Origin of the sequence: Streptomyces yerevanensis, from assembly GCF_000716805.1 — a bacterium.
In the GTDB taxonomy this organism is placed as follows: domain Bacteria; phylum Actinomycetota; class Actinomycetes; order Streptomycetales; family Streptomycetaceae; genus Streptomyces; species Streptomyces flaveus.
Genome location: NZ_JNWJ01000035.1, coordinates 1 through 55,596, shown reverse-complemented (window position 1 = coordinate 55,596; position 55,596 = coordinate 1). Strand labels below are relative to the sequence as shown.

Here is a 55,596-nt window from a genome sequence, read left to right as displayed (position 1 = left end):
GACCTTCTCCTGGCCGATGAACTCGTCCAGGTCCTTGGGACGCAGAGCGGCCTCGACGGCCTGGTCCTCACGATCGGCGGACGCACCGACGAGACGCTCGGCGGCGCTCTCGTCGGTCGGGTCGTCCCAGTTCATTACGTGTGCCTCGGTCTCGTTGTTCGTACGGGCGGCGTGCCTCTTCGCGGAACTCGCTTGCTAACGCGCTCTGTTGAGGGTCTGCAGAGCGGCCTTGAGCAACTGGCCCACCTGGGGCGCGCCTTCGGACGCCTCCGCCTGGGGCGCGACGGCCGAGACCGCCTCCTCGGCCTCCCGCGTCGCGTACCCGAGTCCGATGAGCGCGGCGTGCAACTGCTCGCGCCAGCCTGCGGAGACGGCCGTGCCGATTGCCGGGCCGCCCGTGCCGAGGGGTTCGCCGAGGCGGTCCTTGAGTTCCAGGAGGAGCTTTTGGGCGCCCTTCTTGCCGATGCCCGGGACAGCCATGAGCGCCTTCTCGTCACCGGTGGAGATCGCTCGGCGCAGGGCGTCGGGACTGTGCACGGCGAGCATCGCCTGGGCCAGCCGCGGGCCGACTCCACTCGCGGTCTGCAGCAGTTCGAAGGTCTGCCGCTCGTCGTCGTCCACGAAGCCGTACAGGGTCAGCGAGTCCTCCCGTACGACGAGAGACGTGGCGAGCTTCGCCTGCTTTCCCAAGCGGAGCCCGGAGAGCGTGCCTGGTGTGCAGTGAACGGAGATGCCGATGCCGCCCACTTCGACCACCGCGGAGTCGGGGGCGAGGGCGGCGACCGGGCCGCTGACGAAGGCGATCATCGGGGGGCCTTTCGGGCGAGTGACTGAGCCTGTTGCCGGGCCAGTTGAGCCCGGGCCTGGGCCTCGCGGGCCTGGGCGTGAGCCTGTTGGAGGCGGTTGGTGGCCGGGGCGCGCCAGATGTGGCAGATAGCGAGCGCGAGGGCGTCGGCGGCGTCGGCGGGCTTCGGGGGTGCGTCGAGCCGGAGCAGCCGCGTGACCATGGCGCCGACCTGGGCCTTGCCGGCCCGGCCGCTGCCGGTCACGGCCGCCTTGACCTCGCTGGGTGTGTGCAGGGCGACGGGCAGTCCGCGGCGGGACGCGCAGAGCATGGCGACGGCGCTGGCCTGGGCGGTGCCCATGACCGTACGTACGTTGTGCTGGCTGAACACCCGCTCCACAGCGACGTATTCGGGCCGGTGCTCGTCGATCCACTCCTCGATGCCCTGCTCGATGGCGACGAGACGGTGGCCGACATCGGCGTCCGAGGGCGTCCGTACGACCCCGACGCCGAGCATCGTCAAGGGGCGCCCGGCGACGCCTTCGACGACACCGATGCCGCATCGGGTCAGCCCCGGGTCCACACCCAGTACCCGCATCGAGCCCCACTCCTCCTTGCGGCTAAACCGCCGCCGCTCTCGCGTACCTGGTTGAGCACCATCGGGGTTCCTCAATTGATGGTTGCGGTCCGTGGATGGCGATCTTTGATTGACGCCAGGCTAACCGCTGCCACCGACAACGGCGGCGGGCCGGCAGGGGGCATGTCCCCTGCCGGCCCGCCGAAAACCGCGGCAGCGCTACGCGCTGGCCTTCTCCATGACCTCGTCGCTCACGTCGAAGTTGGCGAAGACGTTCTGCACGTCGTCGCTGTCCTCCAAGGCGTCGATCAGCTTGAAGATCTTCTTGGCGCCTTCCTCGTCCAGCTCGACCTGCATGGTCGGGACGAAGTTGGCCTCGGCGGAGTCGTAGTCGATGCCGGCGTCCTGGAGGGCGGTGCGGACCGCGACCAGGTCGGTGGCCTCGCTGAGCACCTCGAAGGACTCGCCCAGGTCGTTGACCTCCTCGGCGCCCGCCTCGAGTACGGCACCCAGGACGTCGTCCTCGGACAGCTCGCCCTTGGGGACGATGACGACGCCCTTGCGGTTGAAGAGGTACGAGACGGAGCCCGGGTCGGCCATCGAGCCGCCGTTACGGGTCATGGCGACGCGTACGTCGGAGGCGGCGCGGTTGCGGTTGTCGGTGAGGCACTCGATGAGCACCGCGACACCGTTCGGCCCGTAACCCTCGTACATGATGGTCTCGTAGTCGGCGCCACCGGCCTCGAGACCACCACCGCGCTTGATCGCGGAATCGATGTTCTTGTTCGGGACCGACGACTTCTTCGCCTTCTGCACGGCGTCGTACAGCGTCGGGTTGCCGTCCAGGTCCACGCCGCCCATGCGGGCCGCGACCTCGATGTTCTTGATCAGCTTCGCGAAGAGCTTGCCGCGCTTGGCGTCGATCACGGCCTTCTTGTGCTTCGTCGTGGCCCATTTAGAGTGGCCGGACATCTGCCTGTCTCCTTCGCGTAACCCATCTCTGTCCGAACGCCAGAGATCCTACAAGGACTCCGCTGCACGGTCCGCGCGCACCATGTCGACAAACAAACCGTGCACGCGGTGGTCGCCGGTCAGTTCCGGGTGGAACGACGTGGCGAGCGCGTTGCCCTGGCGTACGGCGACGATGTGGCCGTCGTGCTCGGCGAGCACCTCGGTCTCGGCGCCGACGGACTCGACCCAGGGGGCGCGGATGAAAACGCCCTCTACAGGATCGCCCTCAACGCCCTTCACGTCGACGGCCGCTTCAAAGGATTCGTTCTGCCGTCCGAAGGCGTTGCGGCGCACGATCATGTCGATGCCGCCGATGGTCTCCTGGCCCGAGCGCGGATCGAGGATCTTGTCGGCGAGCATGATCATGCCGGCGCAGGTTCCGTAGACGGGCATTCCGGCCCGCACGCGCGCGCGGAGGGGCTCCATCACCCCGAAGAGGACGGCCAGCTTGGAGATGGTGGTGGACTCGCCGCCGGGGATGACAAGGCCGTCGACCTCGGCGAGTTCCTCGGGGCGCCGCACCGCCCTGGCCTCGGCATCGGCCGCGGACAAGGCGATGAGGTGCTCCCGTACGTCGCCCTGGAGGGCCAGGACTCCTATGACGGGTGCTTCGGTCATGGGTGCTTACCAGCCGCGGTTCGCGTAGCGCTCGGCCTCGGGGAGGGTGTCGCAGTTGATGCCGACCATGGCCTCGCCCAGGTTGCGGGAGGCATCCGCGATGATCTTGGGGTCGTCGTAGAAGGTGGTGGCCTTCACGATGGCGGCGGCGCGCTTGGCCGGGTCGCCCGACTTGAAGATGCCGGAGCCGACGAAGACGCCCTCGGCGCCGAGCTGGCGCATGAGCGCGGCGTCGGCGGGGGTGGCCACACCGCCGGCCGAGAACAGCACCACCGGGAGCTTGCCGAGTTCGGCGACCTCCTTGACGAGCTCGTACGGGGCGCGGAGGTCCTTGGCGGCGGCGTACAGCTCGTTGTTGTCGTAGCCCTTGAGGCGGGCGATCTCGTTCTTGATCTGACGCAGGTGGCGGACGGCCTCGACGACGTTGCCGGTGCCGGCTTCGCCCTTGGAGCGGATCATGGCCGCGCCCTCGGCTATGCGGCGCAGGGCCTCGCCCAGGTTGGTGGCGCCGCAGACGAACGGCGTGGTGAAGGCCCACTTGTCGGAGTGGTTGACCTCGTCGGCCGGGGTGAGGACCTCGGACTCGTCGATGTAGTCGACGCCGAGGGACTGCAGGACCTGGGCCTCCACGAAGTGGCCGATCCGCGACTTCGCCATCACCGGGATGGACACGGCCTCGATGATGCCCTCGATCATGTCCGGGTCGGACATGCGGGCCACGCCGCCGTCCTTGCGGATGTCCGCCGGGACCCGCTCCAGAGCCATGACGGCGACGGCTCCCGCGTCCTCGGCGATCTTCGCCTGCTCAGGCGTGACGACATCCATGATCACGCCGCCCTTGAGCTGCTCGGCCATTCCGCGCTTCACGCGCGCGGTGCCGGTTTCGGGGGCCTGGGCGGAGTTGGAGAGCGTGCTCGACACGGGTTGACCTCACTCAGTGAAAGAGGGTTTCTGCAAACACCGAGGAAACGCGAGGGGACCAGGCCACAGCAAGGGCCAATGGGGAGCCGGTGGCATGTTTTTCGGCTCCCGCTGCCCTTACCTCGATCGATTACCCCGACCGATCCACCAACGCCGCCGGCGGCTCGTCGTCCATTTCGAAGGCCAGAGGGAACGGCGCATGGCCGGCCAGCCGGAACCAGCGGACCTTGCGGTGGCGGCGCAGGGCGCGGGCGGCGCGTACGGAGTCGTTGTGGAAGCGGCGGGCCATCGGCACCCGGCGGACCGCCTGGGCGAGTTCGCCGGCGGCCGCCTCGCCGCCGGGGGCCTCGCGCACCGCCTCGACCTGCTGTGCCTCCCCGAAGACGGCCCGCAGGGCCTGGCTGAGGTCGCTCTCGGCGACCTCCCGCTGCTCCTCCTCGGCCTGCCGAGCCGCGTGCGCCGCTTCGTAGAGCACGATCGAGGCGGCCGGATCGAGCACTCCGGAAGTGGCCAGTTCCTGTGCGACCGACGCACGCCGCAGGAGTTGCGCGTCGAGGGCGGCACGGGCGGCGTCGATCCGGGCGTGCAGCCGGTCGAGTCGGCCCGCGGTCCAGCTCAAGTAGAGGCCGATCGCCACAAGGGCGACCACGATCCAGATCAGGGTGGAGGTCACGGGCGCACAGGCTACCGCCCAGTTGATTGTGCGCCGGAGGGGCGCTACAGCCGGCGCCGAGGGTGTGGGCGGGAAACGTCCCACGTCCCTGACGGCTGTCTGCGCGCCGATCTCGGCGTCGAACACCGGACCGGACGCGCAGCTCCTCCTCGGCCGCCAGAGACATCGTGGCGCCCTCCTGCGGCACCTCCCGCAGGTTGGGGCCGTTCCCTCTCAGTCCCGCGCCAACCCGAACCGCGCCCGCAACCCGCTGCGTTCGTCGGCGGCGACCGCGGCGGCCCCGTCCGTGACCGTCTCGTACACGGAGAGGATGTCCGCCCCGACCGTCGACCAGTCGAAGCGCCGTACATGCGCGCTGCCCCGCTTACGCAACTCCGCGCGGCGCCCGGGGTCAGCGAGCAGCCGTACCGCGGAGGCCGCCAGCGCGTCCGCGTCCTCGTTGGCGAACAGCTCGCCCGCCGCACCCTGGTCGAGGACCTGCGCGAAGGCGTCGAGGTCGGAGGCGAGCACGGGCGCGCCCGCCGACATGGCCTCGACGAGGATGATCCCGAAGCTCTCGCCGCCGGTGTTGGGGGCGACGTACAGGTCGACGCTGCGCAGGAACCGCGCCTTGTCCTCGTCGCTGATCATGCCGAGGAACTCGACACGGGCACGCAGCTCCTTGGGCAGCGACTCGACGGCCTCCTTCTCGTCACCGCGACCGGCCACCAGGAGACGCGTCCCCGGCCGTTCGGCGAGGATCTTCGGGAGGGCCTTCATGAGGACCGGCAGGCCCTTGCGGGGCTCGTCGATGCGGCCGATGAAGCCGATCGTCTCCCCCTGCCACTCGGCCTTGGGCTCGGCCTTCTTGAAGAAACCGACGTCGACGCCGTTCGGGATGACGACCGCGTCGCCGCCCAGGTGCTCGACGAGCGTGCGCCGCGCGTACTCGCTCACGGCGATTCGCGCGCTGATCTTCTCGAGGGCCGCCTGGAGGATCGAGTACGCGGCGACCATCGCCCGGGAGCGCGGGTTGGACGTGTGGAAGGTCGCGACGATGGGGCCCTGTGCGGCCCAGCAGGCCAGCAGGCCGAGCGACGGCGAGGCCGGCTCATGGATGTGGATCACGTCGAACGTGCCGTCGTGCAGCCAGCGCCGCACCCGCGCGGCCGACAGGAACCCGAAGTTGAGCCGGGCCACCGAACCGTTGTACGGCACCGGAACCGCGCGGCCCGCCGACACGACGTACGGCGGCAGGGGGGTCTCGTCGTCCGCAGGAGCGAGTACGGACACCTCGTGCCCGAGGCGGATGAGGTGCTCGGCCAGATCACGGATGTGGAACTGGACGCCGCCGGGGACGTCCCAGGAGTACGGGCAGACGATGCCGATCCTCACGGGCGCTCCCCGTCGGACGGCTCGGGGCGGGGTTCCAGGTCAGCGAGCCACAAGCGCTGGAGCATGTGCCAGTCCTCCGGATGTTCGGCGATACCCGTGGCGAAGGCGTCGGCCAGCGCCTGCGTCATGACAGACGTCTTCTCAGTCCGGGTACCTGTCTCGGGGACATCAACCGGAGGATGCACACGGCCCCGCATCACGGGCGAGCCGTCGAACCAGAGCGTCACCGGCAGCAGCAGGGCGCCCGTCTGCTGGGCGAGCAGCGCCGGGCCCGCGGGCATCCGTGTCGGCTCGCCGAAGAACTTCACCTCGACTCCGGAGGCGGACAGATCGCGGTCCGCGACCAGGCAGACCAGGCCGCCGTCGCGCAGCCGGCGGGCCAGCGTGCCGAACACGGACGCGTCGTGCGCGAGCACCTCCATGCCGAGGCCCTCGCGATAGGCGACGAAGCGGTCGTACAGCGTCTCCGGCTTGAGCCGCTCGGCGACCGTGGTGAAGGGTGTCTCCAGCTTGGTGGTGACCCAGGCGCCGGCGAGGTCCCAGTTGCCCAGGTGCGGGAGCGCGAGGATGACGCCCTTGCCAGATGCGAGCCCGTCGGTCAGATAGTGCAGGTCCTTGCCGGTGAAGCCGCTCTTGATGCGCTCACTGCTCCAGGCGGGCAGCCGGAAGGACTCCATCCAGTAGCGCAGATACGAGCGCATGCCCGCCCTGGAGAGCTCGGCGAGCCGCTCGGGGGTCGCGTCGGGCACCACGCGCGCGTAGTTGGATTCCAGCCGGCGTACGCCCTTGCCGCGCAGCTTCCAGGTGATGTCGGCGATGGTCCTGCCGAGCCGTACGGCGACGGGCTCGGGGAGCTTCTTGACGGTGCTCCAGCACAGGGCGTACGCGCCGTCCATCAGCCGTTCACGCAGACCGCTCACGATGTGGCCTCGCTGCTCCGTGAGCCGGCCTGTGGGGCGCTCTCCGGACCCGGGTCCCGGCCGTTGTCCTTGCCGCTGTCCCGGCCCTCCTGCCGGTCGCCTTCCTGGCCGGGCGCGGCATCCGCCTCCGCGGCCTCCTTGCGCACCGTGACAACCCGCTGGATCAGCGTGACGACGCTGCCGACGGCGACGATCCACAGGGCGATGGGCAGCAGTACGTGAATGCCGGGTACCCCGAAGGTCTCGAAGCCCGCAAGACCGGCCGCGACCAGCGAGATCACCAGGCGCTCGGCCCGCTCGACGAGGCCGTTGACGGCGACGGGCAGGCCGATCGACTCACCACGGGCCTTCGTGTACGAGACCACCTGGCCGCTGGCCAGGCAGAAGATCGAGACGGCGCACAGGACGTTGTCGTCGCCGCTGCCCGCGTACCAGAGCGCGAAGCCACCGAAGATCGCGCTGTCGGCGACACGGTCGAGGGTCGAGTCCAGGAAGGCGCCCCAGCGGCTGGAGCGGCCCATCTGGCGGGCCATGTTGCCGTCGACGAGGTCCGAGAAGACGAATAGCGTGATGACGATCGTGCCCCAGAAGAACTCGCCCCTGGGGAAGAAGACCAGCGCGCCCGCGACCACTCCCGCCGTGCCCAGGAGTGTGACCGTGTCGGGGCTGACGCCGCGGCGGATCAAAAACGCGGCGAACGGTGTGAGAACACGCGTGAAGAAAGCACGCGCGTACTTGTTCAGCATGGCCTTCCCGAGGGTCGGTGTGGCCGCGCGGCCCCTGTTGGCCACCGGCTGGCCCATCGTAGCCACGCGCGCGCGTGGGCGACGGGGCCAGGTCGGCCCGCACCCGCCACCGCGCCGCTCGCGGCCACGCGCGCATAGCTGCGGACGGGACCCGGAGCGCACGATCGCGTCCGTTGTATGGACGTGCCGTGACCTGAGTGGAAAGCTCGAAAGGACCGCGGGCGTCACCGGAGCCGCCAACCGCACGCGGCACGCGGGTCCGCATGTCCGCGCCCACACATGACCTCACCGTGCACGGGAGGCAAGGCCATGGGCGACAAGGCGAACGCACACCCCGGAGCCGCCGGCAGGGCTACGGCGGCCGACCACCCCGCGTCCGTACGGAATGTGGTGCTGGTCGGCCACTCCGGATCGGGCAAGACGACTCTGGTGGAAGCTCTCGCGCTGACAGCGGGAGCGGTGAACAGGGCGGGCCGCGTGGAGGACGGCGGCACCGTCTCCGACTACGACGAGATCGAGCACCGGCAGCAACGGTCGGTGCAGCTCTCCCTGGTGCCCGTCGAATGGGGCGGGTGCAAGATCAATGTTCTGGACACTCCCGGATACGCCGACTTCGTCGGGGAGCTGAGGGCCGGTCTGCGAGCGGCGGACGCGGCCCTTTTCGTCGTCTCGGCCTCGGACGGGGTGGACGGCTCGACCCGCATGGTGTGGGAGGAGTGCGCGGCGGTCGGTATGCCGCGGGCCATCGTGATCACCCACCTCGAAGCGGCCAGAGCCGATTTCGACGAGATGACGCGGACCTGCGCGGGGGCCTTCGGCGCCGACGACCCGGACGCCGTACTGCCCCTGTACCTGCCGCTCCACGGAGCGCCGGCCCCCGACGGGCACGCGCCCGTGACGGGTCTGATCGGGCTGCTCTCGCAGAAGCTGTTCGACTACTCCTCCGGAGAGCGCAAGGAGTCCGAACCGGGCCCCGACCAGCTGCCGCTCATCGATGAGGCCCGCAACAGGCTGATCGAGGGCATCATCTCCGAGAGCGAGGACGAGACCCTCATGGACCGCTATCTCGGCGGCGAGGAGATCGACGTCAAGACGCTCGTACAGGACCTGGAGCGGGCCGTGGCGCGCGGGGTCTTCTTCCCGGTGCTGGCCGCCGCGCCCGCGGCCGAGGGCGCCCGTCAGGGCCTGGGCACGGTCGAGCTGCTGGAGCTCATCACCGGCGGCTTCCCGACCCCACTGGAGCCTGCGGCTCCCACGGTCACCACTCCGGACGGCAAACCGCGCGAGATCAAGGCCTGCGACCCGAACGGGCCGCTGGTCGCCGAGGTCGTGAAGACGGCGAGCGACCCCTATGTGGGCCGGATCTCCCTCGTACGCGTCTTCTCGGGCACCCTTCGGCCCGACCAGACGGTGCACGTCTCCGGGCACGGGCTCGCCGATCGCGGGCACGAGGACCACGACGTGGACGAGCGCGTCGGCGCCCTGTCCGCGCCGTTCGGCAAGCAGCAGCGCACCCTCTCGCACGCCATCGCGGGCGACATGGCGTGTGTGGCCAAGCTGAACCGCGCCGAGACCGGCGACACGCTCTCGGCCAAGGACGACCCGCTGCTCATGGAGCCGTGGGAGATGCCCGACCCGCTGCTGCCGCTGGCCATCCACGCGCACAGCAAGGCGGACGAGGACAAGCTCTCGCAGGGCCTGAGCCGACTGGTCGCCGAGGACCCCACGATGCGCCTGGAACAGAACCAGGACACCCACCAGGTGGTTCTGTGGTGCCTGGGCGAGGCCCACGCGGACGTCGCCCTGGAACGGCTCCGCAACCGGTACGGCGTCCAGGTCGACGTCGTACCGCACAAGGTCTCCCTACGGGAGACGTTCGCCGCCAAGTCGGCCGGGCGCGGCCGTCATGTGAAGCAGTCCGGCGGGCACGGTCAGTACGCGATCTGCGAGATCGAGGTCGAGCCGCTGCCCGGCGGCTCCGGCATCGAGTTCGTCGACAAGGTCGTCGGGGGCGCCGTGCCGAGGCAGTTCATCCCCTCCGTCGAGAAGGGCGTGCGCGCCCAGGCCGCCAAGGGTGTGGCCGCGGGATACCCGCTCATCGACGTACGGGTGACGCTGCTCGACGGCAAGGCGCACTCGGTGGACTCCTCGGACGCCGCGTTCCAGACCGCCGGCGCGCTCGCCCTGCGCGAGGCCGCCGCCGACGCGAAGATCCATCTCCTGGAGCCGGTCGCCGAAGTGTCGGTCCTGGTCGGCGACGACTACGTGGGCGCCGTGATGAGCGATCTGTCGGGGCGGCGAGGCCGAGTCGTCGGCACCGAGCAGGCGGGCGGCGGGCGGACGCTCGTACGGGCCGAGGTCCCCGAGATCGAGATCGACCGGTACGCGGTCGACTTGCGCTCCCTCTCGCACGGCACCGCACGGTTCAGCCGGCGTTACGCGCGCCATGAGCCGATGCCCGCACACATTGCGGAGAAGATCCGCGAACAGGCCCAGGACTCCCCCTAGTTGATCTCCCGTAGGGTCGGCGGACAGCTTGGGCTGTCCGCCGACGATTGTCGGTCCTGGCGGCTACTCTGAGAACCTGATCAAGACGACGACCTGATCAACAGGTGTGCGGAGTACGGAAGTCGGGAAAAGCCGCAGCAGCGGAGCAAGGCGGCGATGGGGGCGGTCAGTGGCGGACGACGGATTCGATTTCAGGCCCGGGGCACAGATTCCGCTCCAGGGTGCCGCGGGACAGACGGCGGCGACGTTCGCCCTGGCCTCGGCGGCGTATCGCGACGGCCCCGTCGACAAGATCCTCGAAGCCAACAGCGAATGGCACAAGTCAACTGTCAAGCCGGGCCTCAAGTGGGCGACGATCTTCAAGCCGAACCTGGGCGAGGCGTTCGCGCGGGCCGTGCAACTGAGGATGCTGGGCGGTGCGCGCAAGCCGCTCATCCAGTCGTTCGGCACGGAGCCGCAGGTCGTCGTCGAGCACTGCCTGGCGGCGAACCGCATCCGCAAGGAGCGTGACAGCTGGCTCACCGCCGTGATGGTGCTGACCGGTCTGATCTTCCTGCCCGGTCTGCTCGTCTGGCTACTGGTCTTCCAGATCCGCCGGACGATCGACAAGACCACCGACAAGCGTGCCTCCGCCCTCGCCACCGCCCTCCTGGTCGGCGTGGCCGCCCTCGCCGTGATCTTCCTGATCCGGATGCCGTTCACCGGCTTCTGGGCCTGGTACGCGCGCGCGGCGGTCGTCGCACCCGTCCTCGGCTGGTTCTGGGCGAGGCAGATCTGCGAGCGTACGGCGAAGGACATGCGCGAGCGCTGGGGCAGTCTGCTGGCCGGCGGCGGCATCGGCGCCAAGATCCCCGAGGCGGTGCCCGGCAGTCCAGGTGAGACCGCGGCCGAGCGGCTGCGCCAGGGGCTGGCCCGGCTCACCGCCGAGCAGCAGTCCAACTCCGTGTTCTACGCCGGGCCCAAGGGCATACTCGGCATGGGTACGCGCTGGGGCAGCTGGCATCTCGCCGAGGATCTGGTCCCCGCCGACGCCAACAAGGAGATCCACCCCTTCCGCAGCTGGGACGTCATACGCTCGATCCAGGACCAGTTGCGCATGCTGGAGCGCGGGCCGCTCAACACCGGTGGTTTTCCCAAGCCTTCGATACGGCACTGGGTGGTCACGCCGATCGGTGAGGGCGCCAAGGAGGTGTCCCGGCCGGGGGGTACGGACGTGGACGCGTACCAGATCAAGAACCACGCCATCCAGGACATCTGCAACAAGCAGCAGTTCGGCAGCGGTGACCGGCACTACCTCGGGGTCCAATGGACGCTCTGGGACGGCCAGTTGATCATCACGATGCTGATCACCGTGACCGTGCTGCACGAGACCTTGCGGATCGAGGTCACCGGTCATGCCCTGGGGCCCGTGCACTCCCTGTTCACCTCGAAGCCCGAGGCCAAGACGAAGGAAGTCGCCAAGACGGTCAAGTTCTGGGAGACGACGGAGCGGAAGCTGCCGCTGGTCGAGACGGACGAGGTGGTACGGCTCGCGGTGCGCGCCCCCTTCACCTGGTATCCGCCGATCCTCGACTGGCTGGGTGGCAAGCTGATCCTCCCCGAGCCCTTCGGCCTGCGCCACGCCTGGGCCGCCAAGCCCTGGCGCCACCGCTTCATGGCCGACGACGCCCTGCGCGCCGCGACACCCGTCCTACGCGTGGTCCACGCCGCGGCCATCCGCGTCCTCGACGAGAACGGCGTGAACACCGAAAAGTTCGGCACCCGCTCGGCGTTCCTGAGCACCCAGGTCCAGGACGCGGCCCCGAGCAAAGCAGATGTGTACGACGCGTAGGCGTCCAGCGGTGTACCGCGCCCCGTAAGGGGCGCGGGGCTGTGGCATATGCGGCTCCGCCGCGGGGCGCGATCAGCCACGGCGGACCCGCAGCATCCGCACCTCCCCTACGCCCGGCCGGCTAGGCCCCCGTAGGCCACGCCTCCGCAAGCATCTTCCGCGTATCCGCAAGGAGTTGAGGCAGGATCCTGGTGTGCCCGACGACCGGCATGAAGTTCGTGTCGCCGCCCCAGCGAGGCACGACATGCTGGTGGAGGTGAGCGGCGATACCCGCGCCCGCGACACCACCCTGGTTCATGCCGATGTTGAACCCGTGCGCCCCGGACGCGGCGCGCAGAGCGGCCATCGCCTGCTTCGTCAGCTCGGCGAGCTCCGCGGTCTCCTCAGCGGTCAGCTCGGTGTAGTCCGCGACGTGACGGTAGGGCACGACCATCAGGTGGCCGCCGTTGTACGGGTACAGGTTGAGCACCGCGTAGACCTGCTCCCCCCGCTTGATGACGAGCCCGTCCTCATCGGACTTGGCCGGGATCGAGCAGAACGGGCAGCCGTCGTCGGCACCCGGGCCGCTGGGCTTGTTCTCGCCCTGGATGTACGCCATCCGATGGGGCGTCCACAAGCGCTGGAACGCGTCCTGCGTCCCCACCCCGATCTGCTGCTCCGGCTCACTCGTCATGTGGTGCAGCATATGGCTTCACACACCATGCACGGCAAAGGCCCCCGGGGAAAACCCGGGGGCCAGAACCTCGCTACGGCAGGGCCGGAATCACACCTGGACCCGGCGCTCCACCACATCCACGAGCTTCGCCAGTGCCTCATCCCGCGGAATGCCGTTCTCCTGTGAACCGTCGCGATACCGGAACGACACGGTCCCCGCGTTCATGTCGTCGTCGCCGACAATGATCATGAACGGAACCTTCAGCTTCTGCTGCGTACGGATTTTCTTCTGCATCCGGTCCGAGGAGGCGTCCACCTCGACCCGCAGCCCCTTCTTCTTCGCCTCGGCGGCGAACTCCTGGAGGTACGGCACATGCGCGTCCCCCACCGGAATCCCCACCGCCTGCACCGGAGCCAGCCACGCCGGGAACGCCCCCGCGTAGTGCTCAAGGAGCACCGCGAAGAACCGCTCGATAGACCCGAAGAGCGCCCGGTGGATCATGACGGGCCGCTGCTTGGAGCCGTCGGGCCCGGTGTACTCCAGCTCGAAGCGCTCCGGCAGGTTGAAGTCGAGCTGGATCGTCGACATCTGCCAGGTGCGGCCGATGGCATCGCGCGCCTGGACGGAGATCTTCGGCCCGTAGAAGGCGGCGCCGCCCGGGTCCGGGACCAGCGGGAGGCCCTGCTTCTCGGCCACCTGCCGCAGCGTCTCGGTGGCTTCCTCCCACGCCTCGTCCGAGCCGACGAACTTGGTCTCGTCCTTGGTCGACAGCTCCAGGTAGAAGTCGGTCAGGCCGTAGTCGCGCAGCAGGTTCAGCACGAAGGTCAGCGTCTTGTCGAGCTCGTCGGCCATCTGCTCGCGCGTGCAGTAGATGTGCGCGTCGTCCTGGGTGAAGCCGCGCGCCCGGGTCAGACCGTGCACGACGCCCGACTTCTCGTACCGGTACACCGTCCCGAACTCGAAGAGCCTGAGCGGCAGTTCACGATACGAACGTCCGCGCGCGTCGAAGATCAGGTTGTGCATCGGGCAGTTCATGGGCTTCAGGTAGTAGTCCACGCCCTCGTCGAGCTGCATGGGTGGGTACATACCGTCCGCGTACCAGTCCAGGTGCCCCGAGGTCTCGAAGAGCTTCCCCTTGGTGGCGTGCGGGGTGTAGACGAACTCGTACCCCTCTTCCTCATGGCGCCGCCGCGAGTAGTCCTCCATGACCCGGCGGATGACACCACCCTTGGGGTGGAAAACGGCCAGGCCCGACCCGATCTGCTCAGGGATCGAGAACAGATCCAGCTCGTTGCCCAGCTTGCGGTGGTCGCGCTTCTCTGCCTCGGCAAGGAACTCGAGGTGCGCCTTCAGCTCGTCCTTGGACGGCCAGGCGGTGCCGTAGATGCGCTGAAGCTGCTTGTTCTTCTCGCTGCCGCGCCAATACGCCGAAGCGTTGCGCATCAGCTTGAACGCCGGGATGTTCCGGGTGGTCGGCAGGTGCGGACCCCGGCAGAGGTCCTTCCAGCACAGGTCGCCGGTCTTGGCGTCGATGTTGTCGTAGATCGTCAGCTCGCCGGCGCCCACCTCGACGTCCGCGCCGTCGTCCGAAGAAGCCGAGCCCTTCAGCCCGATGAGCTCCAGCTTGTACGGCTCCGAGGCCAGCTCCGCGCGCGCGGCCTCGTCGGTCACCACACGCCGCGAGAAGCGCTGACCGCGCTTCTGGATCTCCTGCATCTTCTTCTCGACGGCCTTGAGGTCCTCGGGCGTGAACGGCTTCTCCACGTCGAAGTCGTAGTAGAAGCCGTCCTTGACCGGCGGGCCGATGCCCAGCTTGGCCTCGGGGAAGAGCTCCTGCACGGCCTGCGCCATGACGTGCGCGGTGGAGTGCCGCAGGATGTTCAGACCGTCCTCGGAGGAGATCTCGACGCTTTCGACGGTCTCGCCGTCCTTCACCTCGTACGCGAGGTCCTTCAGCTCGCCTGCCACACGCGCGGCGACGATGGTGCGCTCTCCGGCGAAGAGTTCGGCGGCCGTAGTGCCCGTCGTCACCACGCGCTCTTCCCGCTCGGAATCGCGTTGGATGATCACACGGACGTCTGACACCGGTCTCTCCTGACTGAAGGGTGAGTGCGGGCGCAACCGCGCGCGCAGACAGGAATCGTACCGAGGCCGGGGCACCCACCGCGAAACCGTCCCGTCTCAGTCCCCGCCACACGCCTCTTCAAAGAAAGCCGTGATCTCCGCGGTCTCCTGCAACGACTTCATCAACCGGTCCCGCTCCGCGTCGTCCACCTGCACGGGCGCGACCCCGGACGCCCCGGTCAGCCGCCGGAAGCCGCCCCGGCTCTCCAGCCGCCCGTGCACCCGCACCGGCAGCCCCACCAGGTGGGCATGGCCCGCGATCCGGTATGCCTCCTCGTCGAGCGTCATCCGTACGTGCGGGACCTCCGCGCCCGCGATGACCCGCAGCCGTACGGTGCCGTCACCGCTCGGTGCCGACCTGCGCATCCGCACCACCGTGCCCGTGATCCGCACCGCCACGGACGGCTCCTCGCGCAGATAGCGGGCGCCGGCCTCGCGCAGCACGGGCAGGTCGCCGGGGGAGAACTCGACGGGTTCGGCGGGAGTCGCGCAGCCCTCGGGGACTCCGGCGGCGGGCGCCCACTCGACGGCGATCCGGGCGCCCTCGGTGCCCTTCACGAGGGCCACGAGAGCCTCCGTGAGCTCATAGCTGACGCCCGCCTCGACGGCACCGTCGAAGGCGTCCATGCCGCCGGTGGCGCGCTGGTAGTCGATGGCCTCGCGAGCCGCGTACACCGCCTGGTGGAGCCGGACTGCGAGCGGCCGGCCGGTGGCGACGGGCACGAAGGCGGTGAGCTGACGGCCGCCCGGCGCGGCCCCGACGAGCACGTTCTCCAGGGACGCGGCGGCGGGCCTGCGGTGCCGGGCGCCGTAATAGCCCGCACGCGCGCGTGCCGCGAGGGCGCCCGCCAGGAGCATGTGGCGGGCGGCCTTGCGCAGCTGCTCCTCCACGGTCCACGCCGCGGCGCCCACGGGCCCGGTGGGCACGTCGCGCCACCAGCGGATCTCGTCGCTGGGCACAGCGAGGCCGACCAGCACGTCGCGCGCGGAGGGCGAGCCACTGCGCGCAAGGGCGACGAGGGCCTCGCCGAGGAGGTCCTCGCTGTCGGGGAAGGCCCGGCTCTCCGGCACGAGCAGGCTGGTGCCGGCGCCGCCGGGCCCGGGTGGGGTCCAGCGGCCGTACCGTCCGGCGACTCCGCCGCGGCGCTGCCAGCCGTGCCGGTGCAGCAGCGCGCTGAGGACGGCGGGGTCGACCTGGTCGGGCCTGGGCGGCTGGTCCCACTGGGCCGGTGCCTCCACCGGGTGGGGCCTCACCGGTCGTACGGGCTCGTCGGTCGGGCGGTGCGTCACGGTCTGCCTCCGGTTCCGACCCGCGTCATGATCTCGCAGAGTGCCCGGTCGTCGAAGATGCGCGAGGTCGGTATCCGCACGGTGGTCCTGCGCCGGCCGGTTATCCGATGGCCTGCGAGGTTGATCCAGTAGCAGCAGTGCCGCAGGTCGAGCCGGTCGTGGCTGGCGCGCAGCCAGTCGTCCTGGGACCTGGGCACGAGCATCACGACCAGGATCTTGTGCACCGAGACCGGACTGCGGGCGAGCTTCTCCAGGTGGGCGTTGTCGAGCGTGAAGGAGAAGGCCGTGCCCGGGGGGTTCGGCGGGATCTGGTACGTGCACTTGAGCTGCACCTTGATGGTGACTTCGTCGTCGACCGTGTGCCCGGGGGCGCTGTGGCTGACGTGCCAGTCGATACCGTTGTCCGGAAAGGGCTGGGACAGGGAACAGCCCGCGGCTGCCGCGACCGCGTGCAGATAGCCGACCTGCAGTGTCTCCATGCAGGCGGTGGTGGCGAGTGTGCCGCGATGCGGTGGTGTCCGCTGAGGCAGCAGCCCGCCCTGTTCGGGCTGCGCGATGGCCATCTCCAACAGCCTTCCGAAACCGGTGAATCCCCGCGACGGGCCGCTGAACTGCAAAGACCCGTATCTCTGTTGTCTCCTCCCGGCGTACGGCGCAAACAGTGCGGGTATCACCGAATCGGGCAGAGGGCGGCGCGGACGGTGCGTCAACTGCCGAGGGTGAATGAGGAGTTGCGTGCGTATGACGTGCTGGTACGAGGGGCCACTTGCCGCGTTCGACACCGAGACGACGGGTGTGGACGTGGAGACCGACCGGATCGTGTCGGCCGCCGTCGTCGTCCAGGACGCTCCCGGAGGCCAACCGCGGGTGAGCCGCTGGCTGGTCAATCCGGGCGTTCCGGTGCCCGAAGCGGCAACGGCGGTACACGGTCTGACGGAGGATCACCTGCAGCGCAACGGCCGTTGGCCGTCGCCGGTGATGGACGAGATAGTCAGAGAGCTGGCCGAGCAGAGCGCGGCGGGACGCCCGCTCGTGGTGATGAACGCGCCGTTCGATCTGACGCTGCTCGACCGGGAGTTGCGCCGGCATCGGGCGTCGTCGCTGGACCACTGGTTCGAGACCGTGCCCCTGCGCGTGCTCGATCCACGGGTCCTCGACAAACACCTGGACCGCTACCGCAAGGGCCGCCGCACGCTGACCGACCTGTGCGCGCACTACGGCGTGGAGCTGACGGGCGCCCATGACGCGGCGGCCGACGCGCTGGCCGCGATGAATGTCGTACGGGCGGTGGGACGGCGTTTCGCGGCCCGCCTGGAGCGGCTGTCGTCGGCCGAACTGCACACGCTGCAGGCGGTGTGGCACGCGGCGCAGGCCCGCGGCCTGGAGGCGTGGTTCGCGCGCAGCGGCACGGAGGAGGCGGTCGACCCGGCGTGGCCGCTGCGTCCGGAGCTCCCTGCGGCGGCGTAAGCCCAGGAGAAGCGCCCTGGCCCTGACATGCGAAAAACCGGTCCGTCTTGGACGGACCGGCTGTCTCCGGGTGGGCGATACTGGGTTCGAACCAGTGACCTCTTCGGTGTGAACGAAGCGCTCTCCCACTGAGCTAATCGCCCGGGAACGCACTGAACCATACAGGTCGAGCGGGGTTCTCATCAAACCTGTTGATGATTCCCGCCCAGGTACGCGGCCAGCCCGCGCCGTCCCGCGCGCATCATCAGCGCGTGGTTGGCGCGGAACGCCGGCCGCCCCGGCACGGCGAGTCGCCGCAGCAGGGGCTTGGTCACGTGGACCTCCTGGTCGTAGCGGGCGCACGTGCCGGGATCGTCGGAGGTGAGCGTCCAGCGTGCCCAGCCGTCCACGTCGCCCGTCATCGCGATCTCCAGGACCCCGGCCGCCCGGTCGCGGCGCACCTCCCGCGCGGTGAACACCAGGTCGTACGGGAGCAGCGAGCGGATGCGGATGGTCCCGCTGCGGTCGTCGATCCGCGTCACCTCACGCACCTGCGGCCACCACCGGGGGTAGTTCTCGGCGTCGGCCAGCACGTCGTACACGTCGTCGGCCGGGGCACCGAGTACCCACAGACTGCGGAAGCGGTAGTACGTCCAGTCCATGGCCCGAGTCTGCCCACTCCCCCAGTGGTTGCCTCCCGCACTCGCCGGTCGTTGCGCGCGGCGAGTGCGGGAGGAGCTGGGAAGGTTGCGTCAGGCGACCGTCATGACGGGATCTTGTCGCCGACCAGCGCCAGGTTCTGGATCGCCGCAAGGCCGTACAGCGCCGTCGCGTTGGTGGACACCCACGCCGCCTCGCTGCCGGGCACCAGGGCGGTCGGGCCCTCGATCTTCTTCGTGGACCAGTCCGTGGACTCCTTGTAGTCCCAGGGGTCGGCGCTGCTGTAGAACTGCCGCCACGCACGCGCGGCCAGCTTGTCGTCCTTCAACTGCACGGCGGCGTAAGCGTCTTGGCGTGAGTGGCCCTGGAAGAGCAGCAGGTTGCCGAAGTTGGAGCCGTAGCGGGCGGCCTGTTCCGCCTTGGTGGCGTTGAAGTAGCGGCAGTAGTCGAGCCACGCCTCCTTGAACTTCGGCATGTCGATCTGGTCGATGAGCTCGGCGTTCAGCTCGACCAGACCGAACATCGCCGACAGGTGCGAGACGCTGACCTTGGCCTCCTTGTCCACGGCGAACTTGCCGGTGTCCAGGTCGTACAGCGCGTTGCCCTGGACGAAGCCGTTGGGCTGGGCGGCGATGGTCTCCATCGTGGACAGAACCCTGGCCTTGGCCTTCTCCCACTTGGGGCCGCGCCGTTCCCACTCGGTGAGCCAGGCGGAGACGAGTCCGCTCCAGTCCGTGCCGAAACCGATCGACAGCGCGTTCCGGTCGGGCGTGTACGGCTCGGTGCGGATCTTACGGATGGGGTCGAGGACGAGGAACGTCTCGTCGGAGTCGACATTGGCGTGCATGAGGTCGCCGACGCGTTCGTCCGCGGTGAGGAAGTAGTAGTAGCGACGGTAGGTGGTGTTGGCGATGCGCTGCTGCTTGGCGCTGTCGGCGTAGTGCTGGACGCCGTGGCGGGTGCCGAGGCCCGCCCATTTGCCGAGGTGGTAGACGTCGACCTCGCCGGTGTGGCGGGTCATGGCCTCGGCGAAGCGGAAGATGTCGGCGCGGCCGGAGCGCATGTACGCGAACCAGAGCCACAGGTCGGGCGAGAGTTCGGAGTTGTCCCAGGCGTAGCCGCCGACGTCGTAGCACCACTGGTGGCGGCTGGGGTCATAGCTGTGCATGATGTCGCCGTAGTCCCAGAAGCCGTACCAACGGCGCATCTCCACCTGGTCCTTGTAGTAGGTGAAGAGGAAGTCGAGGTGGTCCTCGATCTTCGCCTTGGCGGCGGTGGAGCGGTCCGGCTCGGCGAACAGCTTGCCGAAGACGCCTGCTTTGATGAGCTGTTTGGGCGGGGCGGCGAGCTGCGGCGGAGTGCGTACGGCCTCGACCTGCTTGGCCATTGCCTCTGCGCTGGGTGTGGACTCGTGGGCCCAGAAAAGGAGTTCGCTGGTGCGGGCGATGCCGTAGGGCGTGCCGAAGCCGGGCTCGTAGTCCTCGTAGGTGATGTTGAGGCCTTCGAGCTGTTCGGGGTACGTGTCCTGGCCCATGCCGTCGTGGTAGAAGCGCAGGTCCATGGGCTGCGCCTCGGGCGACCAGAGCCAGAGCGTGACCTCGGCCTCGTCGGTCTGGGCATCGCGGATGTCGAGCTGGGCGGGGAACTTCTCCCAGAAGTCCCTGAGGCCGAAGGCGAATCCACCGCTCGCGCCACCGACGTACCCGAAGCCGCTCGCCCGACGGCCGCCGCCTGCAGGGATCCAGCCGTGGCCCTTCTTGGTGCGCTTGCGGACGCCGAAGCCGTCGGCCGAGAGCTGCGAGAGGGTGTAGTCACCCCACTCGGGGATGTATTGCAGCCGGGTGGTCACCCGCTGGTCCCAGGTGGACGGGTCGGGCAGCTTCTTGCCCTCGAACTGGGCCGTCCGCACGGCCGCCCCCGGGTCGCGCCGCAGCCCTGTGATGCCCTTGACCGCCTCGCGCAGCAGACCGGTGCCCTCGCCGCCGATGCGGATGTGCCGGTCGTACGCGGCGTCCCTCATCGGCACCTTGAAGCGCACACCGATGCCGCGGATGAAGTCGCCGCTCGCCTTGCCGGGCTCCTGCTTCCCGTCGAACGTGATCGTGTGCACCATGCGGAACGACTCGGCACCCGCGTAGAAGTAGAGCCGGACCGAGAACGGCAGCCAACTCCGGCCACCCTTACGGTGCTTGCCGTCGATGCGGACTACGGCACGTACCGGCCCGTCCTGCTCGACCTCCACCTCGCCGATGACGCTCTCGAACCGCTCGTACTTCTCCGCGCCCTGGTCGCCGTCCTCGATCTCGGGCTGGCGCAGCAGTACGAGCCGGCCGTCCTTGGCGATCTCGGTGGAGCCGCGGGTGACGGACTTGACGAGCGTGGAGCCGCTCTTGCCGATCTTCGCGGTGATGACACCGGTCGATATGTCGATGGTGCCGCCGCTCTTGTCGACGGTGACCTTCTTCTCGGGCGCCGCGGGCGCACCGGCGGCGAGCGTCAGCTTCCCGGCACCGACTCCGGTTCCGACCGCGTGCGCGGTCCACTTCAGCGAGCCGTCCGGCCAGTAGCCGATGGGCCAGGACTGGACCGGCATCTCCTTGCCGTCGGCGTCCTTCAGCGCGAACGTCTGGTCCTTCTCGTACGCGCCCTTCGGCCAGGGCACGCCCACGGTGGAGCCGGGGGCGGCGCCGAGGCCGCCCTCCTCGAGCCAGTCCAGGGTCACCGGGTCGGCGTCGCCCGGCTCGGCTCTGGGCGCGGCCTGCGCGTCTTGTGTGCCCAAGGCCCAGCTGAACTGGGCGGCGGCGCCGGCGACTGCTGCGGCCTTGAGGAGGGACCTGCGGGGGATGGGAGCCATCGAAATCAGCCTTTCCTTTCCGTGCGGGGAAGTCAGGGGCATGACAGAGAGAGGTACGACGCCGGGGCGCCGACCTTGTTCGAGTTGCGGCCGCTCAGTGGCGTCGGCCGCGCGCCTCCACGGCGAGAGCCGCCGCCGCGACGGCCCCCAGGACGGGGACCGCCAGCGGCGCGACGAACCAGGCGGAGCAGGCCACCACGACCAGTCCGCCGACGAGCAGGAAGGACCCGGCAGGGTCGAGGACAGTACGGCGTCCGGCGGCCCCGAGCAGCACCCGCCACGACGCCCCGGGCTCCCAGACCGCCGCCGCACGCATTCCGGCGACGGCCAGTCCGATCAGGGCGAACATCCCGACGGCGCCGACGAACGGCCCGCCGGGGATCCCGGCCCGTACGGCCTGCACATCTACCCAGACCGCGACGGCCGCGCCCCAGCCGGCGACGCCGACGACCCACCCGCGGTGCACGGCCGCCCGGAAGTCGGCGACGAACTCCCGCCAGCCGCCGCCCTGATGCTCCGTACGCCGCCGCAGATGCCGCGCCCCGGCGGCGAACGCGGCCGGGTAGGTGACCAGGGGCAGCGAGGCCACCGCAATCCATACGCCCGTCAGCAGGCACTCGGCGAAGAGCGCGAACCGCTCGGCGAAGACGGACTCCCGCGGCGTACCGCGTGTCTTGGCAGATGCCTGGCTCATCCTGCGCACCTCAGCCCTTCAGACCCGACGTCGCCATACCGTCGATCAAGTAGCGCTGGAAGGCCATGAAGAAGGCGAGCACCGGCAGGAGGGCGACGAGCGACATGGCGATCATGCCGCCGTAGTTCGCAAGGCCTTCCTGGTCGACGAACATCTTCAGGCCGAGCGAGACCGTGTACTTGTCGGGCTCGTTGAGGTAGATCAACGGGCCCATGAAGTCGTTCCAGGAGTTGATGAAAGTGAAGATCGCGCTGGTGATCAGCGCCGGGCGGCACAGCGGGAGCACGATCGACCAGTAGATGCGCAGGTGGCCGCAGCCGTCGAGGCGGGCCGCCTCGTCGAGTTCCTTGGGCAGGTTGCGCATGAACTGCACCATCAGGAAGACGAAGAACGCCTCGATGGCGAGGTACTTGCCCAGCAGGAGCGGCGTGTACGTGTTGATCATGTTCATGTTGCGGAACAGCACGTACTGCGGGATGAGCAGCACGTGGTACGGCAGCAGGAGTGTGCCGATCATCAGCGTGAACATCAGGTTGCGGCCCGCGAACTTGATCTTCGCGAAGGCGTACGCGGTCAGCGAGCACGAGATCACGATCCCGATCACCGAACCGACCGCGAGGAAAAGCGAGTTGAGGAAGAACGTGGAGATCGAGATGTCCGCGATGCCCTCGGTGAGGCCGGTGTAGTTGGAGATGATCGGGGAGCTGGGGAAGAGGTCCAGGCTGCCGACGATGTCTTCGCTCTTCTTGAAGGATCCGCCGATGACCCAGATCACCGGGTAGAGGATGACGGCGAGGATCGCCAGGGACCCGATGTGCCAGGCGAGCGAACCGGGCAGCCTGCGCCGGAAGTTGCCCGCCTTCGTCGACTGCCCCTGAGCCGGCGTGATCTCTGTGACCTGCGCGCTCATGAGGCGCCCTCCTCGTAGTGCACCCAGCGCTTCTGGGACCAGAACAGCACCGCCGTCACCAGGGCGACCGCGACCAGCAGCATCCAGGCCATGGCGGAGGCCAGGCCCATCCGGCTGTTCTCGAAGCCCTGGACGTAGAGGTAGCAGGTGTAGACCATCGAACCGTCCGCGGGACCACAGGCGTTGCCTCCGGCTCCGCCGCCGACGATGTACGCCGAGCTGAAGATCTGGAAGGAGTGGATGGTCTCCAGAAGGACGTTGAAGAAGAGGACCGGGGAAATCATCGGCAGCGTGATGTTCCAGAACCGCCGCAGCTTGCCCGCTCCGTCGACCTCGGCCGCTTCGTACAACTCCTGCGGGACCTGCTTGAGGCCGGCCAGGAAGATGACCATGGGGGCGCCGAACTGCCAGACGGTGAGCGCCACCAGGCTGTAGATGATCATGTCTGGGTCGCCGGTCCAGCCGCCGACGTTCACGCCGAAGATCTTCTGCGTACGGTCGACGATGGCGTCGTCCGAGAAGATCGCCTTCCAGACGATGGCGATGGAGACGCTCGCCCCGATCAGCGACGGAGCGTAGAAGGCGGCCCGGTAGAAGGCCTGTCCGCGCCGCTTCTGGGCGAGGAGCAGGGCCACACCGAGGGCGATGAGCAGCTTGAGCGGCGTACCGACGATGACGTACCAGATCGTCACCTGCACCGAGTGACGCCAGCGCGGGTCGCCGAACATCTCGGAGAAGTTGTCGAGGCCGATCCACTTGGGCGAGTCGAACAGGTTGTAGTCGGTGAACGCGAAATAGAGCGAGGCGACCATCGGGCCCGCTGTGAGCAGCAGGAATCCGGCGATCCAGGGGGACATGAAGAGATAGCCGGCCAGGTTCTCCCGGCGGCCCCGCCGCTTGAGTTCGGCGGGGCGCGGGGATTTCACCGGACCGTGCCGCGGCTCGGAGTCCTTGGACAGGCCCTCCATCGCAGGGGCGTGTGTCACGGTGGTTCCCATCAGCTGCTGAGAGCCGTCTTCGACTCGGTGAAGAACTGCTTGACGGCGTCGTCCACCGACCGCTTGCCCAGGCCGAGTTCCTCACCGAGGCGCAGGAACGCTGCCTCGCAGACGTCCGCGCCGCTCGGGTGCGGGGTGATGGGCTCCAGGACGCCCGCCGCGACGAGGGACTCCTCGTAGGCGGCTATCTCCTTGTTGACCGGGTCGGTCGGCTTGAAGGCGTCGTACTGGGCCTGCGTCGCGGGCACACCTCGGTCGTAGCCCATGATCTTGGCGACCTCCGGGTCGTGCACCATGAAGTCGATGAACTGGGCGACTTCCTTGGGGTGCTGGGTGCGCTTGGAGGCGCTGAGCATGAGAGAGCCGAGGTACTGGCCGGTCTTCTTGCCGTCCGTGGTCGGGATGGGCGCCAGGCCGTATTCGCTCTTGCCCTCGGAGGTGTAGCGGACGGTGAAGTTGTCCCAGGTGAACTCACCGCCCGAGAGCTCGGCGGCGACCGCCGACTTGGGCTTGATCTGGGCGATCTTCTTCTGGTTGGCGTAGATGCCGTCGTCGACTGCCTTCTTGGCCTTGGTCCACCATTCCTTCAGGTCAGCTTCCGTGAACCCGAGCCCGTCCTCCGTGAAGAACGCCTTCCCGTTCTGGCGGAGGTAGAGGTCGTAGAGGTACATGACGTTGTACGGGCCGGTGTCACCGGCACGCCCCGCCTTGTCGCGGATCTTCTTCATCGCCGCGTCGAAGTCGTCCCAGGTCCAGCCCTGCTCCGGCTTCACGCCGGCCTTGGTGTAGACGGGCTTGTCGATGACCAGGGCCATCGAGTTGGAGCCGACCGGAACACCGAGCAGCTTGCCGTCGATCTCGCCGAACTTCTCCAGGCCGGCGCGGAAACCGTCCATGGAGAGGTTGCCCGCCTTGACCTGCTCGCTGAGATCGAGCAGCACATTCTTCGCGTCGTATTTGCGTAGGAATCCGATGGCGTTCTGGAAGACATCGGGCGGATTGCCGCCGGAAGCCTGGGTATTGAACTTCTTCCAGAAGTCCGGGTAAACCTGGAAGTCCGTTTTCACCTTGATCTTCGGGTACTTCTTTTCGAAGAGCTTGACGGTCTCATTGATCCGCTTGGCTCGGTCTTCAGCGCCCCACCACGCGTAACGGATCGTCACCGTCCCGTCCCCGGCGCCGCTGCCGTCCCCGCAGGCGGTCGCCGTCGCCCCCAGCCCCAGCGCGGCCACTGAGGCTCCCCCCGCCTTAAGGATCGTTCGCCTCTCAACTTTTCTGTCCTGCTGCATGGTTGAGCCTCCCCGCGACGTTGCGTCCGCCCCATGAATCGTTTCAAGTAAGCGCTTGCTGGCACAAGTTACGGAGGCCCTCCGGGCGCGTCAATGACTCGGACAGGAATTGATGTGGACGGGGTCGCTCGCGCGACGGCACGAACGGGGGTGGTGGGGCTGGAGTGTTGGACGACTGTGCAGGTGGGGTGGGTGAGGTCGACCGGTCGAACGGTGGGCGGCTTGCCGAAGTTGGGGAGGGTGAGGAGGGAAGTCAGAGGCGGGGTGGGGAGTTGACGGATGATCGGGAAGCGAGGCGGGGATCGAGAATGGACGCGAAGAGGCGTAGCGAGTCGGCTCCATGACTCGCGGGCGATGGGACCAGGTCCGGGCCGAAGGCCGACGGCGGGGGGCGGGGCGGGCGCAACGGGCAGGGCAGGGGGCCGTACAAGACGGTCGCGGGCCGAGGCGCCGACCGGGGCAGCACGACAGGTCCCCGGTGGCAACGGCGGGGGGCGCGAGCCGAGACGTGGGCTCCGCGCGACGGAAGGCATGGCGCACGTCCAGGATGGGAGCCGTAGGCCCTGGTCAGGCGCCCGCGATCAGCCCCGAACCGTAAGCCTTCACAACTTTCCGCCGCCTCGGCCGACATCGGGGACGTACGACCTGGCCTGTGGCTGCTGGAAGCCCCGGCTCATCCAAGAGATCCCCAGAAGTGCGTACGCAGGTAGCGGAGCCCTCCGCCGCCTCCGCCCGGTGCGGCCTCGCGCCGGTGGACCTTCTGGGGCGCCAGGCGAACTGAAGCGCTCACCTCAACGGACCCCATGGGGGTGCGGGTGGTGCGGGTGGCGAAGCCCCCGCCTCGCGCGGCGAAGCCGCGTAAAAACGACGAGGGCGACCCGGTCCGCACCTTTCGCGGACATGGGTCGCCCTCGCACTCGTGGGCGATACTGGGATCGAACCAGTGACCTCTTCGGTGTGAACGAAGCGCTCTCCCGCTGAGCTAATCGCCCGGACGTAGGAAAACATTACCCCATGTCAGGGGATGCTTCCGACCGCCCGCCGAGCACGCGGAGCCCCGCTACTCCTTGATCTTCCACGGCATCACGAAGCCGAACCGATAGAGGTAGATCCCGGCCAGCACCCCGACGATCACCAGACCGATCGTCGTCAGGATGATGTTGCGTCTGCGCACCTTGGGATCGAGCGCCCGCTGCGTCGCTTCGGTGACCTTGCGCTTCGTCCAGCGGAGCACCAGCTGCGCCCAGACGAACTCGGTGGCCCAGATCGCCATGCCGCCGAAGATCACCAGCCAGCCCGGCCCGGGCAGCGGCAGCATGATCACGCCGGCCACCACGACCGCGAGGCCCACCACGAACACGCCCACCTGCCAGCTCAGGTGCAGCATGCGTCGCGCCTTGATGAATTCCGGCGCACGCGACCCGAGCGGCGACTCGCCCTTCGTCTCATCGGCCGCCACGACGGCCTCCCCCGTTTCGTCACTCCCCGTATTCATACGGCCGAACCCTACCGGACACAAACCAGTCGCTGAAATGGTCGTAGTCGACGAACGCACACTCGGCCGGATGAGCTACCTAAAGACACTCAAAACACTCAGAGGGGTTTACAACGGCACCGTAGGTGGCATGTCGATTTCGCCGACGTGCGAATCCCCGAGCGCACACTGAGCGAAAGGCCCTGGCGCTTATGAACACCACGGTCAGCTGCGAGCTGCACCTGCGCCTCGTTGTGTCGAGCGAGTCCTCACTGCCCGTTCCCGCAGGACTGCGGTATGACACGGCCGATCCCTACGCCGTGCACGCCACCTTCCACACCGGAGCCGAGGAAACCGTCGAGTGGGTGTTCGCCCGCGATCTCCTCGCCGAAGGACTGCACCGGCCCACCGGCACGGGCGACGTCCGTGTCTGGCCGTCCCGCAGTCACGGTCAGGGCGTCGTGTGCATCGCCCTGAGCTCCCCGGAAGGGGAAGCTCTGCTCGAGGCCCCGGCGCGGGCCCTGGAGTCGTTCCTGAAGCGAACGGACGCCGCCGTCCCCCCGGGCACGGAGCACCGCCATTTCGATCTCGACACGGAGCTCTCGCACATCCTGGCCGAAAGCTAGGACGAGGCCCCGCACAAGCCGCCCGGCGCCGTCCACTCGGGGAGACGGCACGAGCTCGGACAGCCCATACGGTATACACAGGCGCCGTCGTCGCGGATTCCGCGGAGGCGGCGTCGACGTGCGTACTTCCAGGCATGGACGAACGCATGCGTACCGCCGGGCACGAACAAACGCGTTCGTACCCCACAGTGCGACCCAACGCCTGCGTGCCCCGGGCACGGCCAAACGTACGCTCGACACCAGGACACGTACCGGCTCTGCCCATCCGGCCGCTCGGCGTGGATGGCGCCGAGTCCCCTGTGTCACGGAGCCGCTAGCATCGGCCAGCATCGGCGGGCGCCCGCCCGACCCCAGGCCAGGGAGCGAAACGTGCTGATCACCCACGACACCCGGTGCGCCCTCGACATCGTGGTCGATCTGGTGAACACCGCACCGGAGGACGACACGGCGGACGGGCTCGCGAGTGTCTCGGATCTGGACGAGTTCGTACGCAAGCACGACATCAGCGATGTCGGGTCACTGTCCGAGCTCGATCTCTCGGCGGTACGCAAGATCCGCGGCCGGTTCTGCGGGATCTTCGCGGCACCCGATGCCCGGGCCGCCGCCGTGCTGATCAACGAGCTGGTCGCCGCGGCCGGCACCACGCCACGGCTCACCGACCACGACGGCTACGACTGGCATGTGCACTACTTCGCACCCGGTGCGTCCGTCGCGGATCATCTCGCCGCCGACTGCGGGATGGCGTTGGCGTTCTTCGTGGTGGCCGGTGAACAGGACAGGCTGCGACGCTGCGAGGCGCCCGACTGCCGGCATGCCTTTGTGGACCTCTCCCGCAACCGCTCCCGCCGCTACTGCGACAGCCGGACCTGCGGAAACCGTCTGCATGTGGCCGCCTACCGGGCGCGACGCAAGGAGGCGGCGGGCTGACGGAGTCCTCGGCGGGTGGCGCCAGGGACTCCGCATACGGCTCAGAGCAGCAGCAGATCGTGCAGCGAAGCCATGAGCAGCAGACAGCCGATCACCGCAAGGAAGATCATCAGCGGTGGCTGGGAAAGTGCGAAGAGACAACCTCGCCGCTCCCCTTCGGGCGCGGCGCTGTCGCTCTGTGTTGTGTCCAGCATCTCGCGGGCGATGATGACGCAGCCGAGAGCCTCGACGCGATCAACACGCCCGAAATATGGGGGAGTTAGCTGAAATCCGTGATGTGACGGTCCAGTATCTGGGATAGACCGCTCAGACGCGGATTCCGGCATGCATCCCGGGCTCCATCCCTCCGCGCACCGCCCGGCTCACTGTGTCGTTTCAGAGCGGCATATGCCCTGCTCCCGGCGTCATACGCGCGTCATATGCCGTGCTTCTTCAGGATGGCTTCGATGTCGCTGAAGTCGTCCCCTGGCTCGGCGGCACGGGGCTTGGCCTTGGTCTTGGACTCGGGACGGGTCGCCGGACTCTTCGCCGGGCCCAGCGAGGGCGCCGAGGCCGTGGGGGCCACCGCCTCGCGCTGCGCGGCCCGGGCCGCCCTGCGTTCCTTGCGGGTCCCGCCGCCGCGCCGCTCAACGGCCCGCGTGGTCGTGAACAGCAGCCACGCGGCGCCGAGCACGCCGAAGCCCGCCCAGGCCACCGGGCTGAAGGCGGTGTCGGCCGCCCATTCCACGGCCCCGGTCATCACCAGGCCAAGGGGCACCAACGAGTACGCGACCAGGCGAGCCGCCGCGAGGAAACGCTTGCGATACGCGGTGACCGCGGCGATACCCAGGCCTGCCGCGGAGACGGCGGAACAGACGGTCTCGGCAATCATCCGGTCCTCCAGGGCAGGACTCGCTCGGGCAGGGTCGCTTCGTCCCTTCCATCCTGCACCGCACCGTGCCCGCTATGCCATGGTCCGGGCAGACCTCAGGGACATCTCCGGGTCGGGTCCTCCTCAGGGCCCGGTTCCTCTGTACCCCTGTAGGTACCCGTTTCCGTACCCTCGTCGTTCCGTACCCTCGAAGGTCCCCGTTCGGGCCTCCTCGGCCACGGTTTGGGCCTCCTCGGCCACGGCTGGGAGACTGGTGCACATGAGCGACTCCTCCCCCGCGCACCCCGCCGTCCCCGTCCTGGACGTCTGGTGCGAACTCCAGTGCCCCGACTGCCGTAGCGCCCTCGACGACCTACGCGCGCTGCGCGCCCGCTACGGCGACCGGCTGGATCTGCGGCTGCGGCACTTCCCGCTGGAGAAGCACAAGCACGCGTTCGCAGCCGCGCAGGCTGCCGAGGAGGCCGCGGAACAGGGCCAGGCCTGGCCGTACGTCGAGGCGGTGCTGGGCCGCATCGAGGAGCTGAACCGTAAGGGAGAACCCTTCCTGGTCGAGGTGGCCCGTGAACTCGGTCTGGACGCCGAAGAGTTCGACACCGCCCTGATCGACGGCCGGCACATCCTGATCGTCGACGCCGACCAGGCCGAGGGCAAGGCCATCGGCGTGACCGGCACGCCGACGTACGTCATCGACGGCGAGCGCCTCGACGGCGGCAAGAGCCAGGAGGGGCTGCGCGAGCGCATCGAGGAGATCGTGGACCGGCTGCTGGTCGAGCGGGAGGCCTGAGCTCCGAAGAGACCTGCTCCCGTCGGCAGCTTCGAGGCCCGGCCCTCCACAAGACCCTGCCGTCCCCGCAGCAGGTTCTCGGCTGCCCCCTACAGCAGGTTCTTGTAGAGGTGGTGGGTGATCGTCTGGTAGCCGAGTGACTCGTAGAGCCGCTCGGCCGGGGTGTTCCCGGCGAAGACGTTCAGGCGGATGCCGGTGCGTCCGGCGGCGATCGCCTGCGCCTCCGCCAGGAGCATCAGCGAACGGCCGTGTCCTCGGCCCCGGCACCGCTCGTCGGCCTCGACGTCGTAGACGAACCCCCAGCCGTCGCGCGACCCCAGCCACAGCATGCCGACCGGGGTCCCCTCGTGTTCCAGGACGCTGAACTCCATGCCCTCGCTGTCGAGCCCGTCCGGCAGTGAAGTGGCGTGGTCCCGCTCGGACTTGGCGCGGGCCTCGGATTCGGGCACGCCTCGGGCGATCCAGTCCTGGACGTAGTCCTCCTTGGCCCGCTCCATCCAGGGCTCGAACTCGGCCTCCGTCATGGGGCGCCCCCGACTGCCGGCGGGCAGTTCTGGCGCGGTGCCGTCGAGCCGCTTCTCCATGTTGCGGTTGCGCAGCACGTAACCGAGGGCCGTGGCCAGCCGCAGGGCGGCCTCCGCCTCGGCGGGCACCGACGCCTCGATCCGCGTACAGCCCCAGCCGCGCGCCACCTCCTCCGCGGCGAGCGCGGCCACAGTGCCCCGTCCGCGTCCACGGTCCGGCTCCTCGATCTCCAGCTCACGGATCTGGGCGACGGACGGCCCGAAGATGTGGTGGGTCACAAGGTGTATCGCGCCCACGGGACGGCTGTTCACGCACACTCTGTAGTGGCGTGACAGCGCCCCGTTGGCGTCGCGCTGAAGCGGCTCGGTCGGCCGCAGGGTGGTGGTCATCAGGGGTGTTGTACCCGCCCGCCCGTCTCCCACCACCGCCCTCAACCGAGGGCCCTGCGGGCCCGCCCCTTTGCCTGCGGGCCCACGTCATCCAGTTAACGGGTCATCCAGTTAGCGGGCGCCGGTCCCCGTCACGGATCGAGGTCGTCGCCCGCCCGCTCGTCGAAGATCCGCATGGCCTTGGCGGTCACCGACCCGGGCGCGCCCGGGAGTTCGCGCGCGTCGACCCGGTGCACGGCCTGTACGTCGCGCAGGGTCGAGGTCAGGAAGATCTCCTCCGCCCGCTCCAGAACGTCCAGTGGCAGATCGGTCTCCTTGGCGCCGGTCCACTCGACGGTGAGCGCGCGCGTGATGCCCGCGAGGCAGCCGGAGGCGATCGGAGGTGTGTGAATCTCGCCGTCGAGGACCACGAAGACATTGGACCCGGTGCCCTCGCACAGCCGACCCACGGTGTTCGCGAACAGCGCCTCGGTCGCGCCCTGTTCGCGAGCGCGGGCGAGGGCGACGACATTCTCGGCGTACGACGTGGTCTTGAGGCCCGTGAGTGCGCCGCGCTCGTTGCGTGTCCACGGCACGGTGATCACGGCGGTGGAGTCGGCGCGCCGGCTGGTCTCGCCCAGGGCGACGACGAGGGTCGGCCCGTGCTCGCCGCGGTCGGAACCGAGCGGGGAGATGCCCCCGGTGTACGTGATCCGCAGGCGGCCCAGCGGCATCGGGTTGGCGTCCAGGACGGCGGCACAGGCCCGGCGTACCTCGTCGAGGTCGGGCTCGGGCAGCCCGAGGCCGTGCGCCGAGCGGGCGAGCCGGTCGAGATGGCGGGTGAGCGCGAACGGCCGGCCGTCGACCGCCTTGACGGTCTCGAAGACGCCGTCGCCCACGGTCAGTCCGTGGTCGAGGACCGAGACACGGGCCGACTCGATGTCCCGCAGCCCACCGTCGAGCCAGAGCTTCACGTGAAGATCCCTCCGCTTGCGTCGTACGCCCCTGTGTACGCCCCCGACGCTACAGCCAGCAGTCGGGCGGCTTTCAGTTCCGTCTCACGCCACTCGAGCTCGGGGTCGGACCCCCAGGTGATACCCGCGCCGGAGCCGAAGCGCAGCACTGCCGCGTCGTTGGCGGATCGGTCCAGCCAAAACGTACGGATACCGACGGCCAGTTCCCCGGTCCCCCGGTCGGCGTCCACCCAGCCGATGCCGCCGCAGTACGGGCCGCGGGGCGCCGTCTCCAGGGCCTTGATGATCCGCAGGGCGCTGGACTTGGGGGCGCCGGTGACGGAGCCGGGCGGAAACGTCGCCTCCAGCAGCTCCGGCCAGCCCGCACCCTCGCGCAACTCGCCGCGCACGGTCGAGACGAGGTGGACGAGACCCGGATGCTTCTCCATGACGCACAGGTCGGGCACGGTCACCGAGCCGGTGGCACAGACCCGCCCGATGTCGTTGCGGACCAGGTCCACGATCATGACGTTCTCGGCGTAGTCCTTCTCCAGGAGATCGGCCTCGGTGCGTCCGGTGCCCTTGATCGGGCCCGACTCGACGATCCGCCCCTCTCGGCGCAGAAAGAGTTCGGGGGACGCGGTGGCTGTTTCGACGCCGTGGTCGCGAAGGCGGATCGTTCCGGCATACGGCGCCGGGTTGCCGCGGGCGAGCAGCGCGGTGAGCGCGTCCACGTCGGCGTCCGGGGCGATGGGCGCGGACAGCACCCGGCAGAGGTTCGCCTGGTAGACCTCGCCGGCCGCTATGTGCTCGCGGATGCGGCGTACGCCCGCCATGTACGCGGCGCGGTCGAGCGACGACGTCCAGTTGTCCACGACGGGCCCCCGCCACTCCCCCGGCACCGGCGCGGGCACCGGCTCATGGCGTACGTCACGGAAGCGGGCGCACACCAGGCGCCCCTCGAAGTCTGCCGAGACGGCCCAGAAGCCACTTGAGTCCAGCGCCGCGGGGTCGCTCGTGACGTCGATGAGTCCGGTCGCGACGAGAGGGCCGAAGCGGGCGAGAGCTGGGAGGTCGTGCACAGGTGCGAGTCTATGGCGGGCGCCGAGCGGGTGCCCCGGCCGTGTCGTCCGGCGGGCACACCGCAGCACGCTGCACAAACGCGTTTTTGTACTGGCCCCGGAATCCGCTAGAGTTCAACACGTCACCGAACCGCGCGAGCGGAGCGGAACAGACAAGCGGACGTAGCTCAGTTGGTAGAGCGCAACCTTGCCAAGGTTGAGGTCGCCAGTTCGAACCTGGTCGTCCGCTCGCAGGAAGTGGGGATCTTCCCGAACCCCACGCCCCTGGTGGAGTGGCCGAGAGGCGAGGCAACGGCCTGCAAAGCCGTCTACACGGGTTCAAATCCCGTCTCCACCTCCAAGGACGATTAGCTCAGCGGGAGAGCGCTTCCCTGACACGGAAGAGGTCACTGGTTCAATCCCAGTATCGTCCACACAGGCCAGAGGCCGTTTCCCGATACGGGAGACGGCCTCTGGCGCGTAGCGAGTGACTATCTGCGTGACTACCGATGAGTGGATCTTCAGGCTCCGATCAGTCCGCCGTGTCCCCCACGCGCCCCTTGGACTCCTGGTCATTGATCGACGCCCAGGGAGTGGCCCTGGTGAAGACATGGTCCAACGCAGTCAGGTAACCCGCAGTAAGCGGCGCAGGACCGATGCGACGTAGGTGGAGGACAGGGGAAAGCGCAGGAGCGAGCCCATCCACCAGGGTCGTGACCAACAGGTCGTCATCGGCTCGGAATAGGTCAGCTCGGAGTTCGGGGTGAGCCACAACCCTGACGCCGACGTCGTCGACCAGCGACGGGAAGGCGTCCTCCACCGTGGCCAGACGGCTTGGGTGGGGAGCGGGCACGGCCCCCGAGGTTCTCCTACGCGCTGTCAGCGCTCCCACTGCCCCAACGCGCCACCGTCGCACGAGAGATGCTCGTGAGTTCGGCGATGCGCCTATACGGCACGCCTGCCCGGACGGCCTCAACAACCAAGGGGCGCAGGGCGGTGTCCACGGTCTCCAACTCCGCTACGAGGTGAAGACGTTGCTTCCCAGGCTCGATGAGACGCCGTACTGCATCGGCGCGGGCATCTTCAGGAGTGGTGGCAGCAGAAGGCCCTGAGATCGTCACCTGTGGACGTCGTTGAGCGGTCTTCGTGCGGCTCCGATTTCGCCGTGTGGACATGGCTCCATAGTCCTGCGGCGTCTCATGTGAGACAAACCGTCTTTCAAGATTCGCATATGACACTTCGAGACAAACGACTAAGCCGCTGGTGAGAGGCTCGCAACATGCCCCAAGGACCTCAGAGCGGCATGAGAAGCCGCTAGCGCGGTCAAATTTTCTCTACTTAATCAAGACCCGCGCACGGCGCGGGCGCGCGCCGCCTTGTTGGCGGGGCCGCCGCTCTGTCTTCGCCAGCGGCGGCCCCGCCCGGCGGCGCGCTACGGGCTGCGGGCGGACAAGGGAAGACCCGCTGTGGCTGGGGCGGTCGGCTCCGCGACTTTAGCCAGCCACTTTGGCGCGAGCCTCGAAGATCATGGCCCCAACGTCGTGCTTTAACGGGCAGGTCCACAGACTGCCCGACGCGCCGGAAGCTTACGGGGCCATGATCACTCGCGCCAAAGCAGCTCCCGGCCAAAGTCGCTCCGCCGACCGCTACGTCGTGTGCAACACTCCTCGGGGTTGCTGGGTTGAACTCGACTCCCGAACCGGTATGGCTCATCGCGATGTGCGTGATCACCGCCTCCACCATCTGTCCGTCGTTCGATCTTTCGAAGCGACTCCAGGAGGGCAAGGTGATCATCATGAACCTTTGGGCTCGGTGTAAGGGCCGGACGGCGGCCGCTGCGTCGGTGTGGATGCTCTCCACGTGGAACATCTTCACCGCCGCAGAGTCGGGTTGAGCGCAGCAACTCATCAGATCGACATGGCAGCGGGCAATTCGAGCCCGTCACAGCCCGCGTCAGCGCCGATGCACTGAGCGGGCGCGACGAGCAGGACGGGACGCCGCAGCACCTGGTTACTATCTCGGCATGCCCCACATGGGAATCCCTGAATCCGTCGTTGACCTGCTACCGGGTGCACTCCTGATGTTCGCCTTGGTCGTGCTCATCAGGGAACTGAGCCGTGATGCTGTCGTCCGGAGCATCAGGAAGCCGTGGCTCTTCTCTGCAGTGGCGGCGATCATCCTCGCTAAGTTGCTCCGGCCCTAACGATGGTTGCTGTACAGCAGTGAAGTACAGCAACCACGGCGACCACGGCCAACCAGCCAGCGATCTCAGGAACCCGCTCGACCACCACAGCGACCTTCAGCGACCGTCGCGCCCATGGTTGGCATCGAGGGGGCAAACAGCAGGGCGAGATTCCACCGACCTCAGTCCAGACCTGCCGCAGTGAGTGACTAACCGCGCCGACTGAGTGACTAACTGCGTGACAACCGGCGCGCACAGCGGCGAACGTCCACGGACGTCAACGGATTTGCGGTGCAGGCCAGAGGCGTGCCAATATCTCCTCACCGGCCCGGACAGGCCGCCCGCGCGATTAGCTCAGCGGGAGAGCGCTTCCCTGACACGGAAGAGGTCACTGGTTCAATCCCAGTATCGCGCACCAGCCGAAGCCCCGGCCGTCTCGTACGGCCGGGGCTTCGTCATGCGGGGTACTCCTCGGACGTGGTCAGGAGGAGAAGAGCATGTGGCCGAAGCTCTTCTGCCGTTTGTGGCCGTAGTGACCGCCATGGCCACCGTGCGGGGCGCCCCATGCGGGCGCGGGCGCGGCGGGGTAGGCCTGCGGGGCCGCCGGAGCGGCCGGGGGCGGCGGCGCGGGCTGCTGCCACTGGGACTCCAGGCGGGTCAGCGACTCCAGCTCGCCGTAGTCGAGAAAGATCCCGCGGCAGCCGCTGCACTGCTCGATCTGGACGCCATTGCGGTTGTACGTGTGCATCGGCGCACGGCACTTCGGACACTGCATGGTCGGCTCAACTCCTCGCCGGTCGGTACTGCTTCGCCAGGACAGACACTGCCCGGCTTCGGTCGGTTGCACCCTACGTCGGGAAACCTGGCGCCAACTCCGGCGGGTGTGCGGACATTCGGTCACAGGCGTCGATCACCGCCACCTCCACCTCGTCGAGCGCACGGTCGGCCGTCATCGCCTTCGCGATCGCTTGGGCCCCCGTCTGGACGGTGAGGGCGCGGGCCGGGACGTCCAGAGCGGGCCAGGGATCGGTGTCCGTGGGGACCGCGGGGCCCTCAGCCTTCTGGTACGCCGTCAAGAAGCGGATCCACTCGTCAGGTGGGAGCAGGCCGCAGGCGAACCAGGCGGCGGGGCGGGCCAGATCCCACGCGGGGTCGCCCCGGCCGAGGTCGTCGATGTCGATCAGCAGCCAGGCACCGCCCGGGTCGTGGACAAGCTGGCCCAGGTGGAGGTCACCGTGGCACAGCGTGCGGGTATCCGGCATCGAGGCTTCGTCCCGCGCCCAGGCGGGGAGGACGGACCAGGCTCGCAGGACCGGAGCGGCTGCCGGGTGAGGGCCGGCCGCATGGAGGCGGGCGATGGCGCGAGCCGCCTTCGCCGGGCCACGCATCGGCGGCAGGCCGGACGGGAGTACGGTTTCGGGCGTCCGGTGGAGGCGGGCGAGGAGGGTGGCGGCTTCCTCCCAGGGGGCGGCTTCAGGGGTTTCGGGGTCCACGGGGGTGCCGTACGGCCAGAACGTGACCAGGCGGCCGTGCAGTTCGGCGGCACCCGGGCTGAGCGGCGCCAGAAGGACGCCGTCGAGGGCCCGGTGCGCGGCGACGGCCATACGTGCCGCGAGCTCGCCGGGATCGGTGCCGGGGGCGTGCGCCTTCGCCACGGTGTCCGCATGCCGGACGACGGTGCCGTCGGGCCGATCGGCCAGTACGGAGGACGCCTCGGTGCCGCAGGCGCAGACACCCGCACCCGGGTGCACCGCGGCGCGTACCTTCGCGGCGAGAGTGGGCAGCACCTCTACAGTCACTCGGATCCCCCTGAGGTCGTACGTCGCCGGCTCAACCCCGCAAGCCCGGGGCAACCCTGTGAGCGTACGCAGCCAGCAAACAGGCCTCGAACCGCAACCATCAATTGAGCAACCACAACGGCGAGCAACCAGGTCCGCGAGAGCGGCGCCGGTTTAGGCGCACAAAAACGCCCGCGCAGCTCCCCAGCTGCGCGGGCATTTGTGCCGTCCGCCGCACCCCCGTCCCCACGGGGTTTCATGGCCGGATGTCCCCGCCCGGACCGCTCTTCCGGGCCTGGGGCGCCGCTCAGCGCCCCAGCATCACGCCCACGGACGACGCTTGTGTGACCACTGCTTCCCAGCCGCCGAAAACGACCACGAGCAGGGTCGCCAGGGGAAGGACCATGGCCGTCGCCACCAAGGGGTGGCGCTGGCCGGACCGGCGGGTACCGAACGTGGCGCTGTGCGCCCTGCGTCCCCGCGTGCGGATCATCGTCCGCGGTGCCGTGTCCGCCATGGTCCCTCTCCTGACCTTCTGTTGATGAAGCTCTGGCTGTTGTTGGATCTCCTGCTGTCTGGCAGCGGCGGGTGTCTGACCTCGGGGGACGAGTGCTGCACCCGCCGCTTGACTTCAAATCTAGGTGGGCGAGGCCCATGGGGCGTCATGCCGTCGTACCGATTGCCGGGCCTCCCGGAGGATGACCGACGACCTGCGGAGTACTCCCCTGGGTGGAGACGAGGTCCTAGGTCTCGGGGTCTTCCCGGAGGGGACGTCCGGTCTGCCCTGTCTGTTCCGAGCTGTCCTCCCTGGGCACGGGCTGTTCGACCAGGGCCAGCACCCTGTTCGCCATGAACCGGGCCGTGCGGACCACCCCTCCGCTGCGAGTGACTTCGCTCACTTCCACGACTCCTCTGCGGACCGCCGTCTCCACCCGGCGCCCCGCGCGGCTCGCCACCACCTCGTATGTGCGCGTCGTGTCCCCGGCGTCCACGACTATCTCCACTCGATCACCCTTCACGGGCCCAATCCCCCTTCTGCGACCGATGGTTGGGGATCCCGGCAGCCCAAAGCCGCTGTATTCGCCCGTCCCCTGACCATCTTTCAAGTTTCGCACCCGGCACTGACAATCGGCCGGGCCGCGAGGGCGCGGCCTCTGCGCGCACCCGGCCACGGAAACGTAAGCTGTGCCACGTCAAACGGACCGGGCAGCGGGGATGGACATGGCGATGATGCGCCTGAGGCGCGAGGACCCGCGTGCCGTCGGCTCGTTCAAGATCCACCGACGGCTCGGCGCGGGTGGGATGGGCGTTGTCTATCTGGGCTCCGACCGGCGTGGCCAGCGAGTCGCGCTGAAGGTGATCCGGCCGGATCTGGCGGAGGACCAGGAGTTCCGGTCGCGGTTCGCGCGCGAGGTGTCGGCGGCGCGGCGGATCCGGGGCGGGTGTACCGCCCGGCTCGTCGCCGCGGATCTGGAAGCGGACCGTCCGTGGTTCGCGACGCAGTACGTTCCCGGGCCCTCGCTGCACGACAAGGTCGCCGAGGAGGGGCCGCTCTCCGCGGCCGAGGTCGCGGCCGTCGGCGCCGCCCTCTCCGAGGGGCTCGTCGCCGTGCACGAGGCCGGTGTCGTGCACCGGGACCTCAAGCCGTCGAACATCCTGCTGTCCCCGAAGGGGCCACGCATCATCGACTTCGGTATCGCCTGGGCGACGGGTGCGAGCACGCTCACGCACGTCGGTACGGCGGTGGGGTCGCCCGGCTTCCTCGCGCCCGAGCAGGTGCGGGGTGCCACCGTCACACCGGCCACGGATGTGTTCGCGCTCGGCGCCACGCTGGCGTACGCGGCGACCACCGACTCGCCCTTCGGGCACGGCAGTTCCGAAGTGATGCTCTACAGGGTGGTGCACGAGGAGCCGCAGCTGAAGGGCGTGCCGGACGCGCTGGCCCCTCTCGTACGGGCCTGTCTGGCGAAGGATCCGGAGGAGCGGCCGAGCACGCTTCAACTGTCGTTGCGGCTCAAGGAGATCGCGTCCCGCGAGGCGCAGGGGCTGAGTGCCGCCCGGCCGCCCGCGCCGCGCGTGAGCGAGGCCGACCGGCCGACGGGGAGGCTCACCGAGAACCACCCGGACCAGCGCACCCAGCGGCGTACGCAGGGCACTCCCCCGCCGCCGCGGAGCGGTACGCCGCCACGGAACAGCACGCCGTCGCGGAACGGGGCGCGACCGGTGCCGTCGCGGGGCAACTCGACGCGCTCCGGCTCCGGCGGCCGGCCTGCGGCGCCGCGCAGTGGTGCCGGGCGTCCGGGGCCGCGGAACACCGGGTCCGGGCGGCGGCCCGCCAATCCGCGGTTGCTGCGGCAGCGGCTCTTCGTGTTCGTCGTGGTGACGCTGTTGGTGGCGCTCGGGATCGCGGCGGCGCAAGGGTGCCAGGGACCGGAGCGCGGGCTCGGCGGTGAGCAGCGGCAACTGAAGCCCGTACAGGCGGAATTCAAACCGCTGGACGGGCAGCTGATGTCCGAGCGGTACGAGTCGACGATCGAGACGGAGCCTCAGGGCTGAGGGCGCCCCGTCGCGACCGCGTAGAAGGCCACCGCTGCCGCTGCTCCCACGTTCAGCGAGTCCACCCCGTGGGCCATCGGGATGCGGACCCATTCGTCCGCGGCCACCAGGGCCTGGGTGGACAGGCCGTCGCCCTCCGCGCCCAGCATCAGGGCGACCCGTTCCATCCGGTGCGGGGCCACCTCGTCGAGGCTCTTGGCCTTCTCGTCCGGAGTGAGCGCGAGGAGGGCGAAACCCGCCTCGCGGACCGTCTCCAGGCCCTTGGGCCAGGTGTCGAGACGCGCGTACGGGACGGAGAAGACGGCGCCCATGGAGACCTTCACGCTGCGGCGGTAGAGCGGGTCCGCGCAGTCCGGTGAGAGGAGGACCGCGTCCATGCCGAGGGCGGCGGCGGAGCGGAAGATCGCGCCGATGTTGGTGTGGTCGTTGACCGACTCCATGACGACCACCCTGCGGGCCGTCTGAAGCAGATCGTCGGGGGTCGGCAGCGGTTTGCGCTGCATGGAGGCGAGGGCGCCGCGGTGCACGTGGTAGCCGGTGACCTGCTCGGCGAGCTCGGGGCTCACCGCGTACACCGGGGCCGGGAGTTCGTCGATGACGTCGCGCATGACGTCGACCCACTTGGCGGAGAGCAGCATCGAGCGCATCTCGTAACCGGCGTCCTTGGCACGTCTGATGACCTTCTCGCCCTCGGCGATGAACAGGCCCTCGGCGGGCTCGCGCTTGCGGCGCAGCTCGACGTCGGTCAGGCCCGTGTAGTCGCGCAGGCGCGGGTCGTCGGGTTCCTCAACGGTGATGAGATCGGCCACAGGGTGATACTGCCTTGTCCTGGGTGCGGTGCCAACGGCTCGGACAGGGTTGGGTTACCCCGGGTTACGCGGAGGTGTCCGGGCCTACGTTCACCACGTCGCCGATGACGATGACCGCCGGGGGCTTCACGTCCTGGGCGCTGACGGTCTCGGCCACCGTTTCGAGGGTCGCGTCGACCCGGCGCTGGGCGGCCGTCGTGCCCTCCTGGACGAGGGCCACGGGAGTGTCGGCCGGCTTGCCGTTGTCGATCAGCGTGCGCGCGATGGCGCCGATCTTGTCGACGCCCATCAGGACGACCAGGGTGCCTCGGAGCTTGGCCAGGGCCGGCCAGTCGACCAGGGAGCGCTCGTCGTCGGGGGCGACATGACCGCTGACGACCGTGAACTCGTGGGCCACCCCCCGGTGCGTGACCGGGATGCCCGCGGCGCCCGGGACCGAGATCGAGCTTGAGATGCCGGGAACGACCGTACAGGCGATGCCCGCCTCGGCCAGCGCCTGGGCCTCCTCCATGCCGCGGCCGAAGACGAAGGGGTCGCCACCCTTGAGACGGACCACGGACTTGCCCTGTTTCGCGTGCTCGATGAGCGCGTTGTTGATGGCTTCCTGGGCCATGAAACGGCCGTACGGGATCTTCGCCGCGTCGATCACCTCGACGTGCGGCGGGAGTTCGGCGAGCAGGTCGCGGGGGCCCAGACGGTCCGCGATCACCACGTCCGCCTCGGCGAGGAGGCGACGGCCGCGGACCGTGATCAGGTCCGGGTCGCCGGGGCCGCCGCCGACCAGGGCGACTCCGGTGGTGCGGGTGCGGTGATGCGGGGCTACGAGAGTGCCGTCGCGGAGGCCCTCGACCACCGCGTCGCGGATGGCTGCGGTGTGGCGGGGGTCGCGGCCCCGGGCGTTCGTGGTGAGGACGGCTACGGTGACGCCTTCGCTGTGGCCCGTCGCGGGGGTCCAGGCTGTGGCCGCGTCCGCGTCGTCGGAGCGTACGCACCAGACGCGGTGGGCTTCTGCCTCGGCCGAGGCCCTTGTGTTCGCTGCCGTGTCGCCGGTGGCGATCAGGGCGTACCAGGCCTGGGCCAGGTCGCCCTCCTCGTAGGGACGCCTCTCCCAGGTGAGTTCGCCTGCGTCTGCCATTGCCTCTACGGAGGGGGTGGCTGTCGGGGATACGAGGTGAATGTCCGCGCCTGCTGCGATCAGGGCCGGGAGGCGGCGCTGGGCCACCTGGCCGCCGCCGAGGACTACTACTCGGCGGCCGGTGAGGCGGAGGCCTACGGGGTAGGCGGGGTGTTCGGCCATGGAGGTGCGGCTCCCTCATGCGGCGGTGCGGGGGCGGGGCACTGCGGCTCTGGAGCGCCCCTGACATGCGGATTTTAAGGTGCGGGGTGGTGGGTGGCTGGGGTGGGAGGGGTTCTTTCCCCAGGCCCGCCCCTTCCCGGAACCGGGGGGCGGGTGGGCAACGTTGTGGGGTGCGGGCCGTCGTTGGCCTGTGCCCACCCGTTCCGCCCTGCGGAACGACTGCCCACAGACCAACGACTCCGGAGTCTGGTTCGCTTACTTTTCGGTTACCCCTGCTGAGTCGAACGTTGCCACCTCGTGCATTGCCCTTGCTGCGCTCTGGACCATGGGGAGGGCCAGGAGGGCGCCGGTGCCCTCGCCGAGGCGGAGGTCCAGGTCCACCAGGGGACGCAGGCCCAGTTTGTTCAGGGCCGCCACGTGGCCCGGTTCGGCGCTGCGGTGGCCCGCGATGCAGGCTGCCAGGACCTCGGGGGCGATGGCGCGGGCCACCAGGGCGGCGGCGCCGGCGCTTACGCCGTCCAGGATCACCGGCGTACGCAGGGACGCGCCGCCGAGCAACAGGCCGACCATCGCGGCGTGTTCGAGGCCACCGACCGCGGCGAGGACGCCGACGGGGTCGGACGGGTCCGGCTGGTGGAGTTGGATGGCGCGGCGTACGACCTCGGTCTTGCGGGCCAGCGTCTCGTCGTTGATGCCGGTGCCGCGGCCGGTCACCTCTGAGGGGTCGGTGTCCGTGAAGACGGCGATCAGGGCGGCGGAGGCGGTCGTGTTCGCGATGCCCATCTCGCCGGTGATCAGGGCTTTGTTCCCCGCGGCCACCAGGTCGCGGGCCGTGTCGATGCCCACCTCGATCGCCTGCTTGACCTCCTCGCGGGTCAGCGCGGGGCCGGTCGTCATGTCGGCGGTGCCGGCCCGGACCTTGCGCGGCAGCAGGCCCGGGGTCGCGGGCAGGTCGGAGGCGACTCCCACGTCGACGACGCAGACCTCGGTACCGACCTGGCTGGCGAAGGCGTTGACGACCGCTCCCCCGCCCAGGATGTTGGCCACCATCTGGCCGGTGACCTCCTGCGGCCACGGGGTGACGCCCTGGGCGTGCACGCCGTGGTCGCCCGCGAAGATCGCGACGGCGGCCGGTTCCGGGATCGGGGGCGGGCACATCCGGGACAGGCCACTCAGCTGCGCGGAGATGATCTCCAGCATGCCGAGCGCGCCTGCGGGCTTTGTCATGCGCTTCTGGCGCTCCCATGCCTCGCCGAGCGCCTTCGCGTCCAGCGGGCGGATGTTGGAGACGGTCTCGGCGAGCAGGTCGTGCGGCTCCTCGCCGGGCAGGGCACGGCGGCCGTACGTCTCCTCGTGGACGACCCAGGACAGCGGGCGGCGCTTGGACCAGCCGGCCTGCAGCAGCTCCGGCTCCTCCGGGAATTCGTCCACGTAGCCCACGCAGAGGTACGCCACGACCTCCAGGTGCTCGGGCAGGCCGAGGGTGCGGACCATCTCGCGCTCGTCGAAGAAGCTGACCCAGCCGACGCCGAGGCCCTCGGCACGGGCGGCCAGCCACAGGTTCTCGACCGCGAGCGCGGAGGAGTACGGGGCCATCTGCGGCTGTGTGTGGCGGCCCAGGGTGTGACGGCCGCCGCGGGTCGGGTCGGCGGTGACGACGATGTTCACCGGGGTGTCGAGGATGGCCTCGATCTTCAGTTCCTTGAACTGCTTCGCGCGGCCCTTGGGCAGCGACTTCGCGTACGCGTCGCGCTGGCGCATGGCCAGTTCGTGCATCGTGCGCCGGGTGTCGGCGGAGCGGATGACGACGAAGTCCCAGGGCTGGGAGTGACCGACGGACGGCGCGGTGTGCGCCGCCTCCAGCACGCGGAGCAGTACCTCGTGCGGGATGGGATCACCGCGGAAGCCGTTGCGGATGTCGCGGCGTTCGCGCATGACGCGCAGGACGGCCTCGCGCTCGGCGTCGTCGTAGCCAGGGGCGGCGGGGGTGGTGGACTCGCGTACCTTCATGACGTGGGCCGTGCTCTCTGCCTGCTCGGCTCGCTCGGCCTGATCGGCGGCGGCACGGGTGTCCAGGTCCTCCGCCTGCTGGGCCGCTACGGGCTGCTGCTGTGCCGGGTCCTCAGCGTCCTCGGCGTCCTCAACGGTGGGCTCCGGTACGGGAGTTGCCTCGGGCTCGGCGGCGACCGGTTCAGTCTGTTCGACCTCGCGGGGAGCCGGGAACGTGACGACGGGGTGCTCAGGGTCCGTAGGTTCAGCGGCCTCCGCGGCGGCGGGCGCGGGCTCCTCCTCGGCGGCCGGTGCCTCCTCCGCGGGGTGCTCCGCCTCTGCGGGGTGCTCCGCCTCCGGGAGGGGTTCCGACTCCGGAAGGGGCGGGATGGTCATGGCATGCGGGGGTGTCGGGGCGAGGTGGGGCGTCGTCGGGACGGTGCCTTCGACGGGCACGAACTGGCCGAGAGATTGGTCGGGTTGGGCCTGCTCGGGGGCTTGCGCGTGTACTGCGGCGTCGGCGAGCGCGGCTTGCTGCGGCTCGGCGGGGGCCGGGGCATGGGCCTGGGCGTCGAATTGTCCCGATGCCTCCGCGTGTTCCGCGAACTGCGCGGCTTCCTCGGTGGCCACGGGCTGCGCCGCCTCGTCCGCGCCGGTGACCGAGGCCTGCGGCTCGGCTTCCGTGAACTGCTCGGCGTGGTCCTGGAGTTGCGGTTCAGCGGCGTGCGGAGGCAGCTGGGGCTCGGGCGCCTGCGGGAAGTGCGAGACCGCCGGGACGGGCTGGAAGTGCGCGGCTTCCGCGTGTTGGGGCGTGTGCGCCGCCTGCGCGGGAGCCTCAAGGTGTACGGGTTCCTCGTGCTGTGCGGGTTCCTCGTACTGTCCCGATTCCCCTTGCTGTGCGGGGTGTTCCGTTGCCCCGGGCACGTCATCCGAGACGTAGGCAGCCTCCGGGGGTGCGGCCTGCGGGATCTGCTCGGCTTCCGGGTTGCGCGGAGCCGAAGCCGCGAACTCCTGTGCGGCGTCCGGGATTTCAGCGGGACCCTGGACCTCGGGAACTGGTACGGACTCCGTCACCGGCACGTCGGCGGAAGCCTCCACGGCCTCGGAACCGTGGCCGACATCGGAACCCTGGGCGGCATCAGGACCAGAAGCCCCCTCACCGACCGCCTCCTCCACGACCTGCGGAGCCCCGACCTCCTGGCCGACCTGAGGAACCTCACCGACCCCCACACCCTCGGAGCCCTGCCCCGGCCCCGCTCCGTCGCCCTCCTCGACACCCCGGACGACCGTTTCTGCGGCGCCCCCCTCAAGGCCCGCCTGACCCCGGGCCCCCCAAGGTGCCGCCCCCTGCAACGCGATCTCGTCGCGCGGAACGTCGAGGTACTCGGGACCCATCGTGGGCGGACCGGACTGCCGTACGGCCACAGGGCCGGCCGGACCCCGGTCGGCCAGCGAACGCACCGGGCTCCCGGCGCTGTCCGGTGTCGGCGGACCGAGGTGCAGCGGACGGCGGGCCGCGGGCGCCTGCCGTGCAGGCTCGGGAGCGGACACAGATGCGGGCTCGGGAGCAGGCTCGGGCTCTGGCAGCCGAACGCCTCCCAGATCGACCGATCCGCTGTCCCGGCCCGACATCTCATGCGGCCCGGGCTCATGCACGACCTCGGGGACGGGAGCCGGTGGCGGCGGAGAGACCTCGTTGCCCCAGGCGCCCTGGGCGCCCGGCAGCAGCAACAGGTCTTCGTGGTCCTCGGCGGGGGTCTCGGAGAGGTAGGGGTACGCACCCGGCGCCTGGGCGCCCGGCTGCTCCACCATGCCTGCGCTCTCCGGCAGTCCCTCGCCCGGGATCTGGCCGGTGTCGGTCATGCGTACCCCTCGCCCATCGGTTTGTGCTCTACGACCTGCTCGTCCGGAGCGGCACACCGACCGCTCGCAGTGAAGAACGAGCATGCGTGCCAGGCGGCACGAACGACAGTCGACAAAGCCATTGACAAGCATTGTCGCGGTCTGTCGTCCACCGCGGCAGGGTGATCCCGCCACGGCCCGCTGTGGACTGCGCCACGTTGCGCGCCCTCCGGGTGCGCCGTACCACGCGCACCCCAAAACGGGGCCGTTTTCCGGACATTGACCGACGAAATTTCGGACAAGCCGACGCAGTACAACGATCGGTCAGCCTACCGCGAGCGGTACGACACCAGGATCACGGGGCGCTGTCGGGCAGGCCCGCCCGTCGCCCGACCACCACCCCTCAACGAGATTCCCCCAGTGCTCAACGCCTGGGGGTACCCCCATCGCGCCGCCCCAGTTCTCCTGAGAGCAGGAACGCGACGCTCCGTTCCTTCTCCGTCCAGGCGCGGGTGTCCAGTTCGACGGACTGCAGAAGCGCGCACTCGACCTGATAGCCGTGCTCCGTCAGGTCCCTGCCGATGAGTTCGGCCGCGTCGCGTGTCGCGGCGTGCGTGACGATCCGCTGGGGGCGCCGATCGGCGACGGCGGAGACCACCGCGGCACCCCCACCCCCGACGCGTACGACATCGGGTTCGGGCAGGTTCTCCAGGATGTGCGGCGCGGTGCCGTGCACGATCTGGAGCTGTACGCCGAAGCGGCGGGCGGCGTCCATGGCGCGGGCGCAGGCGTTCTGGTCGCGGTCCACGGCGATGACCCCGGCGCCGCAGCGCGCGGCCTCCGTGGCGAAGGCGCCGCTGCCGGAGCCGATGTCCCAGACGAGGTCGCCCACGCGCGGTCCCAGATGGGCGAGTTGAGCGGCGCGCAGCGGCTCGTTCTCGCCCTCGCCGACCGCGCCGCCGTACGTCTCGGCGGGCAGGGCCCAGCCGCGCGGGCCCGCGCCCGGGTCGCGTCCGGCGATCCAGCCGCCGCGCTCGGTCGAGGCGACGGGCCCGCCCAGGACGATGACGACGTTGGGGTCGCGCCAGGTGTGGTCGGCGGCCTTGTCGGAGGTGAGCATCGTGACCTGTTCGCGGTCGGTGCCGAGTTCCTCGCAGATGACGAAGGTGCGGTGCACTCCGTCGAGGAGCAGTCCGAGTTCGGCCGGTCCGGCGCCGGGCGAGGTGAGGACGGCGACCTTGGTGTGGGCACGGCACACGTTCACCGCGCGTCGCAAGGTGCGACGGTGGGCGACGACCACCTGGGCGTCGTCCCAGGGCATTCCGGCACGGGCGAAGGCGGCGGCGACCGAGGAGACCGCGGGCACCACTTCGACCTCGAGGCCGAACTCGGGGGCCCGCAGGGTGCGTACGACTCCGAAGAAGCCCGGGTCGCCGTCGGCGAGGACCACGGCGCTGCCGCGGTGTCCGGCGATACGGCGGGCGGCGAGGGCGACGCTGCCGAGCCGGATGCGTTCGGCGGCCTGAGGCACCTCGGGCAGCGCCAGATGATGGGCCGCGCCGGCCACCAGTGTGGCGGCGCCGAGTGCGGAGCGCGCCACATCGGTCAGCGGCGAGCCGTCCCAGCCGATCACCGTGACCCGGTCGGCCATCGTCGTCAGTCTCCTGAAGTCTTCGCAGGTCGAATGGGGGTTCCCCCGCTCATGGGGGTCCCCCCGCTCGAGCGAAGCCGAGAGTAGGGGGGAGGAGCCGAGAGTGGGGAGGGTGTGCGGAGCCCCGTGAGCGTACCTGGTGACTTGTGGTGATGTGGGCGGGGGGCGCGGCGGCCGCCCCTCCGTTTGGTTCCAGTCAGTTCCAGTCGGAGTACATGAAACCGCTGGAGTCGGCGGACTCCTCGCCGACTCCGTCGAGGTCTTCGGGGAGCAGGCTCCACACGATGTAGTCCGTACGCAGGTCGGCCCAGCCGCCGTCCTCCGTGCGGGTCCTGGCTATACAGGCGCCGCGCAGGACACCCTCGCTGATACAGCCGATCTTCTGGGCGACCTGCTGGGAGGCGGTGTTGTCGGCCGCCGTACGCAGCTCCAGGCGCTCGAACTTCTGGTCGCGCAGCAGCCAGTGGGCGGTGGCGAGTGCGGCCTCCGAGGCGTAGCCCTCGCCGCGTGCCCAGGGCGCGATGATGTACGACATCTCGGTGGCACGTACGTGCCAGTCGGCCTTGCTCAGCTGGATGACGCCGACCAGACGCTGGGTGAGGAACTCGGTGACGGCGAGGTCGAGTCCGCGGCCCGAGGTGCGCTCGGTGGGCGCGTACTCGGTGATCCAGGTGCGGGCGGCGTCCTCGGTGAAGGGCTGCGAGACCGACGTCCAGGCGACGACCTGCTCGTCGTTCATCATCTCCGTGAGGGCGGAAACGTCGTCGTCCTCGAGAGGGCGCAGCACCAACCGCTCCGTGCTGAGGGAGATGTCGGGGAAGGTGTTCGTCATGCGCCGCTCCGTAACCTTCAGGGACCGTCGGGCCTGCTGAACTGCCCAGCATGCAGCATGTGAGCACCGAACTGCACCACGGAGTCGACTCATTGTCGACGAGTCGACTCCGTGAGTGCAGGTGAAGCGGCGTCAGCCGGAGGTGACCGGCAGCACCGACCCCTGGTACTTGTCCTCGATGAACTTCCTCACCTCGGCGGAGGTCAGGAGCTTGGCGAGCTTCCTGACGCGCGGGTCGTCCTCGTTGCCCTCCTTGACGGCGAGGAAGTTGCCGTACGGGTTGTCCTTGGCGGACTCCAGGACGAGGGCGTCCTCGGCGGGCTTGAGATCGGACTCGATGGCGTAGTTGCCGTTGATCACGGCGGCGTCGACGTCGTCGAGGGAGCGCGGGGTCTGGGCCGCCTCCAGCTCCTTGAACTTGAGGTTCTTCGGGTTCTTCGCGATGTCCTTGGGGGTCGCGTCGTTGCCCGCGCCGTCCTTGAGCGTGATGACCCCGTCGGCCGCGAGCAGCTTGAGCGCCCGCGCCTCGTTGACCGTGTCGTTCGGGACTGCGATCGTCGCGCCGCTCTTCAGCTCGTCGGCCTTCTCAACCTTGTCGGAGTAGAGGCCGAGCGGCTCCAGGTGCACCGTGACGGCGGGCACGATGCGGGTGCCGTTCTTCTTGTTGAAGTCGTCGAGGTACGGCTGGTTCTGGAAGTAGTTGGCGGTCACGGACCCGTCCTCGGTCGCCGTGTTGGGCGTGACGTAGTCGGTGAACTCCTTGACCTCCAGGTCGAGGCCCGCGTCCTTCGCCAGGTTGTCCTTGACGTAGGTGAGGATCTCGGCGTGCGGGACCGGGCTGGCGGCGACGACCAGCGGTCCGCTCGCGTCGGAGCCGGAGCCGGAGGCCTCCTCCGAGCCGCAGGCGGTGAGTCCCAGGGTGAGGGCTCCGGCGGCGAGGACGGCGGCGGTGATCTTGGCGGTGTTACGCACGAAAAGTGCCTTTCCTGATGGGTGGAGCGACCCCGCGAAGGGTGGGCGGGGACATCTGCGGGTGGGGTGGGGACGTATGGGAGGGGTCGTACGAGGCGTCAGGCGACCTTGCTGACGTCGGCCGCGGGCGCTTCGGAGGCGGGTGACTCGGTGCCGGTCGCCCCGGAGTTCGCCGGCGCCCTGGCCTTCAGCAGCCGCAGCCGCGGGGCGGCGCCGGACTGTCCGCCGCGGCGGTGCAGCCCACGTGCGGCGTAGTCGCCGACGAACTGGATGAGGGAGATGACCACGGCGAGGATGGCGACCGTGATCCACATCAGTTCGGTCTCGAAGCGCTGGTAGCCGTAGCGGATGGCGATGTCGCCGAGGCCGCCGGCGCCGACCGTGCCGGCCATCGCGGAGTAGCCGATGAGCGCGACGATCGTCGTGGTGGTGCTGGAGATCAGCGACGGCAGCGACTCGGGGACGAGCACCTTGCGGACGACGGTCCAGGTGTTGCCGCCCATCGACTGCACGGCCTCGACGAGCCCGCCGTCCACTTCGCGGACAGCCGTCTCAACGAGCCGGGCGAAGAACGGGATCGCGCCGATCGCGAGCGGCACGATGGCGGCCTCGCGGCCGATGGTGGTGCCGGTGATCGAGCGGGTGAAGCCCATCAGCGCGACCATCAGGATGATGAAGGGCATCGAGCGGGCGACGTTCACGACCTGCCCGATGACCTTGTTCAGCACGGTGTTCTGCAGCAGGCCGCCCTTGTCCGTGAGGACCAGCAGGATGCCCAGCGGCAGACCGCCGACGATGGCGATGGCCGTGGACCAGCCGACCATGTAGAGGGTGTCCCAACAGGCCTGCTCCAGCAGCGGTTGCATTTCGGACCAGGTCACTTGGCACCTTCCTTCATCAGCAGGGGCTCCTTGCCCAGGACGTCGATCCGGAGTCCCTGCTCACGCAGGAAGCCGATCGGCAGGACGTTCTCCTCGTAGCGGCCGGGCAGTTCGATACGCATCCGGCCGACCTGCTTGCCACCGACGGTGTCCATCGCGGCGCCGAGGATCGAGATGTCGATGTTGTAGGTGCGCGAGAGCTGCGAGATGACCGGCTGGGTCGCGGCGTCACCGTGGAAGGTGACGTCGATGACCGTGCGGTCGCCGGCGGAGGCGTCGCCGCTCACCGGGAAGAGCGCGGCGGCCAGTTCGGAGCCGGGGGTGGCGAGCAGTTCGCTGACGGTGCCGGACTCGACGATCTGCCCCTTCTCCATGAGGGCGGCCGAGTCGCAGATGGTCTTGACGACGTCCATCTCGTGCGTGATGAGCAGGACGGTCAGGCCCAGCTGCCGGTTCAGGTCGCGCAGCAGTTGGAGGATGGAGCGGGTGGTCTCGGGGTCGAGGGCACTGGTCGCCTCGTCGGAGAGGAGCACCTTCGGGTCGCCGGCCAGGGCGCGGGCGATGCCGACACGCTGCTTCTGGCCGCCGGAGAGCTGGGCCGGGTAGGCCTTGGCCTTGTCGGAGAGGCCGACCAGGTCGAGCAGTTCGAGCGCCTTGCGGGAGCGTTCCTTCCCTGACGTGCCAAGGATTTCCAGCGGCAGCTCGACGTTGTCCTGGACGGTCCGCGAGGCCAGCAGGTTGAAGTGCTGGAAAACCATGCCGATGTGGCTGCGCGCCTTCCGCAATTCCCTGCCGGCGCGCGGACCGCGCCCGGCCAGGGCCGTGAGGTCCTGCCCGGCGACGGTCACTGTGCCGACTGTGGGGCGCTCCAGGAGGTTGACGCAGCGGATGAGGGAGGACTTGCCGGCACCGGACTGTCCGATGACGCCGTACACCTCGCCTTCGCGGACGTGCAGATCGACGCCGTCCAGGGCGAGGACCTCACGGCCGCGCGAACGATAGACCTTGGTGAGGCCTGATGTCGTGATCACTGGGGTTTTCCGTCACTGTCGTGTGCGGGGCGTGGGTGTGCGCCGGGCACAGGTGCATTCGGTGGGAACGCGGCACGGTTCTCGCGGTGGCGATGAAAGCCGGGCCTCGGAGAACTCCGGGCTTCGGCAGAACTGCGTGCGCGGGGCAGGCTCAGTCGCGTACGAGAAGGTCGTACGGGCAGACGTGAGCGGTCTCGCTTCGGGGCGCGAGGCCCTCAGATGGTGCAGGGGCCTCTAGAAGGCGCACATTCGACACATACAGCGAGCACCGGGCGTCATGGTCGCCTCGGTCGCAAGGATGCGGCTGCTCGTCGTGGTCATGAAAAAAGTGAATCACACGTACGCACGTGACCCGGAACCGCTGTCCGCATCGCGGACAGCGGTGGACACACGTCAGACCCTGGCGGAGATCTCCAGTCCCGCGCCCATGACCAGGGCCGACACGGCAGAGAGGTCCTCGACCACGACGTCCGCGGCCAGCTCGACGGCCTGGTGGGTTGTGGTCAATGCCACGGTGGTCCTCCCGGCGGCAGTTGCACGCCGCCCGCCACGTCCTCGACCTCCGGCTGCTCGATGCGTACGACGGCCTCCGGGGCCCTCCCCCATCGCGGGCAGCAGGTCGGCGGCTGTCTCGGCGGCGGGGCGCCCGTGCAGATCGACCCGGGCGAACTCCTCGGCAGTGGTCCCGTACCCCTCGACCCGCCTGGTCCAGCACCGGTGCACCGACTCAAGGGGCGAAACGAGCGTTCCGTTGCCGAACAGTGGGGCATCGGCTTGGATCTTCATGCCCTCGACCCTGCGGGGCACCCCGGGGGCGGGCGCATCGGGTCTTTTGGCCCGTAATAGGGTCGCGTCATGCTTGATGCCCTGACGGTCGCTACGGCCGTCGCCGCGCTCGTGCTCGCCGCGTGGTGCGGCTGGGCCGCCTATCGCGACCAGCCGACGAAGGACTGGCACTTCATCGGTATGGCGGTGGTGTCACTGCTCGCCCTGGTGCAGATGGTGGTCGGGATCGTCCAGCTGGCGCGCGGCGAGAAGCCGGAACAGGGCACGACGATCTTCGTGGCGTATCTGGTCGGCGCGTTCGCCTGCATCCCGGCGGCGGGCTTCATGTCGCTTGCGGAGCGCACCCGTTGGGGCTCGGTGACGGTCGCGGCCGGCGGTGTGGTGCTCGCCGTGCTTCAGGTGCGGCTCTATGACATCTGGGGAGGCTGAGGTGCCTGTGACCGAGGAGAAGCCCGCGCGGACACGGCTCATCAGCGGTCCGGGCATGCTGCTGGTCTGGCTGTACGGCGTGATGGTCGTCGGCGCCGTCTCGCGCTCCGTCGTGCAGATCGCGACGGAGTTCGACAAGGCGCCGCTCGCCTACTCGCTCTCCGCGGTCGCGGGCCTCGTGTACGGCTTCATCACGTACTCCCTGGTCCGCGGCGGCGAAACGGCCCGCAAGGCGGCGCTGGTGTGCTGCGCCGCCGAGCTCGTGGGCGTACTGACCGTGGGCACCTGGACCCTCGTGGACCCGTCCGCCTTCCCCGACGCCACGGTGTGGTCGGACTACGGCATGGGGTACTTGTTCATCCCCGTACTGCTCCCGGTGACGGCGATGTTCTGGCTGCGCAAGGCGCGTACCGCGGAGCAGAGCTAGGCGGGCTTGCCGAAGTCCGGTGGGGTACCGCGCCCCTTCAGGGGCGCGGGGCTGTTTCGATATGCGGCTCCGCCGCGATGGGGGTCCCCCCCGCTCTGGGGCCCCCAGGCCCTTAAGGCACTGGGGGAGCAGCCGAGAGTGGGGGAGTGACCAGCCACGACAGGCCCGCAGCTTCGAACCGCCCTCCCAGCGGAGCGCTCACGCGCTCGCGACGAACGCGCCCACTTCCACCGGCTTGGCCAGCGTCACCAGCGTGAGCCGCTCGTGGACGTGCCGCCTGGCCACGGCCTCGTAGCCGTGCCTCCGGTACAGCTGGAGGTTGTGCTCGCTGCGGTGCCCGGTGAACAGCTGGAAGCTCTTGACCGCGCCGCCCTCGGAGAGCCTCGCCTCGATGGCGTCGAGCAGCCGTCCGCCCAGGCCGTGCCGCTGCATACGCGGGTGAACGATCAGCTTGTCGATGCGCGCCGTCCCGTCCGCGTCCACGGCGCCGCGCACCGAGGCCACCACCTCGTCGCCGAGCCGGGCCACCAGGACCGTGCCGCTCGCCAGCTCCGCCTTGAGGGAGGCGAGGGACTGGGTGAGGGGCTCAATGCTGTAGTCGCCGTACAGCTCGGCCTCGCTCTGGTAGCAGAGGAACTGCAGTTTGAGGATCTGTTCGGCGTCCTGCTCGGTCGCCCCCGAGATGGTCACGCTCATGCCCATGTGTGCATGCCTCCCGCTCACCTGCTCCGCCGGTTGTCCCTCACTCCTATCCCCGCGCTCACCGGGACGCAACCTCCTCGGTGAGCATTCGACGCAGACATCCCAGACATCTGGAACGTTCCGGACCGAGACTTCCCTGTGAGATACCCAACTCCCCCGCGATCTCCCGGTATGTCAGGTCTTGCGAGGACAAGAGCGCCGCCATCAGACGCGGGCAGCGGCCGGGGAGCCGGCGCACGGCGGAGTGCAGGGCGCGGCGCCGGGCGGCGGTGAGTGCGAGTTGCTCCGGGCCTGGTCCGCTCTCGTCGGCGGGCTCGGTGCCGTACGGCAGCTCGATGCTCGCGGTGCGCCGGCTGCGGCGGGCCTCGGTGCGGACGGCGACGCGCAGCCAGTCGGCGGGGTCGGCGGGCGGGCCGTCCGCGTCGAGGCGCTCCAGGAGCCGCAGCCAGACGGCCTGTTCGAGGTCGCCGGGCTCGGCCCCGGAGGCGTGCGCCTCCGCGGAGGCTTCGGCGGCGAGCAGCGGACTGAGCGCGGCGACCATGCCCGTGGCGGACCTGTGCGTGGCTGCCATATCCGTGGCAGACATGTCATGCGTCATATGCGGCACGACGCGGTCGCTCCGGGAGAGGTTGCCCGGAGCGACCGTTTATCACCCCAACCGGCGCATCGGGGCCCGGCCGTTGACCTCAGCCGTTGACGAAGTCCTCGCGGGCGAGGAGTCCGGTGTCCGGGTTGTCGGTGAAGACGCCGTCGATGCCGGTCTCGAAGTAGACCTGGAAGGCGCCGAAGACATCGCCGTAGGCGTTCGGGTCCGTGCCCTTCCTGAAGTCGGCGGGCAGGAAGGTGTTTTCGTTGCGCATCGTGTACGGGTGCAGGATCAGGCCCGCGTCGTGCGCGTCCTCGACGAGGGTGGTCGGCCTGGTGAGCCTGCCGCTCGCGTCCTTCGGGATGATCAGGTCGAGGGTGGGGCCGAGGCCCTGCGCGTACGAGGCGATCCACTTCAGGCCCTCGGGCTTGACGAGGTCGGCGACGGTGCGCGGGTCGCCTGCCTGGACGAAGTCCCAGGGGCGGCTGTTCGCGGAGGACAGCAGCACGACGAGCGGGTTGTCGACCAGCTTGTTCAGCCGCTGGATGCTGCTGGGTTCGAAGGACTGGAGGAAGACAGGCGCGTTCTTCTTGTGCTTGCCGTACTTGCGCAGCAGCTTGGCGAGCCGCTCCTCAAGACCCAGGCCCAGGCCCCGGAAGTAGGTGGGGTGCTTCGTCTCGACGTGCAGCCACACCTCCTTGCCGCGCTTCTTGCCCTCGCGCTCGGCCCAGCGCAGGACCTCTTCGAAGGTGGGGATGTCCCAGCGGCCGTCGTACAGCGTGTTGTGCGGGCGGTTGCCCGGGATGCGCTCCTTGGCGCGCAGCGTCTTCAGCTCGGCGAGCGTGAAGTCCTCGGTGAACCAGCCAGTGAAGGACACGCCGTCGACGCTCTTCGTCGTCCTGCGGCCGGCGAACTCGGGGTGGTCCGCGACGTCGGTGGTGCCGGTGATGTCGTTCTCGTGGCGGCACACGAGGTGGCCGTCCTTGGTGGGGACGAGGTCCTGCTCGATGACGTGCGCGCCCATGTCGAGGGCCAGCTGGTACGCGCCGAGGGTGTGCTCCGGCCGGTAGCCGCTGGCCCCGCGATGCCCGATGATCGTCGGCACCGGCAGGCTCTTGTAGCCCCCGCCGCCGTGCCGTTCGGCGGCTGTGGCCGTGCCGGGCACCCCGAGGGCCGCTCCGCCCGCGCCCAGCACCGCGGCCCCGAGCAGCGCCCGCCGTCTCGTGCCCCGCCCCTGCTCGTCCGATCCCTGCGTCCCCATGAGCGCTCCTCACGTTGCTGCCCTGCACCTGCCAAACCCGGACGATCGTAGGTGCCCTTGGGTGACGGGTGGGAGACCTGGGACGGAACACGCGGATGATGCTGAGTGTCGTATGCGGTGCGCGAGTTGACGGGACCTGGACGTGACGGATGCGGCATTCCTCACACATCTCATGCAGGTGTCGGGCGTGCAACAGCGCGACACCCAAGGTAAACAAGTAGCGACACTGCGTATCCACTCCGTGAACCCGGTGTGCAACACCCCGGGGGCCGCGAGTATCGTCCTCACCTGCAGAGACTTATCCCTTTTCCTTGACACCGGAGGGCCCGTTGTCCCGCTTCGCGCTCATCAAGGCACTGCTCGGACCGATCATGCGCCTGATGTTCCGCCCACGGGTGGAAGGTGTGGAGCACATCCCTGGCTCAGGACCGGTCATCCTGGCCGGCAACCACCTCACGTTCATCGACTCGATCGTGCTGCCGCTGGTCTGCAACCGTCAGGTCTTCTTCATCGGCAAGGACGAGTACGTCACCGGGAAGGGGCTGAAGGGCCGCCTGATGGCCTGGTTCTTCACCGGTGTCGGCATGATCCCGGTGGACCGGGACGGCGCGAACGGCGGGGTCGCGGCGCTGATGACCGGCCGCCGGGTCCTGGAGGAGGGCCGGATCTTCGGCATCTACCCGGAGGGCACCCGCTCCCCCGACGGCCGCCTCTACCGCGGTCGTACGGGCATCGCGCGCCTGACCCTGATGACCGGCGCCCCGGTCGTCCCGTTCGCGATGATCGGCACCGACAAGCTCCAGCCGGGCGGCGCGGGTATTCCGCGCCCCGGGCGCGTCACGGTTCGCTTCGGCGAGGCGATGGAGTTCTCGCGGTACGAGGGCATGGATCGCGACCGGTACGTGCTGCGTGCCGTCACCGATTCGGTGATGGCGGAGGTCATGCGTCTGTCGGGGCAGGAGTACGTCGACATGTACGCCACCAAAGCCAAAGCGGCGTAAGCGCTCTGGAGCGACTAGGACTTGTCCGGTCGATCATGTGACGACTCCGTTCCCAAGTCGTTGATATGGACATGGGACGGGGTGATCTGACGGATGCCGAGTGGGAACGACT

Annotated in this window: 52 protein-coding genes, 6 tRNA genes and 1 pseudogene (1 of these 59 only partly in view); 15 read left to right on the top strand and 44 right to left on the bottom strand. The window is 69.3% G+C overall.

The window, feature by feature from the left end; all coding sequences use genetic code 11:
* From ruvB to pgsA, 10 genes are all read right to left on the bottom strand, one after another.
* Window positions 1-135, bottom strand: partial view of a Holliday junction branch migration DNA helicase RuvB gene (ruvB, locus tag OP79_RS30985; protein ID WP_033324915.1) — the beginning only. The gene continues 936 nt to the left of window position 1, outside the view; only the first 135 of its 1,071 coding nucleotides appear in the window; it begins with the start codon at window positions 133-135; the stop codon falls past the left edge of the window.
* A 60-nt stretch (window positions 136-195) separates the two neighbouring features.
* Entirely contained in the window at window positions 196-807 is a 612-nt protein-coding gene (ruvA, locus tag OP79_RS30980) for a Holliday junction branch migration protein RuvA (RefSeq protein ID WP_033324914.1), read from the bottom strand.
* Window positions 804-1,382: a crossover junction endodeoxyribonuclease RuvC gene (ruvC, locus tag OP79_RS30975; protein ID WP_051745052.1), complete on the bottom strand. Its 579-nt coding sequence runs from the start codon at window positions 1,380-1,382 to the stop codon at window positions 804-806. The genes ruvA and ruvC overlap by 4 nt, the downstream gene beginning before the upstream one ends.
* Before the next feature lie 198 nt (window positions 1,383-1,580).
* Window positions 1,581-2,333: a YebC/PmpR family DNA-binding transcriptional regulator gene (locus OP79_RS30970; RefSeq protein WP_033324912.1), complete on the bottom strand. Its 753-nt coding sequence runs from the start codon at window positions 2,331-2,333 to the stop codon at window positions 1,581-1,583.
* 48 nt (window positions 2,334-2,381) lie between these two features.
* Complete coding sequence (pdxT, locus tag OP79_RS30965; RefSeq protein ID WP_033324911.1) at window positions 2,382-2,990, bottom strand: pyridoxal 5'-phosphate synthase glutaminase subunit PdxT; 609 nt, start codon at window positions 2,988-2,990, stop codon at window positions 2,382-2,384.
* 6 nt (window positions 2,991-2,996) lie between these two features.
* On the bottom strand, window positions 2,997-3,911 hold the full coding sequence (gene pdxS, locus OP79_RS30960) for a pyridoxal 5'-phosphate synthase lyase subunit PdxS (protein ID WP_033324909.1): 915 nt from the start codon (window positions 3,909-3,911) through the stop codon (window positions 2,997-2,999).
* A 130-nt stretch (window positions 3,912-4,041) separates the two neighbouring features.
* Entirely contained in the window at window positions 4,042-4,584 is a 543-nt protein-coding gene (locus OP79_RS30955) for a hypothetical protein (protein WP_033324954.1), read from the bottom strand.
* 213 nt (window positions 4,585-4,797) lie between these two features.
* Complete coding sequence (locus tag OP79_RS30950; RefSeq protein ID WP_033324907.1) at window positions 4,798-5,958, bottom strand: glycosyltransferase family 4 protein; 1,161 nt, start codon at window positions 5,956-5,958, stop codon at window positions 4,798-4,800.
* Entirely contained in the window at window positions 5,955-6,878 is a 924-nt protein-coding gene (locus OP79_RS30945) for a phosphatidylinositol mannoside acyltransferase (RefSeq protein ID WP_051745051.1), read from the bottom strand. Before OP79_RS30945 ends, OP79_RS30950 begins: the two co-directional genes overlap by 4 nt.
* Complete coding sequence (gene pgsA, locus OP79_RS30940) at window positions 6,875-7,681, bottom strand: phosphatidylinositol phosphate synthase (RefSeq protein ID WP_245685509.1); 807 nt, start codon at window positions 7,679-7,681, stop codon at window positions 6,875-6,877. The genes OP79_RS30945 and pgsA overlap by 4 nt, the downstream gene beginning before the upstream one ends.
* Window positions 7,682-7,933: 252 nt before the next feature.
* Here pgsA and OP79_RS30935 point away from each other — a divergent pair, with 252 nt between their 5' ends.
* Window positions 7,934-10,132, top strand: a complete 2,199-nt coding sequence (locus OP79_RS30935) for an elongation factor G-like protein EF-G2 (protein ID WP_033324905.1) — start codon at window positions 7,934-7,936, stop codon at window positions 10,130-10,132.
* 169 nt (window positions 10,133-10,301) lie between these two features.
* Window positions 10,302-11,963, top strand: a complete 1,662-nt coding sequence (locus tag OP79_RS30930; protein WP_033324904.1) for a hypothetical protein — start codon at window positions 10,302-10,304, stop codon at window positions 11,961-11,963.
* A 121-nt stretch (window positions 11,964-12,084) separates the two neighbouring features.
* On the opposite strand, the gene OP79_RS30925 is transcribed toward OP79_RS30930, so the two are convergent.
* The 4 genes from OP79_RS30925 to OP79_RS30910 form a co-directional block, all read right to left on the bottom strand.
* Window positions 12,085-12,648 (bottom strand): HIT family protein, encoded by a 564-nt coding sequence (locus tag OP79_RS30925; RefSeq protein WP_033324902.1) that lies wholly within the window; start codon window positions 12,646-12,648, stop codon window positions 12,085-12,087.
* A 78-nt stretch (window positions 12,649-12,726) separates the two neighbouring features.
* Window positions 12,727-14,703, bottom strand: coding sequence for a threonine--tRNA ligase (gene thrS, locus OP79_RS30920; RefSeq protein WP_033324900.1), 1,977 nt, complete (start codon window positions 14,701-14,703; stop codon window positions 12,727-12,729).
* A 96-nt stretch (window positions 14,704-14,799) separates the two neighbouring features.
* Window positions 14,800-16,032 carry a hypothetical protein gene (locus OP79_RS30915; RefSeq protein WP_033324899.1) on the bottom strand — a complete coding sequence of 411 codons (1,233 nt, stop codon included), beginning with the start codon at window positions 16,030-16,032 and terminating at the stop codon, window positions 14,800-14,802.
* Window positions 16,029-16,595, bottom strand: coding sequence for a DUF4365 domain-containing protein (locus OP79_RS30910; RefSeq protein ID WP_033324951.1), 567 nt, complete (start codon window positions 16,593-16,595; stop codon window positions 16,029-16,031). The genes OP79_RS30915 and OP79_RS30910 overlap by 4 nt, the downstream gene beginning before the upstream one ends.
* Window positions 16,596-16,773: 178 nt before the next feature.
* On the opposite strand from OP79_RS30910, the gene OP79_RS30905 reads away from it, so the two are divergent.
* The gene (locus tag OP79_RS30905) at window positions 16,774-17,499 is read left to right on the top strand and encodes a 3'-5' exonuclease (RefSeq protein ID WP_033324897.1); all 726 of its coding nucleotides are present in this window, start codon (window positions 16,774-16,776) and stop codon (window positions 17,497-17,499) included.
* 71 nt (window positions 17,500-17,570) lie between these two features.
* Here OP79_RS30905 and OP79_RS30900 read toward each other — a convergent pair.
* From OP79_RS30900 to OP79_RS30860, 9 genes are all read right to left on the bottom strand, one after another.
* Window positions 17,571-17,642 (bottom strand) — tRNA-Val (locus tag OP79_RS30900).
* A 39-nt stretch (window positions 17,643-17,681) separates the two neighbouring features.
* Window positions 17,682-18,140, bottom strand: a complete 459-nt coding sequence (locus OP79_RS30895; protein WP_033324895.1) for an SRPBCC family protein — start codon at window positions 18,138-18,140, stop codon at window positions 17,682-17,684.
* Between the two features lie 101 nt (window positions 18,141-18,241).
* Window positions 18,242-20,992: an exo-rhamnogalacturonan lyase family protein gene (locus OP79_RS30890; protein WP_033324893.1), complete on the bottom strand. Its 2,751-nt coding sequence runs from the start codon at window positions 20,990-20,992 to the stop codon at window positions 18,242-18,244.
* Window positions 20,993-21,086: 94 nt separating this feature from the next.
* Window positions 21,087-21,686 (bottom strand): hypothetical protein, encoded by a 600-nt coding sequence (locus tag OP79_RS30885; RefSeq protein ID WP_033324892.1) that lies wholly within the window; start codon window positions 21,684-21,686, stop codon window positions 21,087-21,089.
* A 10-nt stretch (window positions 21,687-21,696) separates the two neighbouring features.
* Window positions 21,697-22,596: a carbohydrate ABC transporter permease gene (locus OP79_RS30880; protein WP_033324890.1), complete on the bottom strand. Its 900-nt coding sequence runs from the start codon at window positions 22,594-22,596 to the stop codon at window positions 21,697-21,699.
* The gene (locus OP79_RS30875) at window positions 22,593-23,594 is read right to left on the bottom strand and encodes a carbohydrate ABC transporter permease (RefSeq protein ID WP_033324888.1); all 1,002 of its coding nucleotides are present in this window, start codon (window positions 23,592-23,594) and stop codon (window positions 22,593-22,595) included. Before OP79_RS30875 ends, OP79_RS30880 begins: the two co-directional genes overlap by 4 nt.
* Window positions 23,594-24,883: an ABC transporter substrate-binding protein gene (locus tag OP79_RS30870; RefSeq protein WP_033324887.1), complete on the bottom strand. Its 1,290-nt coding sequence runs from the start codon at window positions 24,881-24,883 to the stop codon at window positions 23,594-23,596. Before OP79_RS30870 ends, OP79_RS30875 begins: the two co-directional genes overlap by 1 nt.
* 920 nt (window positions 24,884-25,803) lie before the next feature.
* Window positions 25,804-25,875, bottom strand: a tRNA-Val gene (locus tag OP79_RS30865).
* 68 nt (window positions 25,876-25,943) lie between these two features.
* Complete coding sequence (locus OP79_RS30860) at window positions 25,944-26,378, bottom strand: TIGR02611 family protein (RefSeq protein WP_033324885.1); 435 nt, start codon at window positions 26,376-26,378, stop codon at window positions 25,944-25,946.
* Between the two features lie 191 nt (window positions 26,379-26,569).
* Between OP79_RS30860 and OP79_RS30855 the strand changes: the two genes are divergently transcribed.
* Together OP79_RS30855 and OP79_RS30850 are read left to right on the top strand one after the other, a co-directional pair.
* Window positions 26,570-26,983, top strand: coding sequence for an SsgA family sporulation/cell division regulator (locus OP79_RS30855; RefSeq protein ID WP_003959770.1), 414 nt, complete (start codon window positions 26,570-26,572; stop codon window positions 26,981-26,983).
* Window positions 26,984-27,352: 369 nt separating this feature from the next.
* Window positions 27,353-27,910 (top strand): CGNR zinc finger domain-containing protein, encoded by a 558-nt coding sequence (locus tag OP79_RS30850; RefSeq protein WP_033324882.1) that lies wholly within the window; start codon window positions 27,353-27,355, stop codon window positions 27,908-27,910.
* A gap of 41 nt (window positions 27,911-27,951) precedes the next feature.
* Here OP79_RS30850 and OP79_RS56120 read toward each other — a convergent pair whose 3' ends face one another.
* Both OP79_RS56120 and OP79_RS30845 read right to left on the bottom strand, forming a co-directional pair.
* Complete coding sequence (locus tag OP79_RS56120) at window positions 27,952-28,104, bottom strand: hypothetical protein (RefSeq protein ID WP_169786227.1); 153 nt, start codon at window positions 28,102-28,104, stop codon at window positions 27,952-27,954.
* Window positions 28,105-28,325: 221 nt separating this feature from the next.
* On the bottom strand, window positions 28,326-28,781 hold the full coding sequence (locus tag OP79_RS30845) for a hypothetical protein (RefSeq protein ID WP_033324880.1): 456 nt from the start codon (window positions 28,779-28,781) through the stop codon (window positions 28,326-28,328).
* 259 nt (window positions 28,782-29,040) lie between these two features.
* On the opposite strand from OP79_RS30845, the gene OP79_RS30840 reads away from it, so the two are divergent.
* Complete coding sequence (locus OP79_RS30840; protein ID WP_033324879.1) at window positions 29,041-29,565, top strand: DsbA family protein; 525 nt, start codon at window positions 29,041-29,043, stop codon at window positions 29,563-29,565.
* A gap of 89 nt (window positions 29,566-29,654) precedes the next feature.
* Here OP79_RS30840 and OP79_RS30835 read toward each other — a convergent pair whose 3' ends face one another.
* The 3 genes from OP79_RS30835 to OP79_RS30825 form a co-directional block, all read right to left on the bottom strand.
* Entirely contained in the window at window positions 29,655-30,479 is an 825-nt protein-coding gene (locus OP79_RS30835; RefSeq protein ID WP_033324878.1) for a GNAT family N-acetyltransferase, read from the bottom strand.
* 131 nt (window positions 30,480-30,610) lie between these two features.
* Complete coding sequence (locus OP79_RS30830; protein ID WP_033324877.1) at window positions 30,611-31,432, bottom strand: aminotransferase class IV; 822 nt, start codon at window positions 31,430-31,432, stop codon at window positions 30,611-30,613.
* Entirely contained in the window at window positions 31,429-32,493 is a 1,065-nt protein-coding gene (locus tag OP79_RS30825; protein WP_033324876.1) for a chorismate-binding protein, read from the bottom strand. Before OP79_RS30825 ends, OP79_RS30830 begins: the two co-directional genes overlap by 4 nt.
* Before the next feature lie 156 nt (window positions 32,494-32,649).
* Here OP79_RS30825 and OP79_RS30820 point away from each other — a divergent pair.
* From OP79_RS30820 to OP79_RS30795, 5 genes are all read left to right on the top strand, one after another.
* A tRNA-Gly gene (locus tag OP79_RS30820) sits at window positions 32,650-32,722 on the top strand.
* 37 nt (window positions 32,723-32,759) lie between these two features.
* Window positions 32,760-32,833: transfer RNA gene (locus tag OP79_RS30815), tRNA-Cys, on the top strand.
* 1 nt (window position 32,834) lies between these two features.
* A tRNA-Val gene (locus tag OP79_RS30810) sits at window positions 32,835-32,906 on the top strand.
* Window positions 32,907-34,495: 1,589 nt separating this feature from the next.
* The gene (locus OP79_RS30800) at window positions 34,496-34,675 is read left to right on the top strand and encodes a hypothetical protein (RefSeq protein ID WP_033324874.1); all 180 of its coding nucleotides are present in this window, start codon (window positions 34,496-34,498) and stop codon (window positions 34,673-34,675) included.
* Between the two features lie 322 nt (window positions 34,676-34,997).
* Window positions 34,998-35,072: transfer RNA gene (locus OP79_RS30795), tRNA-Val, on the top strand.
* A 63-nt stretch (window positions 35,073-35,135) separates the two neighbouring features.
* On the opposite strand, the gene OP79_RS30790 is transcribed toward OP79_RS30795, so the two are convergent.
* From OP79_RS30790 to OP79_RS30775, 4 genes are all read right to left on the bottom strand, one after another.
* The gene (locus OP79_RS30790; protein WP_033324873.1) at window positions 35,136-35,429 is read right to left on the bottom strand and encodes a TFIIB-type zinc ribbon-containing protein; all 294 of its coding nucleotides are present in this window, start codon (window positions 35,427-35,429) and stop codon (window positions 35,136-35,138) included.
* Between the two features lie 73 nt (window positions 35,430-35,502).
* Complete coding sequence (locus OP79_RS30785; RefSeq protein WP_033324871.1) at window positions 35,503-36,453, bottom strand: aminoglycoside phosphotransferase family protein; 951 nt, start codon at window positions 36,451-36,453, stop codon at window positions 35,503-35,505.
* A gap of 286 nt (window positions 36,454-36,739) precedes the next feature.
* Complete coding sequence (locus OP79_RS30780) at window positions 36,740-36,949, bottom strand: hypothetical protein (protein WP_033324870.1); 210 nt, start codon at window positions 36,947-36,949, stop codon at window positions 36,740-36,742.
* A 226-nt stretch (window positions 36,950-37,175) separates the two neighbouring features.
* On the bottom strand, window positions 37,176-37,451 hold the full coding sequence (locus tag OP79_RS30775; protein WP_033324869.1) for a hypothetical protein: 276 nt from the start codon (window positions 37,449-37,451) through the stop codon (window positions 37,176-37,178).
* Between the two features lie 196 nt (window positions 37,452-37,647).
* On the opposite strand from OP79_RS30775, the gene OP79_RS30770 reads away from it, so the two are divergent.
* Window positions 37,648-38,988: a serine/threonine-protein kinase gene (locus tag OP79_RS30770; protein WP_078492118.1), complete on the top strand. Its 1,341-nt coding sequence runs from the start codon at window positions 37,648-37,650 to the stop codon at window positions 38,986-38,988.
* Here the strand turns inward: OP79_RS30770 and OP79_RS30765 are convergent.
* The 9 genes and pseudogenes from OP79_RS30765 to OP79_RS51085 form a co-directional block, all read right to left on the bottom strand.
* Complete coding sequence (locus OP79_RS30765) at window positions 38,979-39,797, bottom strand: TrmH family RNA methyltransferase (RefSeq protein WP_033324867.1); 819 nt, start codon at window positions 39,795-39,797, stop codon at window positions 38,979-38,981. The two genes, OP79_RS30770 and OP79_RS30765, sit on opposite strands and share 10 nt — an antisense overlap.
* A gap of 64 nt (window positions 39,798-39,861) precedes the next feature.
* Window positions 39,862-41,094 carry a uroporphyrinogen-III C-methyltransferase gene (cobA, locus tag OP79_RS30760; RefSeq protein WP_033324865.1) on the bottom strand — a complete coding sequence of 411 codons (1,233 nt, stop codon included), beginning with the start codon at window positions 41,092-41,094 and terminating at the stop codon, window positions 39,862-39,864.
* Between the two features lie 255 nt (window positions 41,095-41,349).
* The gene (gene cobT / locus OP79_RS30755) at window positions 41,350-44,946 is read right to left on the bottom strand and encodes a nicotinate-nucleotide--dimethylbenzimidazole phosphoribosyltransferase (RefSeq protein ID WP_033324864.1); all 3,597 of its coding nucleotides are present in this window, start codon (window positions 44,944-44,946) and stop codon (window positions 41,350-41,352) included.
* 403 nt (window positions 44,947-45,349) lie between these two features.
* The gene (gene cbiE, locus OP79_RS30750; RefSeq protein ID WP_033324863.1) at window positions 45,350-46,576 is read right to left on the bottom strand and encodes a precorrin-6y C5,15-methyltransferase (decarboxylating) subunit CbiE; all 1,227 of its coding nucleotides are present in this window, start codon (window positions 46,574-46,576) and stop codon (window positions 45,350-45,352) included.
* 196 nt (window positions 46,577-46,772) lie between these two features.
* Window positions 46,773-47,408, bottom strand: coding sequence for a GNAT family N-acetyltransferase (locus OP79_RS30745; RefSeq protein ID WP_033324861.1), 636 nt, complete (start codon window positions 47,406-47,408; stop codon window positions 46,773-46,775).
* Between the two features lie 132 nt (window positions 47,409-47,540).
* A complete protein-coding gene (locus OP79_RS30740; protein WP_033324860.1) occupies window positions 47,541-48,380 on the bottom strand; it encodes a MetQ/NlpA family ABC transporter substrate-binding protein in 840 nt (279 codons plus the stop codon).
* Between the two features lie 98 nt (window positions 48,381-48,478).
* Window positions 48,479-49,261 (bottom strand): methionine ABC transporter permease, encoded by a 783-nt coding sequence (locus OP79_RS30735; protein WP_033324859.1) that lies wholly within the window; start codon window positions 49,259-49,261, stop codon window positions 48,479-48,481.
* Entirely contained in the window at window positions 49,258-50,292 is a 1,035-nt protein-coding gene (locus tag OP79_RS30730; RefSeq protein WP_033324858.1) for a methionine ABC transporter ATP-binding protein, read from the bottom strand. The genes OP79_RS30735 and OP79_RS30730 overlap by 4 nt, the downstream gene beginning before the upstream one ends.
* A 521-nt stretch (window positions 50,293-50,813) precedes the next feature.
* A pseudogene (locus OP79_RS51085) lies at window positions 50,814-51,078 on the bottom strand (HAD family hydrolase); the annotation flags it as partial.
* 69 nt (window positions 51,079-51,147) lie between these two features.
* On the opposite strand from OP79_RS51085, the gene OP79_RS30720 reads away from it, so the two are divergent.
* On the top strand, window positions 51,148-51,507 hold the full coding sequence (locus OP79_RS30720) for a hypothetical protein (RefSeq protein WP_033324857.1): 360 nt from the start codon (window positions 51,148-51,150) through the stop codon (window positions 51,505-51,507).
* Window positions 51,488-51,934, top strand: coding sequence for a hypothetical protein (locus OP79_RS30715; protein ID WP_033324856.1), 447 nt, complete (start codon window positions 51,488-51,490; stop codon window positions 51,932-51,934). The genes OP79_RS30720 and OP79_RS30715 overlap by 20 nt, the downstream gene beginning before the upstream one ends.
* A gap of 198 nt (window positions 51,935-52,132) precedes the next feature.
* On the opposite strand, the gene OP79_RS30710 is transcribed toward OP79_RS30715, so the two are convergent.
* The 3 genes from OP79_RS30710 to OP79_RS30700 form a co-directional block, all read right to left on the bottom strand.
* On the bottom strand, window positions 52,133-52,636 hold the full coding sequence (locus OP79_RS30710; protein WP_033324855.1) for a GNAT family N-acetyltransferase: 504 nt from the start codon (window positions 52,634-52,636) through the stop codon (window positions 52,133-52,135).
* 58 nt (window positions 52,637-52,694) lie between these two features.
* Window positions 52,695-53,222 (bottom strand): RNA polymerase sigma factor, encoded by a 528-nt coding sequence (locus OP79_RS30705; protein ID WP_245685507.1) that lies wholly within the window; start codon window positions 53,220-53,222, stop codon window positions 52,695-52,697.
* Between the two features lie 100 nt (window positions 53,223-53,322).
* Complete coding sequence (locus tag OP79_RS30700; RefSeq protein ID WP_033324852.1) at window positions 53,323-54,483, bottom strand: glycerophosphodiester phosphodiesterase; 1,161 nt, start codon at window positions 54,481-54,483, stop codon at window positions 53,323-53,325.
* Between the two features lie 329 nt (window positions 54,484-54,812).
* Here OP79_RS30700 and OP79_RS30695 point away from each other — a divergent pair, with 329 nt between their 5' ends.
* A complete protein-coding gene (locus OP79_RS30695) occupies window positions 54,813-55,484 on the top strand; it encodes a lysophospholipid acyltransferase family protein (protein WP_033324850.1) in 672 nt (223 codons plus the stop codon).
* The last annotated feature ends 112 nt before the right edge of the window (window positions 55,485-55,596 follow it).

What these genes read in the sequence shown, in the direction of transcription:
- OP79_RS30860 (WP_033324885.1), bottom strand. Translation starts at nt 26,378, where the DNA reads ATGAATACGGGGAGTGACGAAACGGGGGAGGCCGTCGTGGCGGCCGAT.
- OP79_RS30700 (WP_033324852.1), bottom strand. Translation starts at nt 54,483, where the DNA reads ATGGGGACGCAGGGATCGGACGAGCAGGGGCGGGGCACGAGACGGCGG.
- OP79_RS30835 (WP_033324878.1), bottom strand. Translation starts at nt 30,479, where the DNA reads ATGACCACCACCCTGCGGCCGACCGAGCCGCTTCAGCGCGACGCCAAC.
- OP79_RS30800 (WP_033324874.1), top strand. Translation starts at nt 34,496, where the DNA reads ATGCCCCACATGGGAATCCCTGAATCCGTCGTTGACCTGCTACCGGGT.
- cobA (WP_033324865.1), bottom strand. Translation starts at nt 41,094, where the DNA reads ATGGCCGAACACCCCGCCTACCCCGTAGGCCTCCGCCTCACCGGCCGC.
- OP79_RS30890 (WP_033324893.1), bottom strand. Translation starts at nt 20,992, where the DNA reads ATGGCTCCCATCCCCCGCAGGTCCCTCCTCAAGGCCGCAGCAGTCGCC.
- OP79_RS30875 (WP_033324888.1), bottom strand. Translation starts at nt 23,594, where the DNA reads ATGGGAACCACCGTGACACACGCCCCTGCGATGGAGGGCCTGTCCAAG.
- cobT (WP_033324864.1), bottom strand. Translation starts at nt 44,946, where the DNA reads ATGACCGACACCGGCCAGATCCCGGGCGAGGGACTGCCGGAGAGCGCA.
- OP79_RS30880 (WP_033324890.1), bottom strand. Translation starts at nt 22,596, where the DNA reads ATGAGCGCGCAGGTCACAGAGATCACGCCGGCTCAGGGGCAGTCGACG.
- OP79_RS30710 (WP_033324855.1), bottom strand. Translation starts at nt 52,636, where the DNA reads ATGGGCATGAGCGTGACCATCTCGGGGGCGACCGAGCAGGACGCCGAA.
- pgsA (WP_245685509.1), bottom strand. Translation starts at nt 7,681, where the DNA reads ATGGGCCAGCCGGTGGCCAACAGGGGCCGCGCGGCCACACCGACCCTC.
- OP79_RS30705 (WP_245685507.1), bottom strand. Translation starts at nt 53,222, where the DNA reads ATGTCTGCCACGGATATGGCAGCCACGCACAGGTCCGCCACGGGCATG.
- ruvC (WP_051745052.1), bottom strand. Translation starts at nt 1,382, where the DNA reads ATGCGGGTACTGGGTGTGGACCCGGGGCTGACCCGATGCGGCATCGGT.
- cbiE (WP_033324863.1), bottom strand. Translation starts at nt 46,576, where the DNA reads ATGGCCGACCGGGTCACGGTGATCGGCTGGGACGGCTCGCCGCTGACC.
- OP79_RS30845 (WP_033324880.1), bottom strand. Translation starts at nt 28,781, where the DNA reads ATGATTGCCGAGACCGTCTGTTCCGCCGTCTCCGCGGCAGGCCTGGGT.
- OP79_RS30970 (WP_033324912.1), bottom strand. Translation starts at nt 2,333, where the DNA reads ATGTCCGGCCACTCTAAATGGGCCACGACGAAGCACAAGAAGGCCGTG.
- OP79_RS30895 (WP_033324895.1), bottom strand. Translation starts at nt 18,140, where the DNA reads ATGGACTGGACGTACTACCGCTTCCGCAGTCTGTGGGTACTCGGTGCC.
- OP79_RS56120 (WP_169786227.1), bottom strand. Translation starts at nt 28,104, where the DNA reads ATGCTGGACACAACACAGAGCGACAGCGCCGCGCCCGAAGGGGAGCGG.
- OP79_RS30780 (WP_033324870.1), bottom strand. Translation starts at nt 36,949, where the DNA reads ATGGCGGACACGGCACCGCGGACGATGATCCGCACGCGGGGACGCAGG.
- OP79_RS30790 (WP_033324873.1), bottom strand. Translation starts at nt 35,429, where the DNA reads ATGCAGTGTCCGAAGTGCCGTGCGCCGATGCACACGTACAACCGCAAT.
- OP79_RS30935 (WP_033324905.1), top strand. Translation starts at nt 7,934, where the DNA reads ATGGGCGACAAGGCGAACGCACACCCCGGAGCCGCCGGCAGGGCTACG.
- ruvA (WP_033324914.1), bottom strand. Translation starts at nt 807, where the DNA reads ATGATCGCCTTCGTCAGCGGCCCGGTCGCCGCCCTCGCCCCCGACTCC.
- OP79_RS30905 (WP_033324897.1), top strand. Translation starts at nt 16,774, where the DNA reads ATGACGTGCTGGTACGAGGGGCCACTTGCCGCGTTCGACACCGAGACG.
- OP79_RS30745 (WP_033324861.1), bottom strand. Translation starts at nt 47,408, where the DNA reads ATGACGAACACCTTCCCCGACATCTCCCTCAGCACGGAGCGGTTGGTG.
- OP79_RS30870 (WP_033324887.1), bottom strand. Translation starts at nt 24,883, where the DNA reads ATGCAGCAGGACAGAAAAGTTGAGAGGCGAACGATCCTTAAGGCGGGG.
- OP79_RS30840 (WP_033324879.1), top strand. Translation starts at nt 29,041, where the DNA reads ATGAGCGACTCCTCCCCCGCGCACCCCGCCGTCCCCGTCCTGGACGTC.
- OP79_RS30925 (WP_033324902.1), bottom strand. Translation starts at nt 12,648, where the DNA reads ATGCTGCACCACATGACGAGTGAGCCGGAGCAGCAGATCGGGGTGGGG.
- OP79_RS30715 (WP_033324856.1), top strand. Translation starts at nt 51,488, where the DNA reads ATGACATCTGGGGAGGCTGAGGTGCCTGTGACCGAGGAGAAGCCCGCG.
- OP79_RS30910 (WP_033324951.1), bottom strand. Translation starts at nt 16,595, where the DNA reads ATGGCCATCGCGCAGCCCGAACAGGGCGGGCTGCTGCCTCAGCGGACA.
- OP79_RS30720 (WP_033324857.1), top strand. Translation starts at nt 51,148, where the DNA reads ATGCTTGATGCCCTGACGGTCGCTACGGCCGTCGCCGCGCTCGTGCTC.
- OP79_RS30855 (WP_003959770.1), top strand. Translation starts at nt 26,570, where the DNA reads ATGAACACCACGGTCAGCTGCGAGCTGCACCTGCGCCTCGTTGTGTCG.
- OP79_RS30885 (WP_033324892.1), bottom strand. Translation starts at nt 21,686, where the DNA reads ATGAGCCAGGCATCTGCCAAGACACGCGGTACGCCGCGGGAGTCCGTC.
- OP79_RS30770 (WP_078492118.1), top strand. Translation starts at nt 37,648, where the DNA reads ATGGACATGGCGATGATGCGCCTGAGGCGCGAGGACCCGCGTGCCGTC.
- pdxT (WP_033324911.1), bottom strand. Translation starts at nt 2,990, where the DNA reads ATGACCGAAGCACCCGTCATAGGAGTCCTGGCCCTCCAGGGCGACGTA.